At 71.3% G+C, this 57483-nt stretch carries 45 protein-coding genes (2 of these 45 running past the window's edge); 25 read left to right on the top strand and 20 right to left on the bottom strand.

Going from position 1 to position 57483, the window contains the following annotated elements; all coding sequences use genetic code 11:
- Together WMF46_RS45830 and ggt are read right to left on the bottom strand one after the other, a co-directional pair.
- Window positions 1-2186, bottom strand: partial view of an AAA family ATPase gene (locus WMF46_RS45830; protein WP_437983010.1) — the 5' end (the start) only. The gene continues 2779 nt to the left of window position 1, outside the view; 2186 of the gene's 4965 nt are visible here — the first part of the coding sequence; its start codon is at window positions 2184-2186; its stop codon lies off the left edge, out of view.
- An 850-nt stretch (window positions 2187-3036) separates the two neighbouring features.
- The gene (ggt, locus tag WMF46_RS45835) at window positions 3037-4866 is read right to left on the bottom strand and encodes a gamma-glutamyltransferase (RefSeq protein ID WP_437983011.1); all 1830 of its coding nucleotides are present in this window, start codon (window positions 4864-4866) and stop codon (window positions 3037-3039) included.
- A 280-nt stretch (window positions 4867-5146) separates the two neighbouring features.
- Between ggt and WMF46_RS45840 the strand changes: the two genes are divergently transcribed.
- On the top strand, window positions 5147-7600 hold the full coding sequence (locus WMF46_RS45840; protein ID WP_437983012.1) for a protein kinase domain-containing protein: 2454 nt from the start codon (window positions 5147-5149) through the stop codon (window positions 7598-7600).
- Between the two features lie 5 nt (window positions 7601-7605).
- On the opposite strand, the gene WMF46_RS45845 is transcribed toward WMF46_RS45840, so the two are convergent.
- The gene (locus tag WMF46_RS45845; protein WP_437983013.1) at window positions 7606-7959 is read right to left on the bottom strand and encodes a response regulator; all 354 of its coding nucleotides are present in this window, start codon (window positions 7957-7959) and stop codon (window positions 7606-7608) included.
- Between the two features lie 242 nt (window positions 7960-8201).
- Here WMF46_RS45845 and WMF46_RS45850 point away from each other — a divergent pair, with 242 nt between their 5' ends.
- Window positions 8202-10127 (top strand): fructose-bisphosphatase class III, encoded by a 1926-nt coding sequence (locus WMF46_RS45850; RefSeq protein WP_437983014.1) that lies wholly within the window; start codon window positions 8202-8204, stop codon window positions 10125-10127.
- 33 nt (window positions 10128-10160) lie between these two features.
- On the opposite strand, the gene WMF46_RS45855 is transcribed toward WMF46_RS45850, so the two are convergent.
- Window positions 10161-10943: a hypothetical protein gene (locus tag WMF46_RS45855; RefSeq protein WP_437983015.1), complete on the bottom strand. Its 783-nt coding sequence runs from the start codon at window positions 10941-10943 to the stop codon at window positions 10161-10163.
- A gap of 960 nt (window positions 10944-11903) precedes the next feature.
- On the opposite strand from WMF46_RS45855, the gene WMF46_RS45860 reads away from it, so the two are divergent.
- Window positions 11904-14123: a glycoside hydrolase family 3 protein gene (locus WMF46_RS45860; protein WP_437983016.1), complete on the top strand. Its 2220-nt coding sequence runs from the start codon at window positions 11904-11906 to the stop codon at window positions 14121-14123.
- Between the two features lie 124 nt (window positions 14124-14247).
- On the opposite strand, the gene WMF46_RS45865 is transcribed toward WMF46_RS45860, so the two are convergent.
- The 6 genes from WMF46_RS45865 to WMF46_RS45890 form a co-directional block, all read right to left on the bottom strand.
- Window positions 14248-15237 carry an NADPH:quinone oxidoreductase family protein gene (locus WMF46_RS45865; RefSeq protein ID WP_437983017.1) on the bottom strand — a complete coding sequence of 330 codons (990 nt, stop codon included), beginning with the start codon at window positions 15235-15237 and terminating at the stop codon, window positions 14248-14250.
- Between the two features lie 90 nt (window positions 15238-15327).
- Entirely contained in the window at window positions 15328-15954 is a 627-nt protein-coding gene (locus tag WMF46_RS45870) for a hypothetical protein (protein WP_437983018.1), read from the bottom strand.
- A gap of 198 nt (window positions 15955-16152) precedes the next feature.
- Window positions 16153-16941: a hypothetical protein gene (locus WMF46_RS45875; protein ID WP_437983019.1), complete on the bottom strand. Its 789-nt coding sequence runs from the start codon at window positions 16939-16941 to the stop codon at window positions 16153-16155.
- A 284-nt stretch (window positions 16942-17225) separates the two neighbouring features.
- Window positions 17226-18314, bottom strand: a complete 1089-nt coding sequence (locus tag WMF46_RS45880) for an ABC transporter ATP-binding protein (protein WP_437983020.1) — start codon at window positions 18312-18314, stop codon at window positions 17226-17228.
- A complete protein-coding gene (locus tag WMF46_RS45885; protein ID WP_437983021.1) occupies window positions 18311-19660 on the bottom strand; it encodes an oligopeptide/dipeptide ABC transporter ATP-binding protein in 1350 nt (449 codons plus the stop codon). The genes WMF46_RS45880 and WMF46_RS45885 overlap by 4 nt, the downstream gene beginning before the upstream one ends.
- Window positions 19657-20343: a DNRLRE domain-containing protein gene (locus WMF46_RS45890; protein ID WP_437983022.1), complete on the bottom strand. Its 687-nt coding sequence runs from the start codon at window positions 20341-20343 to the stop codon at window positions 19657-19659. Before WMF46_RS45890 ends, WMF46_RS45885 begins: the two co-directional genes overlap by 4 nt.
- Window positions 20344-20495: 152 nt before the next feature.
- On the opposite strand from WMF46_RS45890, the gene WMF46_RS45895 reads away from it, so the two are divergent.
- Window positions 20496-20933: a hypothetical protein gene (locus WMF46_RS45895; protein ID WP_437975511.1), complete on the top strand. Its 438-nt coding sequence runs from the start codon at window positions 20496-20498 to the stop codon at window positions 20931-20933.
- A 130-nt stretch (window positions 20934-21063) separates the two neighbouring features.
- On the opposite strand, the gene WMF46_RS45900 is transcribed toward WMF46_RS45895, so the two are convergent.
- A complete protein-coding gene (locus tag WMF46_RS45900) occupies window positions 21064-21966 on the bottom strand; it encodes a LysR family transcriptional regulator (RefSeq protein ID WP_437983023.1) in 903 nt (300 codons plus the stop codon).
- Between the two features lie 76 nt (window positions 21967-22042).
- Here WMF46_RS45900 and WMF46_RS45905 point away from each other — a divergent pair, with 76 nt between their 5' ends.
- From WMF46_RS45905 to WMF46_RS45915, 3 genes are all read left to right on the top strand, one after another.
- Window positions 22043-22903, top strand: a complete 861-nt coding sequence (locus WMF46_RS45905) for an aldo/keto reductase family oxidoreductase (protein ID WP_437983024.1) — start codon at window positions 22043-22045, stop codon at window positions 22901-22903.
- Between the two features lie 479 nt (window positions 22904-23382).
- The gene (locus WMF46_RS45910; protein WP_437983025.1) at window positions 23383-24219 is read left to right on the top strand and encodes a hypothetical protein; all 837 of its coding nucleotides are present in this window, start codon (window positions 23383-23385) and stop codon (window positions 24217-24219) included.
- A gap of 209 nt (window positions 24220-24428) precedes the next feature.
- Complete coding sequence (locus tag WMF46_RS45915; protein WP_437983026.1) at window positions 24429-24713, top strand: hypothetical protein; 285 nt, start codon at window positions 24429-24431, stop codon at window positions 24711-24713.
- Between the two features lie 89 nt (window positions 24714-24802).
- Here the strand turns inward: WMF46_RS45915 and WMF46_RS45920 are convergent, their stop codons facing one another.
- Together WMF46_RS45920 and WMF46_RS45925 are read right to left on the bottom strand one after the other, a co-directional pair.
- Window positions 24803-25036, bottom strand: a complete 234-nt coding sequence (locus tag WMF46_RS45920; protein WP_437983027.1) for a hypothetical protein — start codon at window positions 25034-25036, stop codon at window positions 24803-24805.
- A gap of 183 nt (window positions 25037-25219) precedes the next feature.
- Complete coding sequence (locus WMF46_RS45925) at window positions 25220-26167, bottom strand: LysR family transcriptional regulator (protein ID WP_437983028.1); 948 nt, start codon at window positions 26165-26167, stop codon at window positions 25220-25222.
- Between the two features lie 269 nt (window positions 26168-26436).
- On the opposite strand from WMF46_RS45925, the gene WMF46_RS45930 reads away from it, so the two are divergent.
- Window positions 26437-27489 carry an SMP-30/gluconolactonase/LRE family protein gene (locus WMF46_RS45930; RefSeq protein ID WP_437983029.1) on the top strand — a complete coding sequence of 351 codons (1053 nt, stop codon included), beginning with the start codon at window positions 26437-26439 and terminating at the stop codon, window positions 27487-27489.
- 157 nt (window positions 27490-27646) lie between these two features.
- On the opposite strand, the gene WMF46_RS45935 is transcribed toward WMF46_RS45930, so the two are convergent.
- Window positions 27647-28546 carry a LysR family transcriptional regulator gene (locus WMF46_RS45935; RefSeq protein WP_437983030.1) on the bottom strand — a complete coding sequence of 300 codons (900 nt, stop codon included), beginning with the start codon at window positions 28544-28546 and terminating at the stop codon, window positions 27647-27649.
- 126 nt (window positions 28547-28672) lie between these two features.
- On the opposite strand from WMF46_RS45935, the gene WMF46_RS45940 reads away from it, so the two are divergent.
- From WMF46_RS45940 to WMF46_RS45970, 7 genes are all read left to right on the top strand, one after another.
- Window positions 28673-29392 carry a DUF998 domain-containing protein gene (locus WMF46_RS45940; RefSeq protein WP_437983031.1) on the top strand — a complete coding sequence of 240 codons (720 nt, stop codon included), beginning with the start codon at window positions 28673-28675 and terminating at the stop codon, window positions 29390-29392.
- 87 nt (window positions 29393-29479) lie between these two features.
- Window positions 29480-32395, top strand: a complete 2916-nt coding sequence (locus WMF46_RS45945) for a monovalent cation/H+ antiporter subunit A (protein ID WP_437983032.1) — start codon at window positions 29480-29482, stop codon at window positions 32393-32395.
- The gene (locus WMF46_RS45950) at window positions 32396-32740 is read left to right on the top strand and encodes a Na+/H+ antiporter subunit C (protein ID WP_437547455.1); all 345 of its coding nucleotides are present in this window, start codon (window positions 32396-32398) and stop codon (window positions 32738-32740) included.
- Window positions 32737-34395 carry a monovalent cation/H+ antiporter subunit D gene (locus WMF46_RS45955; protein WP_437983033.1) on the top strand — a complete coding sequence of 553 codons (1659 nt, stop codon included), beginning with the start codon at window positions 32737-32739 and terminating at the stop codon, window positions 34393-34395. Before WMF46_RS45950 ends, WMF46_RS45955 begins: the two co-directional genes overlap by 4 nt.
- The gene (locus WMF46_RS45960) at window positions 34392-34889 is read left to right on the top strand and encodes a Na+/H+ antiporter subunit E (RefSeq protein WP_437983034.1); all 498 of its coding nucleotides are present in this window, start codon (window positions 34392-34394) and stop codon (window positions 34887-34889) included. Before WMF46_RS45955 ends, WMF46_RS45960 begins: the two co-directional genes overlap by 4 nt.
- Window positions 34886-35164, top strand: coding sequence for a K+/H+ antiporter subunit F (locus tag WMF46_RS45965; RefSeq protein WP_437547458.1), 279 nt, complete (start codon window positions 34886-34888; stop codon window positions 35162-35164). Before WMF46_RS45960 ends, WMF46_RS45965 begins: the two co-directional genes overlap by 4 nt.
- Window positions 35161-35514 carry a Na+/H+ antiporter subunit G gene (locus tag WMF46_RS45970; RefSeq protein ID WP_437983035.1) on the top strand — a complete coding sequence of 118 codons (354 nt, stop codon included), beginning with the start codon at window positions 35161-35163 and terminating at the stop codon, window positions 35512-35514. Before WMF46_RS45965 ends, WMF46_RS45970 begins: the two co-directional genes overlap by 4 nt.
- A 13-nt stretch (window positions 35515-35527) precedes the next feature.
- On the opposite strand, the gene WMF46_RS45975 is transcribed toward WMF46_RS45970, so the two are convergent.
- The 4 genes from WMF46_RS45975 to WMF46_RS45990 all read right to left on the bottom strand — a co-directional run bounded on the left by WMF46_RS45975 (window position 35528) and on the right by WMF46_RS45990 (window position 40303).
- Window positions 35528-36493, bottom strand: coding sequence for a universal stress protein (locus WMF46_RS45975; protein ID WP_437983036.1), 966 nt, complete (start codon window positions 36491-36493; stop codon window positions 35528-35530).
- A gap of 71 nt (window positions 36494-36564) precedes the next feature.
- Complete coding sequence (locus tag WMF46_RS45980; protein ID WP_437983037.1) at window positions 36565-36876, bottom strand: hypothetical protein; 312 nt, start codon at window positions 36874-36876, stop codon at window positions 36565-36567.
- The gene (locus WMF46_RS45985; RefSeq protein ID WP_437983038.1) at window positions 36873-39203 is read right to left on the bottom strand and encodes a nitric-oxide reductase large subunit; all 2331 of its coding nucleotides are present in this window, start codon (window positions 39201-39203) and stop codon (window positions 36873-36875) included. Before WMF46_RS45985 ends, WMF46_RS45980 begins: the two co-directional genes overlap by 4 nt.
- A 212-nt stretch (window positions 39204-39415) precedes the next feature.
- Window positions 39416-40303 (bottom strand): SDR family oxidoreductase, encoded by an 888-nt coding sequence (locus tag WMF46_RS45990; protein ID WP_437983039.1) that lies wholly within the window; start codon window positions 40301-40303, stop codon window positions 39416-39418.
- A 111-nt stretch (window positions 40304-40414) separates the two neighbouring features.
- Between WMF46_RS45990 and WMF46_RS45995 the strand changes: the two genes are divergently transcribed.
- Both WMF46_RS45995 and WMF46_RS46000 read left to right on the top strand, forming a co-directional pair.
- Entirely contained in the window at window positions 40415-41323 is a 909-nt protein-coding gene (locus WMF46_RS45995) for an AraC family transcriptional regulator N-terminal domain-containing protein (protein WP_437983040.1), read from the top strand.
- A gap of 387 nt (window positions 41324-41710) precedes the next feature.
- Window positions 41711-42907 carry a lactonase family protein gene (locus tag WMF46_RS46000; RefSeq protein ID WP_437983041.1) on the top strand — a complete coding sequence of 399 codons (1197 nt, stop codon included), beginning with the start codon at window positions 41711-41713 and terminating at the stop codon, window positions 42905-42907.
- 46 nt (window positions 42908-42953) lie between these two features.
- Here WMF46_RS46000 and WMF46_RS46005 read toward each other — a convergent pair whose 3' ends face one another.
- Window positions 42954-43754 carry an alpha/beta fold hydrolase gene (locus WMF46_RS46005; protein WP_437983042.1) on the bottom strand — a complete coding sequence of 267 codons (801 nt, stop codon included), beginning with the start codon at window positions 43752-43754 and terminating at the stop codon, window positions 42954-42956.
- A gap of 260 nt (window positions 43755-44014) precedes the next feature.
- Complete coding sequence (locus tag WMF46_RS46010; RefSeq protein WP_437983043.1) at window positions 44015-45121, bottom strand: AraC family transcriptional regulator ligand-binding domain-containing protein; 1107 nt, start codon at window positions 45119-45121, stop codon at window positions 44015-44017.
- 374 nt (window positions 45122-45495) lie between these two features.
- Between WMF46_RS46010 and WMF46_RS46015 the strand changes: the two genes are divergently transcribed.
- From WMF46_RS46015 to uvrA, 8 genes are all read left to right on the top strand, one after another.
- Window positions 45496-47628, top strand: a complete 2133-nt coding sequence (locus tag WMF46_RS46015) for a prolyl oligopeptidase family serine peptidase (protein ID WP_437983044.1) — start codon at window positions 45496-45498, stop codon at window positions 47626-47628.
- Window positions 47629-47750: 122 nt separating this feature from the next.
- On the top strand, window positions 47751-48557 hold the full coding sequence (locus WMF46_RS46020) for a hypothetical protein (RefSeq protein WP_437983045.1): 807 nt from the start codon (window positions 47751-47753) through the stop codon (window positions 48555-48557).
- 15 nt (window positions 48558-48572) lie between these two features.
- On the top strand, window positions 48573-51932 hold the full coding sequence (locus WMF46_RS46025) for a hypothetical protein (protein ID WP_437983046.1): 3360 nt from the start codon (window positions 48573-48575) through the stop codon (window positions 51930-51932).
- Window positions 51933-52047: 115 nt separating this feature from the next.
- A complete protein-coding gene (locus tag WMF46_RS46030; RefSeq protein ID WP_012241202.1) occupies window positions 52048-52680 on the top strand; it encodes an OmpA family protein in 633 nt (210 codons plus the stop codon).
- Window positions 52681-52715: 35 nt separating this feature from the next.
- Window positions 52716-53618, top strand: a complete 903-nt coding sequence (locus WMF46_RS46035; protein WP_437983047.1) for a DUF2894 domain-containing protein — start codon at window positions 52716-52718, stop codon at window positions 53616-53618.
- Window positions 53619-53631: 13 nt separating this feature from the next.
- On the top strand, window positions 53632-54078 hold the full coding sequence (locus tag WMF46_RS46040) for a hypothetical protein (RefSeq protein WP_437983048.1): 447 nt from the start codon (window positions 53632-53634) through the stop codon (window positions 54076-54078).
- A 405-nt stretch (window positions 54079-54483) separates the two neighbouring features.
- Window positions 54484-55302 (top strand): Stp1/IreP family PP2C-type Ser/Thr phosphatase, encoded by an 819-nt coding sequence (locus tag WMF46_RS46045; RefSeq protein WP_437983049.1) that lies wholly within the window; start codon window positions 54484-54486, stop codon window positions 55300-55302.
- Between the two features lie 127 nt (window positions 55303-55429).
- Window positions 55430-57483 carry the 5' portion of an excinuclease ABC subunit UvrA gene (gene uvrA / locus WMF46_RS46050; RefSeq protein WP_437983050.1) on the top strand. 991 nt of this gene lie beyond the right edge of the window, so only the first 2054 of its 3045 coding nucleotides appear in the window; it begins with the start codon at window positions 55430-55432; the stop codon falls past the right edge of the window.

Here is a 57483-nt window from a genome sequence, read left to right on the forward strand (position 1 = left end):
GTCTCGGGCGAGGTCTCCGCGCGCAGGATGCGCCCGATCTCCAGGTGGATCCTCTGCTGCTCACCCTCCGTGAGCAGTTTGTAGGCAGCCTGCTGCACGCGGTCGTGGAGGAACTTGAACGTGACGGAGCTCTGGTCCTCGTCCTCGAGGAAACGTGCGATCTTGTAATCTCCGTCCACAGGCATGACGAGCCCCGCGTCCAGCGCGTCCCAGAGGTCCTGGTCGGTGGCGCGCAGGTCCTTCTGATGGATGAGCGAGAGGAGCCTCAGGTCGAACTCATTGCCGATGCATGCGGCGAACTTCAGGACCCGCTGTGTCGACTCGTCCAGACCCTCTATCCGACGGATCATCAGATCGACGACGTTGTCCGCGACATTCATGCTTTCGATGTCGGCGATGCTCCACTGCCAGGCGCCCGTCTCGGAGCTGAAGCGCAGGTGACCCTCGCGACAGAGGCTCTCCAGATACTGGATCGTGAAGAATGGATTTCCGTCGGTCTTGGCGAAGATGACGTCCGACAGTGGACGACATTCGTCTCGAGATAAGCCGAGCGTATCGGAGATGAGATCGTTCACGTGCTCGTGCGCCAGCGGCGTCAGCGTGATCGTGCGCACGCGGGCCTCGCCCTTCCGGAGCGCGCCCAGCATCATCGTCAGCGGGTGCGCGTCGTCGACCTCGTTGTCGCGGTACGACCCGATCAGCAAGAGATGGCGGATGTCCGGATCCTCCAGCAGCACGCTGAGGAGGTTCAGGGACCCCGTGTCGGCCCACTGGAGATCATCGAGGAACAGCACGAGCGCCCGCGTCTTCAGCGCGATCGCGCCGATGAAGTTCCGGAACGTCAGGTTGAAGCGGTTCCGCGTCTCCATCGAGCCCAGCGCCGGGACGGGCGGCTGCTCGCCGATGATGAGCTCGATCTCCGGGATCACCTCGGCGATGACCCGCCCGTTCGGAGAGACGGCCGCGAGGATCCTGGCCCTCCAGTCGGCAAGCTCATTCCTGCTCTCGGTAAGGATCTGCCGGACGATCTCCCGCAGCGCCGCGAGCACGGCCGCGTACGGGACGTTGCGCGTGAACTGGTCGAACTTGCCGGCGGCGAAGTAGCCCGCCTCCTTCGCGATCGGCTTGTGGATCTCGTTGACGACCGCCGACTTGCCCACGCCGGAGTAGCCGGCCACGAGGACGAGCTCCGAACGGCCAGCCTCCGCCGCCTCCGGACCAGACCCGCTGATGTCCCTGAAGGCCGCCATCAACGCGCCGACCTCGCCCTGCCGGCCATACAGCTTCTGCGAGATCTGGAGCCGCGTGGGCTTGTCCCGCCTCCCCGGCACGAAGTCCTCCGCCGGCGCTCCGTGCTCCAGCATGTCGAGGCAGGCCTTCAGATCGGCCTTCAGGCCGAAGGTGCTCTGATACCGCTCCTCCGCCGTCTTCGAGAGCAGCTTCATGATCACACGGGAGAGCGCCTCCGGGATCGCCGGCCGGATCAGGTGCGGCGCGACAGGCGTCTTCGCGATGTGATGGTGCACGAGCTCCAGCGGATCCGTCGTCTCGAACGGGAGGCGCCGCGTCGTGAGCTCGTAGAGCGTGACCCCGAGGGAGTAATAGTCCGAGCGGAAGTCGATCGACCGGTTCATCCGGCCCGTCTGCTCGGGCGAGATGTACTGCAGCGTGCCCTCGCCGACCGACCAGGGGTCGACCACCGCCGCGCGCTCGCCAGGCAGGAGCGAGGCGATGGAGAAGTCCGTGAGCTTCGACGTGCGCACGTCGCTGTCGACGATGATGTTGCTCGGCTTGATGTCCTTGTGGACGATGTTCCGCTCATGGATCGCCCCGAGCGTGTCCGCGAGCTGGAGCGCTATCCTCACCGCCTGCGCGAGCCCGACGCCCTGCCCGTTGCCGTCGATGATCGCCCGCAGCGAGCGACCGGCGAAGTACTCCATGACGAGCGCGGCGTAATCGAGCCGGACCTCGAGCTCGTGGACCCGCACGACCCCATCGAGGTCGAGGTGCCTCGTGATCTCGTACTGGCGCTTCAGGATCGCCACGTTGCGGGTGCCATTGACGCCCTTCCGCGCGACCTTGATGACGCACATCTTGCCCGTGCTCTTCTTCCGGCCGAGATAGACGCTGCTGCGAGCACCATCGTGCAGCGTCTCGAGCAACTCGTGATTCAACAGCTCCACCATGACGGCGACCCCCCTGGAGTGACAGGGCTATTTACCCAGCGCGGCGTTCAGTCGGTATCTCGGTCCGTGTCAAGCTGCAGTCCCCCGCTTCACGGCAGCTCCTCGGGACGCCGAGCTCAAGGACGGCGACAGGCGACCGCGCGATCCGCCGAGGTAGCGAACGTGCTCGGCGAGGCGCATCGCCCTACGCAATCGAAACGGACGGGTTGTGTCAAGGTCGAACCGCCGCGGCGCCGCGCGCGGATCGAGCGCTCCCGGCTGGCTCCGCCGCCGAGACGCCGCGCGTCAGGCGAGCGACGCGCGACTCCATCCGACGCTCGGGCCGACGCTTGGGCCGGCGCTCGGGAGCGAATGCGACAACAGTGTCGCCTCGCCGCCCGAACACACGGCGCTCCGTGGCGCAGAGGGCCGTCGGATGTGCATCACGCGATGACGCCTTCACGAGGAGAGGAGCCACGATGCATGGGGCACACGCCCGTGCCGGGAACGGCCAAGGTGCGCCAGATGGAGAGGGATCTCCTTAGGGAAGTGCCTGAGGCGCGCAACGCCTTCCCTCATCGATGAGACATCGAAATGAGCAACGATCGGCCTCTGGCAGAGAAGTAAGGAGACGCCTGACCGACTGACCATTGCCATGTCGTCCCGACAACACGCGTCGCCCGGCAGGCGACAACGTGGGTCGGGTGGGTCGGTCGACGCGGGCGGGGCTCGCTGTCGAGGCCCCACCCGGCGGCGCTCCCGAGCGCGCCGTGGCGTCGGTCTGCCGGTCGGGAGCAGGCCATGGAGCCCGCCCGTTGTGGGATAGGTGGGTGTCGCGTGGGCCGATGTGGGGAGCGCCGCCCCGCCGGCGCTACTTCCCGGCGGCCGCCTCGGAGCCGGGCCGCCGCGGCTCCCGCGCGCCGGCGAACGCGGCGCCCTCGCGGCCGATCGACGGCGCGTCGGCGATGTGCTCGCGGTCGTCGAGGGTGTGGCCCATTGCGCCGAGCGCGCTCCTCAGCTCGTCGGGGAAGCCGCCCTGCTCGACGAACAGCTTGTCGGGGTAGTCCTGGTGGTGGAAGCGCGGCGCGTTCACGCCCGTGGTCACGTCGAAGCCGAAGTCGACGACGTTCGAGAGGATCTGGAACACCGCAGTGAGGATCGTCGGGCCGCCCGCGGCGCCGAGCACGAGCTCCACGCGCCCGTCCTTCGCGGTCACGATCGTCGGCGACATCGACGAGAGCATGCGCTTGCCGGGCGCGATGGAGTTGGCCTCCCCCTGCACAAGACCGAACTGGTTCGGGGTGCCGGGCACGGCGGCGAAGTCATCCATCTCGTTGTTCAGCACGAATCCGGCGCCGGTCACCGTCACCCCCGAGCCGTACCAGCCGTTCAGCGTCGTGGTCAGCGCGACGGCGTTGCCCTGCGCGTCGACCACCGAGAAATGCGTCGTGTGCGGGCCGCGCCCGCCCGAGTCCTTGACCGCCGCGCCGCGGGCGAGCTCCTCGGTCGGCGTCGCGCGGTCCGCCGCAATCGTGGCGCGCTGCTGCTCGGCCCACGCCACCGAGAGCAGCTCCTCCACCGGGTTCTTCACGAAATCGGGATCCCCGAGGACCTCGTTGCGCGCGAGGAACACCCGCCGCATCGCCTCGGCGACCACGTGCACGTGCGACGGCGAGTGCCAGCCGAGCTTGGCGACGTCGAGCCCCTCCAGCTGGTGCGCGATCATCGCGAGGGCGAGGCCGCCCGACGACGGGAGCGGCATCGATGCGACGCGGCGCCCGCGGTACTCGAAGACGACGGGCTCGCGCCACTTCGCCTTGTAGCCCTTGAGGTCCGCGGCCGAGATGATGCCCTTGCCCCGCCGCATCTCGGCCACGAAGAGCTCGGCGGTCTTGCCCTCGTAAAAGCCCGCGGGCCCCTTCTCCGCGATGCGCTCGAGCGTCGCCGCGAGCTCGGGCGATTTCCACGTCACGCCGATCTCGATGGGCGCGCCGCCCGGCAGGAACAGCGCGACCGACGCCGGGAAGCGCTTGAGCTTGCCCGACGCGGCCTTGACCGTCGTCGCGAAGTTCTCGTCGACCGAGAAGCCCTCCTTCGCGAGCCGGATCGCGGGCGCGACGAGCTCGGCCCAGGTCTTCTTCTTGGAGCCGAGCTTGTCGTACGCTTCCCAGAGCCCCGCCACGCTGCCGGGCACGCCGACCGCGAGGTGGCCGACCCGCGAGCTCTCCGTGGCCTTGCCGTCCTTGCCCCGGTACATGTCGTGGGTCGCCTTGCCAGGCGCCGTCTCGCGGAAGTCGAGCGCGTGCTCCTTGTCGCCGACGCGCGCGACCATGAACCCGCCGCCGCCGAGGTTACCGGCCGTCGGGTGCACGACGGCCAGCGCGAACGCCGTCGCGACCGCCGCGTCGACGGCGTTGCCGCCCGAGGCGAGGACCTCCGCGCCCACCTTCGTGGCGAGGGCGGCGTCGCTCGTGACCATCGAGGGGCCCCGCACCGGCGGCGCGCCCTCGGGGTAAGGCCACCCGGCGGGGAACCGCGACGCCGGCGTGGCCGGCGCGGCCGGCGCGGGCGCAGGCGCCGAGGCGGGGGCGGCGTTCGGCGACGGGGGCGGGGGCGGCGCGGGCGGAGGGGGCGGGACGGCGGCCTCGCAGCCCGCGAGGAGGACGACGGCGAGCAATCGATGCCAGGCACGGAGCTTCATCGCGGCCGCTTATAGCCCAGGCCCCACGCCGCTCGAAGGCCAGAGGCGCGGCCGCGCGAGCGCGGCCGGAGGGTTCTCCACGGTGATCCGTCACAGCTGTTCGGGCTTCTGCTGATCAGCTGTACCGCTCTCTGGCAAACGGGAGAGCGACGCGCCGTACAGGGCGCGTGGAGCATGGGCTCGTACCGAGGCGCCCGGGGACGCCTCCCGGCGCCGCGAAGTGATCGGTCTTGGTCGTTGGCTTGGGGGCTTCGCCCCGCTTGGGTATGATCGGCCCCGGATGTTTCCGACGGAGCCCGCTCCCGAGACGATTGGGGCCTACAAGATTCTCCGGCACCTGTCCGGTTCTGGGCCTACCAGCGTCTATCTCGGGCGACTGGATGGCCCGCTCGGGTTTCGCCGCGTCTGCGTGCTGAAGCTCGTCCCGAATACCGCCGAGGGGGATCCGCGCTTCGCCGACGAGCTCGCCCGCGAGGCGTCGATCTGCGCGACGATGAACCACCCGGCGATCGTGCGGATGTTCGACTTCTTCGAGCACGCCGGCCGGCTCGTCCTGGTGCTCGAGCACGTCGAGGGCGTGAACCTCAATCGGCTGCACCAGCACCTCGCGGCGCGGCAGCAGAAGCTCGCCGACGCGGCGGTCTACTACCTGGTCCACTGCATCGCCGGGGCGCTCGCGCACGCGCACGGGTCCGTCGACGAGCACGGCAGCCCCACGCCCATCGTCCATCGCAACCTCCACCCGGAGAACATCGTGATCGGGTGGGACGGGCAGGTGCGCCTGACGGGGTTCGGCATCGGCAAGATCCTCGGGCGCACGCCGGATACGATCGCGGGCGTGGTGAAGGGCGCGCCGGGCTACATGGCGCCCGAGCAGGCGCGCGCCGAGCGCGTCACGGTGAAGGCCGATATCTACGGCGTGGGGCTCCTGCTCTGGTCGTTGCTCACGGGGCGGCGGCCGCCCGCGGACGGCACGCGACCGCAGGCGATCGCCACGATCCGGCCGGAGATCCCGCGCCCGATCGTGACGCTGCTCGACACGGCCCTCGCGCCCGCGCCGGACGATCGGAAGATCACCGTCCACGAGATCGAGCAGGCGCTCGCGAAGGTCGCTCGCCCGGAGAAGGGGAAGGCCGAGCTCGTGACGCGCGTGCAATCGGCGCACGCGACGATCGAGATCGAGGACGCGGATCGCGAGGAGGACCGGCGGCCGACGATCCCGGTCAAGGGCAAGGGAGGTCAGACCGCGAGGCCCGCGGCGGACGCGGCGAAGCGGCTCGCGAAGGATCTCTTTGCCAGGGATCAGGCGGCCAGGGACGGCGGCGCCGCGAGGCTGCGGACCCCCGGCGCGCAGGCGAAGACCGCGCCTCCCTCGGCCGGGGCGTCCGAGGCGCTGATCGGGTCGGCTCGGCAGGACGGCAAGGCGTCGATCGGCGGGCCCGAGCCGATCACGATCCCGGTGCCGGCGTCCGAGGCGAGGGGCGACGGCGCGAAGGGCGTCGAGGGACGAAGGCCCGCGCTGCCGGATCGCGAGACGTTCGGCCGCCTGTTCGAGGCGTCGAAGCGCGCGGCGGAGCGCGACGCGGCGGCGGCCGACGAGGGGCCGCCGGAGGGCGGGCCGCCGACGTTGACCGAGGTCGATCCGATATTCGAGGAGGACGGCACGACGATGCCCGGCACGGGCGCGGAGACGGCCCGCTTCGTGCCGACCCCCTCGGTGATCCCGGAGGCGATCCGCTTCGGTCCGCCGCCGGCCCTCCCGGCGGATCTCGCGCCCGCGTTCCTGGGGGCGCCGCCCAAGCCGCCTTCCGGCTCGCCGGTGACCCCCTCCGGCGTGACCGTGCCGATGGGCGCGTCGGGCCTGACGCCGCCCGGGGTGACGGTGCCGGTGGACGGCTCATCGGGCCTGACGCCGCCCGGGGGCGTGCCGTACCCGAGGCCGAGCGCGGCGGGCCGCGGCGGCTCTCCGGGGGAGTCGTCGCCCCCGGCGGGCGTGTCGTCGCGGCGCCCGCGGCTGCCATGGCAAGCGCCGCGTTCGCTGTCGCCCGTCGGGACGATCGCGGTGTCGGCGATCACGGCGACGGTGGTGGCGGGGCTCTGGATCTACGTGGCGCGGCGGGATCGGCCCGAGCCGGCCGTCGCGGTGGAGATGGCGCCCGCGATCGTCGAGCCCGTCGCCGCGGCGGCGTCCGCGGCGAGCGAGTCGCCCCCCGTGAAGAAGGCTCCGGCCGGGAAGGCGCAGGCGGCGAAGACGCTTTCAGCAAAGGAGGCCGCGGCGGCGAAGGAAGCCGCGGCGAAGGAGGCCGCGGCGGCGAAGGAAGCCGCGGCGAAGGAGGCCGCGGCGGTGAAGGAGGCCGCGGCGGCGAAGGAGGCCGCGGCGAAGGAAGCCGCGGCGGCGAAGGAGGCCGCGGCGAAGGAGGCCGCCGCGGCGAAGGAAGCCGCGAGCCAGGCGCGGCAGGGGGGCAATCCTGCGTCGCTGCCCAAGGATCAGGGCCTGCTCACGGTGGGGTTTCCGCAGCCGGGGGGCGTCTACATGACCGGCAAGTACGCGGGGGATGTGAACCAGGCGCTGGCCGTGCGCTGCGGCCGCTTCTTCGTGCGCGTCGGCCGGGCCGGGAAGACGAAGTTCCCCGAGTGGCTCAGCGCGGGTGTGACAGCGCAGGTGCCGTGCCAGGGGGCCACGAGCATCGATATCAAGCCGAGCGCGCCACCGAAGGCGAAGAAGAAGCGGTAGCCCGCTCAGGCGGCGTCGATCGTCCTGAGCAGGGCGTCGAGCTCGAACGGCTTGCTGAGCACCTCGCGCGCGTGCGCCGGCATCGGCTGCTTGATGTTCGACGCCGCGGTCATGATGACGACGGGGATCTCCTCCAGCGCGGGGACCGCGCAGAGCTCGTCGCACACCTTCCAGCCGTTCATCTTCGGCATCATCAGGTCGAGCAGGATCACTCCGGGCCGCTCGCCGTCGAGGAGCCGCTCGAGCGCCTCTCGCCCGCTGAAGAAAGGCGTCGCCTCATAACCGAGGTCGCGCAGCGTCTCGGCCAGGGTCGTCGCCAGATCCACGTCGTCATCGATGATCAGGACAGACTTGCTCATGTAGTGAAGAGGGTTCGCTGGTGAATGTTGGCCGACGTCGAGGCCGCTCGGCGCGGAGATGCTGCCTCGCTGCCACAACATTGCATGGGCTCCCATGGCATTTGCTAGTAGGACGCCGCGCGGCCGCAAGGAGAAACGCGGCAGAGCCAGGCACATGCGCTCTCCTTGCGCGCTTGTCCGGCCGCTTCAGCGTGGCGCGCGCGCGTGCGTCGACCCGCGGCCTTGCTCTATGCTGTGGCGCCATGCTTGACACGCGGGAGCTGCCGCTCCTCCGGGCCCTCGCGGGCCGGTACCCGACGACCGAGGCCGCGCTCTCGGAGATCGGCCATCTGCGGGCGATCCTGTCGCTCCCGAAGGGGACGGTGCACGTGGTCAGCGACGTCCACGGCGAGCACAGGAAGCTGAAGCACATCATCAACAACGCCTCGGGGAGCCTGCGGCCGCTTGTCGAGCGGGTCTTCGGCGACCGGCTCACGGCGGCCGAGGAGCGCGCGCTGCTCTCGGTCGTCTACTACCCTCGCGAGGGGTATGCCCGCGTCGCGTCCCGCGGCGAGGGGGAGCGGCGGGCCTTCCTGCTCTGGACGCTCGCGCGCGAGGTCGAGGTCATCCGCGCGCTGTCGCTGCGCTACACGCTCCGGCAGGTGGAGGCGGCGTTCCCGGAGGACATGCGGGGCCTGCTCCGCGAGCTCGTGTCGGCGCGCGCCACCCTCGGCGAGGGCGGCTACCTCGACGCGCTCATCGATCCGTTCGTCCAGCACGGCCGCGAGATCGAGATCTTGCGCGCCATGGCGCGCGCCATCCGGAACCTGACGGTCTTCGAGCTCGTTGTGGCCGGCGATCTCGGCGATCGCGGTCCCCGGCTCGACAAGGTGATCGAGTACCTGATGCGCCAGCCGCGCGTGCGGGTCGTGTGGGGCAACCACGACGTGAGCTGGATGGGCGCGAGCCTCGGCCAGGAGGCGCTGATCGCCACGGTCGTCCGGCTCTCGCTGCGGTACGGGCGCCTGTCGCAGCTGGAAGAGGGCTTTGGCATCTCCGTGGCGCCGCTCGATCGGCTCGCGCGCACGGCCTACGCCGACGATCCGGCGGAGCGCTTCGCGGTCCGGGGCGAGGGGCTGCGCGACGCCCTGCTGATGGCGCGGATGCAGAAGGCCGCGGCCGTCCTCCAGTTCAAGCTGGAGGGGCAGCTCTGCCGGCGCCGCCCGGAGTACGCGCTCGAGCACCGCTGCCTGCTCCATCGCATCGACCCGCGCGCGGGCACGGTCGCGATCGACGGCGAGGTGTTCCCGCTGCTCGACGCGCGCTTCCCGACGCTCGACCCCGGCGATCCGTACGCGCTGACGCCGGACGAGGCGGCGTGCGTCGCCCTTCTGAAGGAGTCTTTCCTGAGGAGCCCGGCGCTGTCCCGCCAGATGCGCTGGATGGTGCAGCAGGGGACGACGTGGCTCAGGCGCGACCGGGCGCTCATCTTCCACGGCTGTGTCCCGGTGGACGGCGAGGGCGAGCTCCTTCCTTTCGTGGTGGACGGCGAGGTTCGCCGCGGCAGGGCGCTGTTCGACGCGCTGGAGCGAACGGTGCGCCGGGCCTTCCGGGCGGGCGCGCAGGAGGACGTCGACATGCTCTGGTACCTCTGGACCGGGCCGCTCTCGCCCATGTTCGGCAAGGACCGGATGACGACGTTCGAGTCGTATTTCGTCGCCGACGAGAGGACGCACAGGGAGACGAAGAACCCTTATTTCCACCTGATCCACGACGCCGCGTTCTGCGGCCGGGTGTGCCGCGAGTTCGGTGTGGACGAGGAGCGCGGGCTCATCGTGAACGGGCACGTGCCGGTCCGGGTCGAGCGGGGGGAGTCGCCGATCAAGGCGTCGCGCCGCGCGGTGACGATCGACGGGGCGTTCTCCGAGGCGTACGGCGACAAGGGGTACACGCTCGTGCTCGAGGCGAGCGGGGCGCGGCTCGCGCAGCACCACCATTTCACGTCGGTCGAGCAGGCCGTCGAGGCGGGGGAGGACATCATCCCCGTGATCTCCGACGTGGAGGTCTACGAGGCCGAGCGCCGGGTGGGAGACACCGAGAAGGGGGAGGAGCTCGAGCGGGAGATCGAGATCCTGGAGCGGCTCATCGAGGCGTACCGGGACGGAGCGCTCCTCGAGCAGCCGAGGTGACGTGAGGCGCGGCGGTGGCCGCGCCTCCTCGGATCAGTCGAGCTGGCCGTCCGCGATCCAGTCGACGAGCGTCTGCTGCTCTGCGGCCGTCAGGCAGGCAGAATTCGCGACGTCGAGCGCCGGGTCGCCGGTGCATCCGCGGTTGCGCGGCATGCGGGTGGCGTTGTCGAGATCGTGGATGCGGATGGTGGCGCACTCCCCCTGCGTCCTCGCGGGTGCACCCGGGTCCACGGCGCACTGGGTCGAGCTCGAGGCGAGCTGCGAGGACAAGTAGGTGATGGCGAAGCCGCTGGCCGGCGCGGGATCCGTGCGGGTGTGGCAGGGCGAGCACTTCGCCAGCAGGATCGGCTCCACGTCGGCCCACCGTACGGGCTCGTCGCCTGCGCCGCCCGCGCCGCCGGTGCCGGGAGCGCCGCCTGCGCCGCCCTCGCCGCCGGTGCCGGGAGCGCCGCCTGCGCCGCCGGTGTCGGGAGTGCCGCCCTCGCCGCCGGTGCCGGGAGCGCCGCCGGTGCCGCCCTCGCCGCCGGTGCCGGGAGCGCCGCCTGCGCCGCCCTCGCCGCCGGTGCCGGGAGCGCCGCCTGCGCCGCCCTCGCCGCCGGTGCCGGGAGCGCCGCCTGCGCCGCCCTCGCCGCCGGTGCCGGGAGCGCCGCCGGTGCCGCCCTCGCCGCCGCTGCCGCTGGTGGTGCCGCCGCCAGTTCCTGCGCTGGTGCTGGTGGAGGTGCCGCCGCCGGCCTCACCGCCTGCGCCGCCTGCGCCAAAGCCGACCTCGTCGTCACCGCACGCGGCCAGCGCGAGGAGCAGCGTACCGGTGGTCATGAAGAGACGAATGGAAGTACGCGGGATAGAGACCATGCGCGGAGAATAGGCACGTGCAGTCTCGCGGGTAAATACTGCCGCACAGAAGTCACGATTCTATCATTGTTCCCTTGACGGAATATGCTTCCGCTGAATCACGACGGCAGACGCTCCGGCTCGCCCGTCGGCCCGTGCTGCGTGAGCCCATGGCTCTGTCCGGTGGCCCAGTTTGACCGCGACGATCGGGCCGCGCCCGGCTGGAATCAGCATTGCGGGGGGTCGACCGCGCGTGGGCGGCCTCGACGCGCTGGCGCTCGCGCGCGGCGTGGTGCCGCGTTTGCCTCGTATCCCCGAGGTGCCACGGCTCATGATAGCTGTTCACCGTCCTCTTCATGATGAAGCGTTGAGCGCGGAACCCCTCGACACCGACGGAACGCAGGTAATGTCAACTGCTCTGAGCGTCTCTCGTCATCGCGCGGACGCCAGCGCTCCTCCTTGTCTTCCTCGCGCGGTCTCTCGATCCTCGGATCGGAGATGACGTGCTCGACCCCGGTGAGCCCGCATCCATCGATGAGCCCGTCGCGTGCTCGCTCGTGCACGGGTTGTTGCGTTATGCCACGGGTGGATTACCGCGCCGCGCCATCGGGTTTGTATATTGCGGCCCGACTCGGACTATGGTTAACCGGTGGCGTCCCAGGACGCACCGTGTCATCCGGCGAGGCACGAGGCACGAGGGAGAACTGGCTCGGGCTCATGGCGACGGCGCGGCGGTGACGCTCACGCGCCCGCGCGCTCACGCGAACACGCGAGCGAACCCTCGTTCGCGGCGTGAGGGGGGGCTTGCGTGCGGGGGGAGTCATGGATTAGAACGTTCCCTCTCTGTCTTATATTTCTTACACGTCCCGATCGACGCTTTGCTCGACTGTCACGGTTCACCTTAAAGCCCATCCTTCATCTCATCGACAAGAGAGGGGAGCACTCATGCGCCTCACACGGTATGCAACATGGATCATGGCGGCGGCTGTCGTTCTCGCGCCGGCCGCCTGCGGTGACGACACGTCCGACAACGCGACCGGCTCCGGGGCCAGCTCCGGCGCTGGTGCCGGCTCCGGAAGCGGCTCCGGCGCCGGCGCTGGCTCCGGAAGCGGCTCCGGCGCTGGCGCTGGCTCCGGCGCCGGCGCTGGCTCCTCCGGCAGCGGCTCCGGGACCGGAGGCAGCGGCACCGGCGGCAGCGACAGCACCGGCGGCGGCGGCAGCGGCGCCGGGGACGCCGTCGGCCTCCTGCCCTGCGACAACGGCTGGCCCGAGGTGCGGAGCGCGATCGCGCAGGATCCGGCGATCGAGGCGGCCATCACCGAGCTGCTCGGCAAGATGAAGGTGGAGGAGAAGGTCGGCCAGATGGTGCAGGCCGAGATCCAGAAGATCACGCCGGCCGAGGTGAAGCAGTACAACATCGGCTCGGTGCTGAACGGCGGCGGCTCCTGGCCGGGGAAGAACAAGAACGCGACGGCGGCGGACTGGGTGAAGCTCGCCGACGACTTCTACAACGCCTCGGTGGACACCAGCGGTGGCCGCGTGGCCATCCCGATCATCTGGGGCATCGACGCGGTGCACGGGAACAACAATGTCCGCGGCGCCACGCTCTTCCCCCACAACATCGGCCTCGGCGCGGCCCACGACCCCGAGCTGCTCGAGCGCATCGGCGCCGCCACGGCCAAGGAGGTCCTCGCGACCGGGCTCGACTGGACCTTCGCGCCGACGCTCGCGACCGTGCGCGACGACCGCTGGGGCCGCACGTACGAGGGCTACTCCGAAGATCCCGAGATCGTGAACGCCTATGCGGGCCGGGTCGTGCAGGGCATCCAGGGCGCCGCGAACAGCCCTGATCTCCTCGGCGCGACGCGCGTCATCGCGACGGCCAAACACTTCATCGGTGACGGCGGCACGGACAAGGGCGATGACCAGGGGAACAACCTCGCCTCCGACACCGAGCTGTGCACGATCCACGGGCAGGGCTACCTGTCCGCCATCCCGGCGGGCGCGCAGACGGTCATGGCGTCGTACAACAGCATCCGCGGCCAGAAGATGCACGGAAAGGGCGATCTGCTCACCGGGGTGCTGAAGGACAAGCTCCACTTCGACGGCTTCGTCATCGGCGACTGGAACGGCCATGGGCAGGTGTCGGGCTGCACCAACTCCTCGTGCGCCGCCTCGATCAACGCCGGTGTGGACATGATCATGGTCCCGGACGACTGGAAGGCGTTCTACGAGAACACCCTCAGCCAGGTGAAGGGGGGCCAGATCTCGATGGCGCGGGTCGACGACGCCGTGACGAGGATCTTGCGGGTCAAGATGCGGGCGGGGCTCCTCGGCCCGAAGAAGACCAAGCAGGCGCCGTCGAAGCGGATGTTCGCGGGCGATCAGTCGGTGCTCGGGCAAGCGGCGCACCGCGCCCTCGCGCGCGAGGCGGTCCAGAAGTCGCTCGTCCTCCTCAAGAACGCCGGCGGGGTCCTGCCCCTCGCCGCCTCGGCCAAGGTGCTCGTCGCGGGCAAGTCCGCGGACAGCATCTCGAACCAGTCCGGCGGCTGGTCGCGGACGTGGCAGGGCACCGATCTGACGAACGCCGATTTCCCCGGCGCGACGTCGATCCTCAAGGGGATCCAGGACCTGGTTTCGGCCGGCGGCGGCCAGGCGACGCTGAGCGCCAACGGCTCCGCCGCCAGCTCGGGGAGCTTCGACGCGGCGATCGTGGTGATCGGCGAGACGCCTTATGCCGAGATGTACGGGGATATCCAGCTCGCGACGGACGACACCCCGCACGCGAAGACGCTGGAGCACGCGGTCTTCCACCCCGAGGATCTGCAGGTCCTCCAGGCGATCCGCACGGCCAAGCCGGATCTGCCGATCGTGACGGTCTTCCTGTCGGGCCGCCCGCTCTACGTCAACAAGGAGCTGAACCGCTCGGACGCCTTCGTGGCCGCGTGGCTCCCGGGCTCCGAGGGCGGCGGCGTGGCCGACGTGCTGTTCGGCAAGCAGCAGTTCCAGGGCAAGCTCTCGTTCTCCTGGCCTGCGACCGATTGCCAGCGGGTCAACCGCGGGGAAGACGGCGCGCTGTTCCCGTACGGCTTCGGCCTGACGACGGAGAACAAGGAGACGCCTGCGGCGCTCCCGGAGGCGTCCACCGCGAGCGGCTGCAACTGAACCCATCCTCCGCGCCGCTGCCGCTCTCCTCGCTCTCCGCAGCGGCGGCGGCATTCGTGAAATAGGCCGAGGACCCAGCCCGCCGCGCGGCGGGCCGGGTCTCCGTGATCAGCGCGTCAGCGCGTCACGCGCCGCCGCCTCGCGCGGTCGTGAGCACTACCTTGCCCGTGGTCGCGCGGGACGCGACCGCCGTCATGGCCGCCTTCGCCTCCGCCATCGGCGGCGCGGCGGAGACGAGCGGCTTGATCGCGCCCTGGCCGTAGAGCGCGTAGAGCTCGTCTTGCGCCTTCCGCGTGAGATCGGGCCGGGCGCGGCTGTAGGTGCCCCAGTAGAGGCCGAGGACCGAATAGTTCTTCACGAGCAGGTGGTTCGCGCGCGCCGCGGGGATGCGGCCGGAGGCGAAGCCGATCACCACGATGCGTCCCTCGAAGGCGACGCATTTCGTCGACTGATCGAAGACGTCGCCGCCGACGGGGTCGAAGACGATATCGGCGCCCCGGCCCGAGGTCCGCTCCTTCACGACGGCGACGAAGTCCTCGCGCCGGTAGTCGATGGCGACGTCCGCCCCGAGGGCGCGGCAGACCGCGGTCTTCTCCTCGCCGCCGGCGGTCGCGATGACGGTCGCGCCGGCCGCCTTGGCGAGCTGGATCGCCGCGCTGCCGACGCCGCCCGCGCCGGCGTGCACGAGGACCGTGTCGCCCGGCTGGACGCCGGCGCGCCGGTGGAGCGCGAAATAGCCTGTCTGGTAGGTGATGGTCATCGCCGCGGCGTCCTCGAACGGCATCGCGTCCGGGAGCGCATAGGTGGTGCGCGGCCCCGCGATCGCGCGCGTCGCGTACCCCCCGGAGCCGGGGAGCGTCGCGGCCACGCGGGCGCCCGGCGGGAGCGACGGCTCGCGGCTCTCGACGACGACGCCGGCGACCTCGAAGCCCGGGATGAACGGCGGAGTCGGCTTGACCTGGTGCGCGCCCGCCGTGAAGAGCACGTCGGGGAAGTTGATCGCGGCGGCGGCCACCTCGATCCGGACCTCCCCCTCGGCGAGCGGGGGGTCGTCCACCTCTTCCCAGACGAGGATCTCGGGGGGACCGAAGGCGTGTCCGCGCCAGGCATGCATGCGCGCGGACCTTAGCAGAAAGCCCGGGCGGCCCGGCGGCGCCGCCTCGCGCGCCGGGGATCCCCCGCGGGACCGCCGGCGCGCGCGAGATCAGCGGACGATCTCGATCGGCAGCTTCGCCGTCACGGAGCCCTGCTCCTGCCCGTCGAACGTCACCTCGACATCGTAGGTCCCCGGCGCGAAGAACTCGTCTTCCGGGTTGTCCGTGTCCGATGGCCCGCTCCACTGCCGCCCCGACCAGGAGATCGTGTGCGTCGCCGCCGTCGCGTCGACCTGCACGGTCGCCGCGTCGTCGGGAGCGCAACACCCGGTGTCACAGAGGCAGTACTGCTGTGGATCCCCCGCCGTCGACAGCCCGGTGATCTGGTACGTGACGAACGAGCGCGGATCCGCGCTCGGCACGACGCAGTGCCCGCACCCGTCCGAGGCCGCGATCTCGATCGGAGGGACGCTCGAGTCCGTCGTGACCGTGTAGACGAACTCCGCTGGCTCGCCCCTCCAGTAGACGCAGCGGCTGGACTCGATCGATATCGTCACGCCCGGGATCGTGCCCTGGACGTCGCGCACCGCGCACGGCTCGGCCCCCGGCGGCAGCCCGCGGTCGCCGCCGCTGCTGCTGCTCGTGCTGTCACCGCCGCTCCCGCCGCCCTCCTTGCCGCCGCCGCATCCGGTCGCGCACGCAGCGGACAGCAAGGCTATCGCCAGAGCTCGAAGCATGTCGTTCGCCATTCCCTCACCTCTCCCTCCTTCGCGCCACGCCGCCTGTCTGCGGCGGCGCGCGATCGGCAGCAAGGGAGATGCTCCGCGAAGCGCGCGCGGGCTCCGGAGGGACAGGCCGTGGCGCGCGCCACCCCGGGCCGTCGGCTGTGCCACCCTGGGCCGCGGCCTGCTTGCGGGCGTCGCGTCAGCCGCGCTTCAGGGGTAGATCTCGATCCCCAGCTTTGCCGTGACCACGCCCTGCTCCTTGCCATCGAACGTCACCTCGACTTCGTAGCTCCCCGGCGCGAACGGGGCGCCCTCCGGGTTGCTCGTGTCGGACGGCCCGGTCCACTGCCGCCCCGACCAGCGGATCGTCTGTGTCGCCGTTGTCGCGTCGACCTGGACGGTCACCGCCTCGTCGGGAGCGCAGCAGCCCACGTCGCACAGGCAGTAGAGCTGCGGCTGCGGATCCGCACCCCACGAGAGGCCGCTGATCTTGTAGGAGACGAGCGAGAGGGGATCGCTCGTCGGTTCGACGCAGCGCCCGCAGCCGGTGGAGGCCGCGACATCGATCGGGGGGACGCTCGAGTCGGTCGTGACCGTGTAGATGAACTCGGCCGGCTCTCCTTGGCGGTAGTTGCAGCGGCTCGACTCGATCGAGATCTTCACGCCGGGGATCGTGCCCTCGACGTCACGCACCTCGCACGGCCCGTCCGACGGGTCGATGCAGCCGCCGCCGCTGCCCTCGCCGCAGCCGCCGGTGCCGTCCTCGCCGCTGTCGTCGTTGCCGCCGCCACCGCTGTTGTGGCCGCCGCTGCCGCCGTTGTGGCCGCCGCTTCCGCCGGTGCCGTCCTCGCCGCCGCTGCTGCTGCTGGCGCCGCTGCCGCCGTTGCCGCCGTTGCCGCCGCTGGCGCCAACGCCGTCATTCACGCTGTTCTTGCATCCCATCAGGCACGCACTGGACAGCAGGGCTGCCGCCAGCACGCGAAGCACGTCGCTCGTCATCGCATCACCTCGTGGCTTCGCCACCGAACCTCGCGCGCGGCGGCACGGGGCGTGCAGCAAAAGGGATGCCTCGCGCGGCAAGCGCAGATCCCGCAGGAGCGCGTCTGGCGCGTGACACACCGGATCTTCGATTGTGCCAGTTTGAGCCGTGGTGGGCTGTGCGCTGCTGCGCTCTCAGGGCGCCATTCCCGGCGAGCCAGCTATTCCGGGGCATCCCGGCGACATCTCAATGCACGAACCAGCGGCCGGCCCGGTTCATCCCGCGACGCGCCGGCGCGCCGCCGTCACTCGATCTCGGGGTACCAGCACGCCACGCGGTGGCCGCTGCCGGGGACGAGCTCCTCGAGCGGCGGGATCTCGACGTCGCATTTGCCCTCTTCGGCCTTCCGGCAGCGAGGGTGGAACACGCAGCCGTCGGGCGGGTTGATCGCGCTCCCGGGCGCGCCCGGCAGCAGGCGGCGCGCCTTGCTCCCCCGCTCGATCGACGGCGTCGCCTCGAAGAGCGCGCGCGTGTACGGGTGGTGCCGACGCCCGGCCACGCCCTGCGTGGGGCCGATCTCCACGATGCGGCCGAGGTACATCACCGCGACGCGGTGGCTCACGTGCTCGACGACCCGGAGGTCGTGCGAGATGAACAGCAGGCCGAGCGACAGCTCGTCCTGGAGCTCCTCCAGCAGGTTGACGATCTGGGCCTGCACCGAGAGGTCGAGCGCGCTCACGGGCTCGTCGCAGACGATGAAGTCCGGGCGCACGGCGAGGGCGCGGGCGATCGCGACCCGCTGCCGCTGCCCGCCGGAGAGCTCGTGGGGGAAGCGCTCCATCATGTCCGGCCGCAGGCCGACCTTCCGGAGCGTTCCCTCGACCATCGCGGTCTCCTCGTCGCGGTTCCTCGCGAGGTGGTGGATGACGATGCCCTCGCCGACGATCTCGCGCAGCGTCATGCGCGGGTTGAGCGAGCCGTAGGGGTCCTGGAAGACGATCTGCATCCGCTGGCGCATGGCCCTCAGCGCGCGGCTCGACAGGGCGCTCAGGTCGTGGCCGTCGAAGAGGACCCGGCCGACCGTGGGCTCGATGAGCCGGAGCACGAGGCGCCCGAGGGTGCTCTTGCCGGAGCCCGACTCGCCGACAAGGCCGAGCGTCTCGCCCCGGTAAACGCGGAAGGTCGCCTCGACGACGGCCTGCACGAACGACGGCTTCGCGAAGGCGCCGCGCTGCACCGGGTAGAACTTCGAGAGCCCCTCCGCCTGGACGAGCGGCCGCTCGCCCGGCGCGCTCTCCGCGCCCTCCGGGTGCGCCGCGGCTGCAGGGTGCGGGTGCGGCGCGGCGGGCTCGTCGCGCTGCGTGGGCGGCGGGGATCCGCTGTCGCGCGTCACGGGGCGCCCTCGTTGCCCGCGCGCCCCGGGCCCGCGAGGAGGAAGCAGCGCGCCGCGTGGTGCCCCGCGCCGGGCGGGACGGCGACCAGGTCCGGCGCCTCGGCGCGGCAGCGGTCGAACACGGCGTCGCAGCGGTCCTGGAAGCGGCAGCCGCGCGGCGGATCGCGCAGATCGGGCAGCGCGCCCGGGATGGTCGGCAGGCGGAGCGAGCGCTCGCCGCGCACGCGGTGCGGGCGGATCCCGCGCGCCGGGATGCTCCTGAGGAGCGCGCGCGTGTACGGGTGCGAGGGCGCCGCGAGCACGTCGCGCGCCGGCCCTTGCTCGACGACGACGCCGGCGTAGAGGACGACGATCTCGTCCGCGAGCTCGCCGACGACGGCGAGGTCGTGCGCGATGAGCAGGAGGCTCATCGACGTCTCTGCCTTGAGCCGCTCGAGGAGGTCGAGGATCTGCGCCTGCGTCGTGGTGTCGAGCGCGGTGGTGGGCTCGTCGGCGATGAGCAGCGAGGGCTCCGGCGCGAGGGCCATGGCGATCATGACGCGCTGGCGCATCCCGCCGGACAGCTCGTGCGGGTAGCTGTTCGCGCGGACCTCGGGCTCGGGGAAGCCGACCTTGCGCAGGAGGTTCACGGCGTAGAGCCGGGCGTCGCCGCGGGACATGGGCCGGTGCAGCCGGATGGCCTCGGCGATCTGGGCGCTGACCGTGTACACGGGGTTCAGCGAGGTCATCGGCTCCTGGAAGATCATGCCGATCTTCCCGCCCCGCACGGCGCGCATCTCGCGCTCGCTCAGCGCGAGGAGGTCCTGGCCGTCGAGCTCGATCGAGCCGCCGTCGATGGACGCGTAGGGCGCGGGCAGGAGCCGCAGGATGCTCAGCGCGGTCACCGTCTTGCCGCAGCCCGACTCGCCGACGAGCGCCACGGTGCGGCCGCGCGGCACCGTGAACGAGACGCGCTCGAGGGCGCGCGTGACGCGGCCGTCGGCCGCGAACGAGACGCGGAGGTCGCTCACCCGGAGCAGCGTGGGCGGCGGGGCCTCCTCGGGCGAGAGGGGCGGCGCGGTGCGGGGCAGCGGGAGGGGGCGGCCGCTCGCCGTCGAGCGCTGGGTGACGGCGGGTTCGTCGTCGTCGAGCAGGCCGCGCGCGAGGGCGCCGTGGGGGACGGCGGAGGCGCTGGGGGCGGGGAGAGCGCCCGCGGTCGAGGTGTCGGGCGTGGCCGGGGCGCTGGGAAGGGAAGGCGCGCTGGGCACGGGCGGCCTTCTCTCGCCGAGGTCGTGGCGGATCAGGGGAAGCGGGAGCGACATCCGCGCGCCGAGGTCGTCGTCCTCGTCGTCCTGGCCGTTGCTCACCGTACGTACACCTCGAGGAGAGGGCCGACGCCCTGGGAGATGCCCATCGAGTAGGCGGCCCCGACGGCGTCGCTCCCCGGCGCGAGGATGGCGATGCCGTGGTCGTCCTTGCGCCGCCTGGCCCAGTCGCGCACGAGCGAGGTGACGTCGATCCGCAGCGGCGTCGCCGGTCGGGGCCGCGCGATGGCGGCGGCCTCCGGGATCGACAGGCGCGGCTGCCGGCCCCACGTCGCCGTCTCGGAGCGCCACGGCTCGAGGATGCGGGCGACCTCCAGCGTGAGCGCGCGCTCGGCGGGGGGCGCCATCGGGGCCGGCTCCAGCACGACGAAGGCGCTCGTGATGTCGGCGCCGGCGCCGAAGGTCGGCGAGAACCGGAGCAGCAGGACGACCTCACCGCCCCCGGCGCGCCCGAGCGCGACGGCGTCGGGGACGCCCGGCGTGGCCGCGGCGTCGTCCTCGACGAGGACGGCGAGGTCCTCGGGCGGGAGCAGCACGCGGCGCGCGTCGAGGGGCGCGGGGAGGGCGCTCGCCGGCCGGCAGCGCCCGGCGACGCAGTACCCGGCGCCGCAGACGCCCGCGCTTGCGCACACGCCCGCGTTCTTCGCGGGGCCGCCGCCGCAGCCCAGGAGCGGCGGCGCCGCGACGAGCAGGGCCACGGGCGCGAGGGCGGCGAGCAGACGCACAGCGGGGGCGACCATAGCAGAGGGCGGCCCGGGTAGGGCGGCCCCGGTGGCAGGGGCGGGGGCGCGGCGTGCCGGGGGGCGGTGGGGGCGCCGAGCGCCGGCGTTGTGATCCCTGTTGTCGGGCCGCGGCCGCTCTGCTGGGATCCCGTGCCGTGCGCGTTCGAGCCGTTACCTTCCTGAGAGCGCTGTTGATCGTGGCCGCCGTGCCCGGGGCGCTCGCCGCCTGCGGAAAGAAGGCGCCGCTCGGGTCTCCGTGCCGCGCCGACGACGACTGCGCCTCAGGCCTCGCCTGCCACCGCGAGCAATGCCTGCACGAGGGGAGCGCCCGGCGCCTGCGCGACGAGGAGCAGCGCGCCTCGGGCGAGGGCGGCGCGCGGAAGGTCGGCGACCGCATCGAGGTCGAGTGGAAGGGGTCGTACAAGCCCGCGAGCATCACCGGCGTCGTCGCCCCCGGCTCCTACCGGGTCCACTTCGATGGGTACGACGCGCAGTGGGACGAGGTCGTGACCGAGGCGCGCATCAAGGGCGGTGCGCGCTCGGGCTCAGGGCAGCGGACGGCGGTGCCGGCGGCGAGCGGCACGCCGCGCTGAGCGGCGGACGGCGGCGCTCGGAGCACGTGGAGCTCGTGCCGCGAGGCTCGGGAGCGGTGCCGCGAGGCAGCGCCGCGACGCATCGCTTGCCCGATAGCCGGTGAATCGATCTCCCATGCTCCCACCATGGCTATTTGCTGTCCGCGCGGAGGAAGTCCACGAACGCGCGAAGCGCCGCGGGCATGTGGCGGCGGCTCGGATAATAAAGAAAGGGGCCCGAGAAACGCGACCACCAGCGCTCCAGGACCGGCTTCAGGGCGCCGCTCTCGAGGTGCGGGTGCAGCCAGTCCTCGAACCAGTAGAGGAGACCGGTGCCCGCGATCGCTGCGTCCACGAGGAGGTCCGTCGCGCTCCCGAGGCTGCCGACGAGCGGGCCGGTCGGGTCGACCTTCACGACCTCGCCGTCGCGCTCGAATTCCCACGGACACAGCGCGCCGTTCGGGAAGCGGCCGCGCAGGCATGCGTGATCGAGGAGCTTGCGCGGGTGGGTCGGGCGCCCGTGCCGCTCGAGGTAGGCGCCCGACGCCGCGAGCGCCAGGCGCTGCTCGCGCTGGCCGATCGGGACCGCGATCATGTCTTTCTCGAGCGTCTCTTCGTAACGAATGCCTGCGTCGCAGCCCGCGGCGAGGATGTCGACGAGCGTGTCGTCCGCCGTCACCTCGACGCGGATATCGGGATATGCGGCGAGGAACGGCGGCAAGATCCGCGAGAGCACGAGCCGCGCGGCGACGACGGGGACGTTCAACCGGAGCGTGCCGGCTGGCTTTTCGCTCGAGCTCTTCACGACGTCGAGCGCCGCTGCGATCTCGGCGAGCGCAGGACCGAGCCGCTCGAGGAGACGCGCGCCGGCCTCGGTCGGCGCGACGCTGCGGGTCGTCCGATGAAGGAGCCGAACGCCGAGCTCGCCCTCCAGCCGGCGCACCGCCTCGCTCGCGCTCGACGCGCTCGTGCCGCTCGTGCGGCTCGCCTCGCGGAAGCCGCCGGCGCGCGCCACCGCGGCGAAGACCCGGACGTCGTCGAGATCCACTGCCATTGTTCGCCCTTCCGTACAGGCCGTGCTGATTCGGGGCCCTTATCATACACCCCGTCGTGGCCTACCGTCGACCGTCATGACGAATCTAGCCAGGGTCGGGACGTTCAAGATGGGCAGTCGCACGGTGAAGCGCTTCGGGTACGGAGCCATGCAGCTCGCCGGGCCGGGCGTGTTCGGACCGCCGAGAGACCGCGATGCGGCGCTCGCCGTGCTGCGCGAGGCGGTGAAGAGCGGCGTCGATCACATCGACACGAGCGACGTGTACGGGCCGCACGTCACGAATCAGATCATCCGCGAGGCGCTGCACCCGTATCCGAGCGATCTGGTGATCGCCACGAAGGTCGGCGCAAAGCGCGGCCCACAGGGATCCTGGGAGCCGGCGTTCGCCGCCGAGGACATCACGAGCGCGGTCCACGACAACCTCCGGAACCTCGGCGTCGACGCGCTCGACGTGGTGAACCTGCGCATCCTGTTCGACGCGCAGGGACCCGCGGAAGGCTCGATCGAGGCGCCGCTCTCCGCGCTCATGAAGCTGCAGCGCGAGGGCAAGGTCCGCCACATCGGCCTCAGCAACGTGACAGCGAAGCAGGTGGAAGAGGGGCGCGCGATGACCGAGATCGTGTGCGTGCAGAACCTGTACAACCTCGCGCACCGGCAGGACGACGCGCTGATCGACAGCCTCGCCGCGGCGGGCATCGCGTACGTGCCGTTCTTCCCGCTCGGCGGCTTCTCGCCGCTCCAGTCCTCGACGCTGTCCGACGTCGCGCGCCAGCTCGGCGCGACGCCGATGCAGGTCGCGCTCGCGTGGCTGCTGCGGCGCTCGCCGAATATCCTCCTCATTCCCGGGACGTCGAGCGTCGAGCACCTGCGCGAGAACCTCGCGGCGGCAGATCTCGAGCTGTCCGATGACGCGATGAGGGCGCTCGACCGTATCTAGATCACCCTCAAGGTCGCATTGTCCCGCTCACCTCGGGTGGTAGAAGGGGAGGGGACGCACAACAACTTCGACTGTGCAAACTCGAGCCCTGCGACGCCCCCTGGAGCCGCCTTGGCGATGAATGGCCAGGGGATCGGCGGCATCGAAGGCGCCATGCACACGAGAACCACCCAGATTGTCGCGGTGTCGTTCGTCGCTCTCCTCGGCTGCTCCGACGCAGGGGGCGGAAACCTCGGCGGAGGCGGAGCTGCTCCTGGAACGACGACCGGCGCGGAAGGCGGCTCCGGGGGTGGAGGCGGAGGAGACAGAGGCTCCGGCGGCGAGAATCCCGCCCCCGGCTCCGGAGGCCACGGCGGGGCCTGGCGGTCTCGAACGCGTACGGCGCGATCTCGTACAAGGGCACCCTCACCGATCCGGAGGGCTCGGGGCTGCTCGGCTGCGGCGCGCTCCACTCCGTTGCAGGCGCTCCCTCGGGGCACGTGGCCCTCGCGACGGGTTCGGGCAAGACGCTCGTCTATGATACGGCGGCGCTCGACGCCGGGCCCTCGGCGGTCGTTCCGTTCCACAGCAACAAGGTGCTGCTCTCGGCGGACGGCGGCCTGCTCGGGGCGCGCGCCGCCCTCGATTCGATGGTCACCGACAAATCACTCCGTCTCTTCTCGCTGCCGGACGGCGCGCAGCTCGCCTCGCTCTCGCGCGAGGAGGTGATTCAAGACTTCTCGATGTCCTTCGACGGCAGCACGGTCGGCCGCACCTACCGCGTCGACTCCTACAGGACGGAGCGCGTCGTGAGCGACTGGTCGGGCAGCGCGCCGCTCTTCCAGGACACCGGGCACCGGCCGGCGCCGCTCGTCTCCCCCGACGGTCACCACTTCGTCGTCACGGACTCCGCCCCCTCGGAAGGCTGCGGGTTCACGCAGCTCTACGAGGACGGCGCGCTCGTCAACGTGGTGCCCGGCTGCGCGATCGGCTGGCTCGACGACACCCACGTTCTCGTCCAGTCATACACCCGCTTCCCCCAAAGCAGCCCCTGGACGTACCAGGCCTCGACGATCTACGACGAGCTCGGCAACCCGGTCGACGCGCCGCCGCTGCCGAGGATCCCTATCCGCACCGACTCCGGGGATGTGCGCGACAACTACGGGATCCAGCGGGTCTCGGCGACGGCGCTCTACTCGCGCTACGACGGCGTCGTCTATGACATCGAGACGGGGGCGGCGCTCGCGATCGCGACCTTCCCGGGCTTGCGAAGCGCCGTCGCCGGCGCCTTCATGGTCCATCCGTGCGGCCACGGCGTGTGCGCAGAGAGCTACTGAGCCGGCGTGCGGCGCCCGGTTCAACCTCCGCCGGATTCCAGCAAGACGCGAACTCGAAAATCGACATCGGCCCGTGCCCAGACTGGCTCCGTCACGTTCTTCCTAGGGCGAAGGGGCCGGCGACAACGGCGGGCCGCTTCCGGGGCGCCGCGCTGCATGGGCCGGCCGGCTCCCCTCCATCCACACGTTGCGAGCTGCAGGGCTGGACCATGCGCACTACTTATCTCATCGCGTCAATTTTCCTTGCGACCGCGCTCCTCGCGGCCGGCTGCAAGACGGGGACATGCGCGGATGCCGTCGAGCACGCCGAGGCCTGCGGGGTCGACGGCCTCGAGCTCGACGACGACTTCGCCGGCTGCTCCGATCACGAGGCGTGTCGCGCGTCGTGCGTGCTCGACGCGCCCTGCGACGAGATCAAGGCGTCTTTCGCCGGCGGCACGGACCGGAGCACGGAGGCCTGGCGCTGCTACGAGCAGTGCCCCATCTCCGATTGACGGTCATTCCATCGATCGATGACGACCCGGGGTGGGGCGAAAAGGCGGGTGCGTCGCCGCCGGCGACCGACCCGGGCGGCTGACGCCGGTCACCAGCCGGATTTCTCGTCCTCGCCCAGCACGCCGCCGATCAGGCCGGCCGCGCCGCCCACGGCCGCGCCGCCGGCGCCTCCGAGGAGGCCTCCGACGAGCGCCCCCTTGGCAGCGCCTCCGGCGAGCTCGTCCTCCGGCGAGGACTTCTTCGCTGCTCCCTCCGCCGTCGGGTCCGCCTGCTCCTGCTGGCTCGTCGCCGGCGTCGGCTGATTCTTCTGCTTCTTTTTCATGTTGATGTTCGAAGCAAGCCTCGTGCCAGCGGCGACGGCTGGCCGCCGGAGCGGGGCGCTCTCCGTTCGGCCTGGTGGATCGCGCCTGAGGTCGCCTCCTCAACGGGCAGGCGCGCTTCAGCACATGATCATGTTGCCGCGGTCACTCCACAGCCTGCGGGCCGATCGCGCAATCGGGGCGTGTCATGTCCGAGCTGCTTTGGATTTCCTTCTCCCCGGCGCGGCGCTTGCTCCTGCCTCGTTCCCCAGGCGCTCGACGAGGAGCTCCACGAACGCCCGGACCTTGGCGGGCTGGTGGAGGTGGTGAGGGAAGACGACGAAGATCGATATCTCTTGCCCCTCATGGCTCAAGAGCACAGGCTGGAGCCGACCGGCTGCCAGATCCGCTGCTACGGCGAAGTACGGCAGCATCGCGAGGCCGAGACCGTCGACGAGCGCTTGCCTGAGCACGACGACATTGTCCACGACCAGATTGCCCCTGACCGGCACGGCGAGCGTCTCCGCGCCGGACTCGAAGACCCACTCGCTCGACTGCCCCGAGAGACGGATGCAGTTGTGCCGGACGAGATCGCCGGGCACCTGCGGCGCGCCGTGGCGCGCGAGGTAGCCGGGCGAGGCATAGACCCTACGACGGTAAGACCCGATCTTGCGCGCGACACGCGCCTCATCGAGCTGCCGCGCAAAACGCACCACGACGTCGAAGCCCCCGCCGACGACATCCACGAGGCTGTCGGAGAGGGAGAGCTCGAGGCGGACCTGCGGGAAGCGCGCTGCGAAGTCGCCTAGCAAGGGAGCGATCTTCAGTATGCCGAACGAGATGGGCGCCGACACGCGCAAGAGCCCCTCGGGGACCCGGCTCACGCCATGCATCGCGGACGCGGCCTCGTCGGCGGCTGTGAGGATACGCTCGCAGCTCTCGTAGAGCCGCAGGCCCTCCTCGGTGAGCGCGAGGTGCCGCGTCGAGCGGTGGAGCAGCCGTACGCCGAGCCGCTCCTCGAGCGCCGCGAGCCGCGCGCTGACGACCGACTTCGAGAGCCCGAGCGCGCTCGCCGCGCCCGTGAAGGACTTGCGCTCCACCACGCGCGCGAAGATCGCCATCGAGAGGAGATCGTCCAGGGAGGTGGTCAGCATTGTCCTCTGAGCAGAACAGTTTAACCGGCGGAGGACTCTACCGCAACGACGAAAGGCGCTTCATCTTCAGGCCGTCCGCGCAACGCCGCGCGGCGCTGCCGCCTGTCGCGGGCACTGGCGAGACCTCGCGGCGCGAGGGCGGACGCTCGTTCGCTCATTCGCTCGTTCGCGTGGGCACGACCTTTCACGGTCCTTCACGTCTCACCGAGGGGCGGCAGCCGCCCTGATAGTCAATACATCTTACCGAAGGAGCTCTCATGAAATCGGCCATGGCACTCTCCCGCTCGATCCTCCTGACGGCGCTGGGGCTCAGCGCATCTCTCGTCGCGTGCGGCGGAGACAACACCACGATCAGCGGCAGCGGCGGCGACGGTGGCAACAGCGTCTCGACGCCGGAGCTCAATGTCCACGCCGAGCTCGATGCAGCGAAGTTTCAGCTCCCCGAGGGGCTCTGGGTCACCGCCGACAGCAAGACGGCGTATATGGGCTATGCCCTGACCGGCGAGATCGTCGCCGTCTCGCTCGCTGACAACAAGGTGTCTGCCTTCGCCACCGTGCCGGCGCCGCCCGCGAACACGGGCTTCGTCACCGGCATCACCCAGTCTGCTGCCGGCGATCTCTACGTGGCCGCCGCGTCGCTCGACCCGGCGTCGTACGCGCCCGGCATCTACAAGATCCCGGCGGCGGGCGGTCCAGTGACCACGGCCTTCGCCACCGACGCGGCCATGAACCTGCCCAATGGGCTCGTCTTCGACGAGGATGGCAACCTCTTCGTAACGGACTCGGCCCTGGGCGCGATCTTCAAGATAAGCCCCGATGGCAAGACGGTGACCAACTGGCTCACCGATCCTTTGCTCAAGGGGGACATCGCTGCGACGAACCCCTGCAAGACGGTCCTCGGCATCCCGTTCGGCGCCAACGGCCTCGCGCTCTCGCGCAGCGCCTTCTACGTGGCCAATACGGACAAGGCGGCGCTCATCAAGATCCCGATCAAGGCCGACGGGACACCGGACGTCGCGGTCGAGTTCTCCACCTCGGATCCGGCGACATGCCTGCCGCTCCAGGGCGCCGACGGCATCACCGTGGACGCCGACGGGAGCATCCTTGTCGCCGGCAACGGGGGCAACGCGCTCGTCCGGGTCGGGACAGACGGCAAAGCGGCCGTGCTCGCCAGGGGCGGCTTGCTCGATGGGCCCGCGAGCGTCGCGCTCGCGACGTTGGGCTCGGAAAAGCACGCCCTCCTCACCAACTTCGGGCTGATCACGCTGCTGTCGATGAAGACCCCGAAGGTGGGCCTGCTCTCCTACGGCCCGCTCCCGTGATCGTCGCGAGCCTCCGCGTGGGCCCGATCGAGCCAGGGGGTGAGCGCTTCGAGGTCGCTCGCCCTGCGACCGAGCAAGCGGAGGTCGGATGGGCCGGAAACGGCTCGCCAGGCGCCGTCCCCGCGGAGCTTGACCCGGGCGAACGTTCCACGGCTTCCTATCCGCAGGATCCATGCACCGAATTCGTGATCTCGAGGAGCGACCGCACGAGCGGGTCCTTGTCGTCCATGGCGCGCCACACCGAGCGGCCAAGGATGACAACGTCGAGGTCCCGAACCCGCTTGAACACCACCCCGGCAAGGAGCGTCGCCGCGGCGCTCTCGGGAAACAAGCTGAGACCTTCGCCGCTTGCCACCAGCATGAGGATCACATCGCTGCTGGCCTCCTCGTGGGCGAGATCGAGCGGTTGACCGTGCGCTCGGAAGGCCGCGATGATGTCGTCGTGGAGGCGCGGGCCCTCCTTGCGCGGAGGCCAGAGGAAGCGCTCCTGCTTCAGGTCCGCGACCCTCAGCGTGCGCCGTGCAGCGAGGCGATGGCTCTTCGACATCACGACGCCGACGCGCTCGCGATACAGCACGCGGAAGCGGAAGAGCGGGTCGTCTTCCGGTGAATGATAGCCGTACCCGACCGAGATCTTGCCATCGCGCAGCGCGGCGACCTGCTCCTCGCTCGGCAGCGGCCGAAGGCGTACCTCGACGCGCGGATGACGCGCGCGGAACGCCTGCACGATCCGCGGCAGCAGGAGGGGGTCCGCCAGGGCGCCGTCGAATCCGACCACGACCGTCCCGATACGGCCTTGCGCCGTCGCGCGGGCGTCCTCGACCGCGAGCGCGGCGCGAGCCAGGGTCGCGCGCGCACCTTCGAGGAAACTCCGGCCGGCGGCGGACAGCTTCACCCCGCGTCCCGAGGGCACGAAGAGCTCGACGCCGATCTCCGCTTCGAGCTGAGCGATTTGCCGGCTCAAGGGCGACTGCGAGACGTGAAGCTGCTCGGCCGCCCTCCCGAAGTGCTCCGCTTCCGCGACGGCGATGAAGTACCGCAGGTGACGCAGCTCCATGTTTCAGATCCATAAGGTCTGAAACCGTTGCGATCAATGTCTTGGTGGTCTCGAACGCGGCGGTGCAGGCTGTTCAACATGCTGCGACACGAGAGAGGCCCGGCGGCTCACCCCGAGGCGAACCCGATGATGCAACGTCGCCCCGCCGGCGCGGCGCTCGTCGCCGGGGCGGTGATCTTCTTCCTCGCCGAGCTCATCGCCGCCGCGGCATGGACGGACCCTCCCTACAGCTACACGCATCACTACATCAGCAACCTGGGAGTCCGTGGCCCCCTCGAGGCTCTTGGCCAGTTCATGAACTCGCCGCTCGCGTGGGTCATGAACACCGGGTTCTTCCTCTTCGGGATCATGTTCTTCCTTGGTGTCGCCGCGCTCGAGGGCCTGCGAGGCTGGCGCCGCTGGGCAGCGCTCCTCCTGGGAGCTCTCGTGGCGCTTGGCGGCGTCTTGCTGGCGCTCAACCCCGGCTCCGGCGAGCCGCCCGACGGCGCGGTCGACTATCATGGCTTGGGCGCGTTCGCGTCCATCGTCGGAGGCAACGTGCTCGCGATCTTTCTTGGACGCCAGCGCCAGCAGATCGGAGTCACTCCGAAGGCCGGGAGGGCCATGGTCGTCCTCGGTGTGTTCGGGCTCGCCTCGATGGTGGCGTTTCTCGCGGTCGCCAGCTCGGGGGCCAACGTCCTCATCGGCCTCGTCGAGCGCTGCGCCGTCTATCCCATCCTGGTCGGCTTCATCTGCGCGGGGACGTCGATCTGGAATCGCAGGGCCGCTCATGCAGCTTCGCGGCCTCTGCCTTCGAGCGCGGCGAACGCGCGGGCAGCGGCGTCGTCCAGGGCGAGCTCTACCTGACCGACATCGCCGCGCAGGCCGCGAACGCCGCGACCCCTCTCACCTTTTGGCTGAAACCGGCGCGGTCGGCAAGTACACTCGCGCGCCATGCCTGTGGTCGCCCTGCTCCTCTTGCCATTTCTCGGGAGCGTGCTCACCGCGCTCCTGCCGACGCGGGCACGGTCCGAGCTTGCGGCTTGCGCAGGGCTCGTGTCGGCCGGCGCGGCGGCCTGGGTGATCAGCCTGTTCCCGCGGGTGCGTGACGGGGGCGTGATCCGCGAGACGATCTCGTGGGTGCCTTCGCTCGGTCTCGATCTGGTCCTTCGGATCGACGGGTTCGCGTGGATGTTCGCCGTGCTCATCACCGTCATCGGCGCCCTCGTCTGTCTGTACGCGCGCTACTACATGTCCCCCGAGGATCCGGTGGCGCGCCTGTACGCGCTCTTCCTCGCGTTCATGGGCGCGATGCTGGGCGTCGTGGTCTCGGGCAACCTCGTTCAGCTCGTCCTCTTCTGGGAGCTCACGAGCCTCGTTTCGTTCCTGCTCATCGGCTACTGGCATCACCGGGTGGACGCGCAGCGGGGCGCGCGCATGGCGCTCACCGTGACCGGCGCGGGCGGGCTCGCGCTCCTCGGAGGCGTGATCCTCCTCGGCCACATCGTCGGCAGCTACGATCTCGATGTGGTCCTCGCCTCGGGCGACCGCGTACGGGCACACCCGCTTTACCCGGTCGCGCTCGTCCTCGTCTTGCTTGGTGCGCTCACCAAGAGCGCTCAATTCCCGTTTCACTTCTGGCTGCCGCGGGCGATGGCCGCGCCGACGCCGGTGTCCGCCTACCTGCACTCGGCGACCATGGTGAAGGCGGGCGTGTTCCTGCTCGCGCGGCTCTGGCCGGCGCTCTCGGGGACCGAGCTGTGGTTCTGGATCGTCAGCGGCGCGGGCATGACGACGCTCCTGCTCGGCGCGTACATCGCGATGTTCCAGAACGATCTGAAGCGCGTGCTCGCCTACTCGACCGTCAGCCACCTCGGCCTCATCACGCTCCTCTTCGGGCTCAACAGCTCGCTCGCCGCCGTCGCCGGCGTGTTCCACATCATGAACCACGCGACGTTCAAGGCCTCGCTGTTCATGGCCGCGGGCGTCGTCGACCACGAGACCGGGACGCGCGACATCCGTCGCTTGAATGGCCTGATTCGCGCCATGCCCCGCACCGGCACGCTGGCGCTCGTGGCGAGCGGCGCGATGGCCGGCGTGCCGCTGCTCAACGGCTTTCTGTCGAAGGAGATGTTCTTCGCCGAGACGATGTTCCTGTCCGCGCACCCCTCGGTCGAAGTGGGGCTCCCGGTGCTGGCGACGCTCGCGGCGATCTTCGCTGTCGTGTACTCGCTGCGCTTTGGCTACGACATCTTCTTCGGCCCGCCGTCGACCGATCTCCCTCGCCAGCCGGAGGAAGCCCCGAGGTGGATGCGGACACCGATCGAGCTCCTGGTGCTCAGCTGCCTCATCGTCGGCGTCGCGCCGACGATCTCCATCGGGCCATCGCTCGCAGCGGCCGCCCGCCCCGTGGTCGGCGGGACGCTCCCGGACTACAGCCTCGCCATCTGGCACGGCTTCAACCCGCCTTTCGTCATGAGCCTCGTCGCCATCTCAGGCGGCGTCGTCGGGTACCTCTGGCTGCGCAGGCATCAGGAGCAGGGGCGGCTCCAGGATACGCCCTTCGTCGGACGGCTCAACGGAAGGCGGCTGTTCGAGGGCGCGCTGCTCGGGCTCACGCGCCTCTCGCGGAGGGCGCTCCGGCTCGTCGGGACTCGACGACTTCAGACGCAGATGTTCGCGATCATCGCGGTCGCGCTCCTCCTCGCGCTCCTCGCGGCGCAGGGCGTCCCGCTGGAGTGGGGCGACCGGGACAGGCTCCCCGCGTCGCCTGCGTTCGTGATCTTGTGGGGCATCGGCGCGGTCTGCGCGGTCGGCGCTGCCGTGATGGCGAAGTTCCACAGGTTGATCGCGATCACCTTGATGGGCGGCGCAGGCCTCGTCACCTGCCTGACGTTCATGTGGTTCTCGGCGCCCGACCTCGCCCTCACACAGGTCGTCGTGGAGGTCGTCACAACCATCCTGTTCCTGCTCGGGCTGCGCTGGTTGCCGATGCGCATCGAAGGAATTTCGAGGCCAGTCACGGCCCGCGACAGGGTGCGGCGCGCGCGCGATCTGCTGCTCGCGATCAGCGCCGGCGGCGGTCTCGCCGCGCTCTCCTATGCCATGCTGACCCGGCCGGCGCCGCACAGCATCTCACCGTTCTTCCTCAGCCGCGCGCTGCCGGAGGGAGGAGGCGCCAACGTCGTCAACGTCATGCTCGTCGACTTTCGTGCCTTCGACACCCTCGGCGAGATCACGGTCCTCGGCGCGGTCGCGCTCACGGTCTACGCCCTCCTGCGCCGCTTTCGACCCCCGCCGGAGAGCATCGAGCAGCCCCAGCAACAGAGAGCTTTGCCGGCCGATATCGTCACCGACCTCATGAAGCCGCGCACGGCCGAGGACGCAGAGCGCGGATACATGATGGTGCCGGCGGTCATCGCGCGCGTGCTCCTGCCGGTCTCCGTCCTCGTCGCGGCGCACTTCCTTCTCCGGGGGCACAACGAGCCAGGCGGCGGCTTCGTGGCCGGCCTCGTCGTCGCGATCGCGATGCTCATGCAGTACATGGTCTCGGGGGCGCTCTGGCTGGAGGCGCGCGCGCGCCTCCGTCCGGCGCGCTGGATCGCCGCTGGGCTGCTGCTCGGGGCGACAACGGGCCTCGGCGCGCTCGCCGTCGGCTATCCCTTCCTCACGACGCACACGGCGCATGTCAGGCTGCCGCTGGTCGGCGAAGTCCACCTGCCGAGCGCCACCTTCTTCGACCTCGGCGTGTTTGCGGCCGTCGTGGGAGCGACGCTCCTCACCCTCACCGCGCTCGCCCACCAGTCGCTGCGCGCGCACAGGCGATCGACGCAGGGTCCAGCGTCGTCGACGAGCAGGGGCACGAGCTAGATGGAAGCCCTGCTCGCGCTCGTCATCGGCGTGCTCGGCGGAGCCGGGGTGTGGCTCGTGCTGCGCCCACGAACCTTCCAGGTGATCATGGGGCTCACGTTGCTCTCGTACGCGGTGAACCTCTTCATCTTCAGCATGGGGAGCATCTTCATCGACAAGCCGCCGATCGTGCGACCTGGAGTGCCTGCCGATCTCCAGCACTACACGGATCCGATGCCGCAGTCCCTCGTGCTCACGGCCATCGTGATCGGCTTCGCGACGACGGCGCTCTTCCTCGTCGTGCTCCTCGCCTCCCGCGGCCTCAGCGGCACCGACCACGTGGATGGAACGAGGGAGGAGCCATGACCGAGCGCTTCCCGCACCTCATCGTCGCGCCCGTGGTGCTGCCGCTGATGACGGCGGCCCTGTTGCTTCTGCTCGGTGAGAAGCGCAAGCGCGCCAAGTCGATCGTCAACGTCGGCGCGGCCCTGGCGGGCCTCCTCGTGGCGCTGGAGATCCTGCGCGGCGCCGACGCCGGCGGTTCGTCCGGCGCCGCTCTCGTGTATCTCATGTCGAACTGGGAGGCGCCTTTCGGGATCGTGCTCGTCGCGGACCGGCTCTCGGCGCTCATGCTGGTGCTGGTCGGCGTGGTGAGCCTCTGCGCTGCCCTGTACGCCGAGGCCGCGTGGGGTCGCGCGGGCGCGTACTTCCATGCGCTCTTCCAGGTTCAATTGATGGGGCTCAACGGCGCCTTCCTCACGGGAGACCTCTTCAACCTCTTCGTGTTCTTCGAGGTGATGCTCGCGGCGTCGTATGGCCTGCATCTTCATGGGTCGGGGTGGCCGCGGGTGCGCTCGGGGCTCCACTACATCGCGGTGAACCTGCTCGCGTCGTCGCTCTTCCTCGTCGGCCTCGCGGTGCTCTACGGCGTCGTGGGCACGCTCTCCATGGCCGACATCGCCGAGAAGCTCGCGCTCGTCCCGGCGCGCGATCGCGGGCTCCTGCATGCAGGCGCGGCCGTCCTCGCCGTGGCGTTCCTCATCAAGGCGGCGATCTGGCCCCTCAACGCCTGGCTGGTGCCGGCCTACACGGCCACGAGCGCGCCTGTCGCGGCGCTCTTCGCGCTGATGACCAAGGTGGGCATCTACGCGCTCGTGCGCTCGTGGACGCTGTTCTTCTCCGCGGGCGCTTCAGCGCAGTTCGGGGGGACAGCCCTGCTCTACGCAGGGCTCGCGACCATCGCCTTCGGCGCGATCGGCCTCATGGCGTCCATGTCCCTCGGGCGCATCGCGGGCTTCTCGGTGATCGTGTCGTCGGGGACGCTCCTCGCGGCGCTCGGGATGGGGACCGCCGCGGTGACGTCGGCGGCGCTGTTCTACATGCTGAGCGCCACGCTGGCGGTGAGCGCTCTCTTTCTCCTCGTCGAGCTGGTGGAGCGCGTCGGCTCCGATGGACAGCGGCGGGCGCCGGACCTCGACGTGGAGCCGGGCGAGGACACCAACCTCGATGAAGAGGAGGCGCCGCTCGTCGGCCAGGCGTTTCCGGTGTCCATCGCGTTGCTCGGCCTGGCGTTCATGGTCTGCGCGCTGCTCGTCGCGGGGCTGCCGCCGCTCTCGGGCTTCGTCGCGAAGACCTCGTTGCTGACCGCCCTCCTGTCGCCCCGAGGGGACGGCCACGCGAGCGCCAGCGCCCCCGTCTCGCCCGCCGCGTGGATCCTCTTTGGGCTGCTGCTCCTCTCGGGGCTCGCGGCCACCATCTCCCTCGCGAGGGCGGGCATTCGACACTTCTGGTCGACGGCTGGACGGCTCCCGCCCCGCTTGAAGGGCGTCGAGGCCGCCTCCGTCCTCGGCCTCCTCCTCTGCTGCATCTTGCTCACGCTGTACGCTGAGCCGGTCATGCGCACCACGCGCGCCACAGCCGCGGGACTGCACGCGCCGAAGGCGTACATCGAGGCCGTCTTGTCGATGAGGCCTCGTCCGGGACCGACGCGTCCGGTGATCGAAGCGGAGGGGGCACCGTGACCTTCCTCAAGAACATCGTGCCTGCGCCGCTGTTGTCCGCCGCTCTGTTCGCGCTGTGGCTGGTGCTCGCGCGCTCCACGAGCGCGGGCCAGATCGTCCTGGGACTGGGGCTCGCGCTGGCGGTGCCGCTCCTTACATCGGCCCTGCGACTGACGAATGTCCGGGCGCGGCGACCGCTGGTCGTCGTGCGCTTCATCCTGAGGGTCGGCTACGACGTTCTGCTCTCGAATTTCGAGGTCGCCTGGGGCGTTGTCACATGGCAATGGCGGCGACCGCGGTCGAGGTTCGTGATCGTGCCCCTCGAGCTGCGTGACCCCGTCGGGCTGGCCGCGTTATCCATGGTGACGACCGTGGTTCCGGGCACCGTGTGGTCGGAGCTCGCGCTCGATCGCCGCGCGCTCTTGCTGCACGTGTGGAATGTCGGTGATGAAGGCGCCTTCGTCGCCCGCTTCAAGGCTCGCTACGAGGAGCCTCTCAGGGAGATCTTCGAATGAGCGCACTCCTGTCTGGCGCGATTGCCTTCGCGCTCGGCTGCTACGCCGTCGCGTCGGTCCTGGTGGTCATCAGGTTGATCCGGGGGCCGCGGGCGCAGGATCGCGTGTTCGCGCTCGACCTGCTCTACTTCCACGCGATGCTGGTCATGCTGGTGCTTGGTATTCGTCACCGGAGCGACACGTACTTCGAGGTCGCGTTGCTGATCGCGCTCTTCAGCTTCGTGAGCTCATCCGCGATGACGAAGTTCATCCTGCGCGGGGAGGTGATTGAATGAACCAGCTCCCCCTCTGGGTCGAGGCGGCGGTCGCTGCGTTGCTCGTGCTGAGCGGCCTGTTCGTGGTCATCTCCGCGTTCGGGTTCCTGCGCCTGCCAGACTTCTTCCTGCGCATGCATCCCCCTGCGCTGGCGTACACCTTCGGCAGCTGGTGCGTGGCGCTGGCGGGCGTCCTCTACTTCTCGATGATCGAGTCCCGGCCCGTGCTGCACCCGTGGCTCATCATCATCATGCTCTCCATCACCATCCCTGTGACCACGGTGCTCTTGGCGCGTGTGGCGCTGTTCCGCCGCCGCGCTGCGGGAGCCGCCGACACTCCGTCTCCGCTCACTCCACACCGCGACTCCTGAGGACGGTTCAGCCTCATTCGGGCTCCTCGGCGCGTGGCCGAGCAGGCACGATCAGCACGTCGCTGGCGACCTCACGCAGCACGTCTCCAGCGACCGTTCCGAGGAACGCGTGAGCGACCCCGGAGTAGCCGTGGGTGCCGAGCACCAGGAGGTCGCTGTCTGCCTTCTTGACCGCCTTCTCGATCACGCGCCGCGCGGAGCCGCATCGAACATGCATCTTCCAGCGCGGCGCCTCTGCTGGCTGCACCTTCGCCTGCGCGAGCGAGGCAGCGAGCAGCTTCACGAGCTGCTGTGTAGCTGCTCGCTCGAGCTCGCTGCTCCATGCCTCTGCGTCCTCCTCCGAGAGGCTGCGATAGATGGCTCCACGATAGGGAGTGTCGAACGCATGGATCACCGTGACACGCGGCCGCGGGGTCGGAATCAGCCGGAGCATCAGCGCGAGCACCTCCGTGGATCCTTGCTCGAGATCGAGGGCGACCGCGGGCAGGCTGTACGCCGCGCGAGGAGCCAGCCGGACCGCCAGGACCGGGAGCTGCCCGCGGCGGATGACGCGCTCCGCGGTCGAGCCGAGAAAGGTGTCCCGGAGCGCGCGGCTGCCGCCGCGACCCATGACGATGAGCTCGGCCCTCGTCGAGGTCGCGCAGCCTGCGATCTCCGCGGCCGCGCTGCCGACCTTCACCACCGGTTCGACGTCGACGCCCTCGGGCAGGGTCTTCGCGAGATGCCGCGCCTCGTTCACGAGTGATTTTCTGGCATCCTGCTCGGCGCGGTCCTGGGCCCTGGCGGGGAGGTTGCCGGGAACGACGTGGAGCAGCGTGACGCGAGCTCCATCGGCCAGAGGCAGAAGCGCAACTCGGCCGAGGACGCGGTCCGAAATGGCCGTCAGATCGACGGGGACGAGCAGCGAATGGAAGCGCTCGGCCTCGTCCCTCTCGGGCTGCCCTTTGCCTGACCCTGGCTTCTTCAGACTCTCGGTCATCGTGTGGCCTCCTCTCGATGAAGCAGGGCCCTCCTCGGACAACCTCCTCCACCGCGCCTGGAACAGCCGATCTAGGCGCGGCGGCCGCCCCGGGAGAACGCGGCAAGGCCCCTGGCGAGGGCCCCCGTCACGAGCGCCGCGGCGCAGCCAAGGATCCCGAGATCAGCGAGGCTGTGATTCCGTAGCGCGACCGCCCCGACGATGCAATCGCCCACGAGCAGGACCACGAGCGAAAGGCCGAGGTGAAAGCGGCGCGCGTCGTCGTGTGGCCACCCTGGCGCGGGCTCGGCCCTGGCTCCTCCGCACGCCCGGATCCCGGCGGCGATCCCCAGGAGAAGCACCGCATATCCGGCGCCGAGCAGCGCCTCCGGCGCGACGCTCACGACAGGTCGCCCTGCCCCGCGCCCGAGGGCGCTGCCCTCCCGGCGCTGTCCGGGGGCGCCTCGATCTCGGTGAAGAGGTTGTCCTGGGCTTCCGGTCCCGCGAGCTGCGGAACGCGATGGCGGACGCCGCGGTAGGCGAGGAGGAGGAGCGGCAGGGTGCCGCCGACGATGAAGAGCACGTCGCCCGGCAGGCGCATCCACTCCATGAGGCGGTTCGTGGGGTTCGTCAGGTACTGGAGCTCTCGAGCCTCGAAATACCCGTAGCTCACCGCGTGGTGGAGCTGCATGAGCCCGAGCGGGAACAGCGTGGCAAAGACCATCCACGCGAGCCCGACGTTCAGCGACCAGAAGCTGATCTTGGCCGCCCTGTCGGACCACCGCGCGGCGGGCATCAGGTAGCGCAGCGCGAAGAGCGCGAGCCCGGCGGCCAGCATGCCATAGACGCCCATCATCGAGGCGTGCCCGTGGTTGGCGGTCAGCGCGGTGCCGATCTCGTAATAGGACACGATCGGCAAGTTGATCAGGAACCCGAAGATCCCGGCCCCGAGGAAGTTCCAGAACCCCACGGCCACCAGGAACATGATCGCCCAGCGATGCGGGAAGGGCTTCGTCGACTGTCCTCCTTGCACGATGCCCAGGCGGAGGAAGGTCCACGCCTCGACCGTGAGGAAGGTCAACGGGATCACCTCCGCGGCCGAGAAGAAGGCGCCGAGCGCCATGTGCTCCACGGGCGTGCCGGAGAAGTACAGGTGGTGCATGGTGCCGATCACCCCGCCCGCCGAATAGAGGATGACCTCCAGGTAGATGAGCCGCAGCGCGATCGCCTCGGCCACCACCCCGAGCAGGACGAAGAGATAGGCCACCATGAGCGTGGTGAACAGCTCGAGGAAGTCCTCCACCCAGAGGTGCACAACCCAGAAGCGCCAGAAGTCGGTGCTCGTGAAGTTCGCGCGCGGGTGCGCGAGGAGGCCTACGGCGTAGAAGGCCGGGATGGCCAGCGCGGCGAAGAAGAAGAGCCAGGGCATGTTGCCCCGGTGCTCGACGGCGAGCCGACCCCGGAGCCCGCGCAAGAGCAGCGCCACCCAGGCGAACAGGCCGAGCGTCAGGAGCACCTGCCAGAAGCGGCCCAGATCGAGGTACTCGAACCCTTGGAGCGCGAACCAGATGCTGTCCGACGCGCCGTGGATGCCGAGGAGCTCGCCGAGGAGGCTGCCCACGACGACGATGACGAGCGCCCCGAGCAGGCCATAGGCGAGCCAGCTCTGGCCTCTCGGCTCGCGCCCGCTGATCATGGGCGCGATGAAGATGCCCGCGCCGAGATAGGAGACCGCGACCCAGAAGATGGCGAGCTGCAGGTGCCACGTGCGCACCAGGTTGAAGGGGAAGGCCCCGGCCAGGTTGAACCCGAAGAAGCTGGACAGCTCGGCGCGATAATGCTGCGTGGCGCCTCCGAGGACGGACTGGAGGGTGAACAGCAACGCCATGACCAGGAAGAACCACGCCGTCGCGCGCTGGGCTGGGGTCAGGGCGACCTCGCCCGGCTGGCGGAAGCTGAGCCGGTGCCCTTCCCGCCCGTGCCAGCCGAGGAAGCGCCATCGCCCGAAGGCCGCGAAGAGCAGGCCTGTCCCGCCGAGGAGCGCGATGAGCGAGAGCACGCTCCATACCACCAGCTCGCCCGTGGGCTGGTTCCGGACGAGCGGCTCTGGAGGCCAGTTGTTTGTGTACGAGTAGGCCTCTCCGGGGCGCTCCGCCGCGGCGGTCCAGGCCGTCCAGGCGAAGAACGAGGTGAGCTGCGAGAGCTCGCGCGCGTCCGAGAAGAGGCCGGTGCGCAGGCCGTGCTTGGCGCTGGGCTGGGCGAAGAAGCGGCGATAGTGATCCTTCAGCAGCTCGAAGGCCTCTGCCTGGGCATCGGTGAAGACCAGCGTCTTTGTCGCGGGATCATAGCGGTTTTGACGAAAATCGCTGACGGTGCGCGCGAGCGCCTCCGCCGAGCCCACGCCGCCGTGGCGAGAGGCGGCGTGGGAGGCGGCCCGGCGGAGGTAATCGGCGGTGAAATCCGGGCCGAGGTAGGCGCCGTGGCCGAAGACGGATCCGTATTCCATGAGCCCGTTCCGCAGGAACAGCTCCTGACCCGTGAGCACGTCGTCGCCCGTGAACAGAACGCGCCCCGCAGGGTCGACCACCCGGGCGGGGATGGGTGGCTGTGCCGCGTAGGTGCGGTAGGCGAGCAGGCCGAGCACGAAGAACCCGAGCAGGAAAACGAGGGCCGTCGCCTGGACCCAGCCGCGCGAGATGAGGAGGTTTCGCCGTCCGGAGGAGCGCGCCATGGAAATGCCGGGAGCAAGCCGAGGAGGGCCCACCCGTTCTCCGAGATGACGACCGAGGAGGCTGCGTTGCGCGGCGTTCGTGCGCCTGGACGAGGAAATGGGGGTCTTTCCGCGGATTCCTCCTGGCCGCTGCCGGCGAGCTCGTCCTGGAGGTCGGGCGGCGTTCGGCGCGCCTGGAGCTCGGCCGCGCGGGCCGGGATCGCGTACGCGCGCTATGCGCGCGCGAAGTACGTGCCGTGCTCGAGGTCGGCGAGCAGCCCCGCCTTCTCGGGCTTCCAGCCGAACCGCGCCTGCGTGAGCGCGCTCGACGCGGGGGTGTCGAGCGCGAAGAACCCGCCGAGCCAGCCGAAGTGCTCCTTGGGGACCGACTCGACCGGCAAACCGAGCTTGCGGCCGATCACACCGGCGATGTCGCGGGTCGGGATCCCCTCGTCGCCGATCGCGTGGAGTCGCGCGCCGGCCGGCGCCTTCTCGAGCGCGAGGACGAACAGCCGCGCGGCGTCGCGCCGATGCACAGCGGGCCACCGGTTCTCGCCGCCACCGACGTACCCGGAGCGCCCGGTCTTGCGCGCGAGCTCGATCAGCATCGGGACGAACCCGTGGTCGCCGTCATCGTGGACCGATGGCGGCAGTCGCAGCGAGGACACGCGCACGCCGCGGCTCGCGAACGAGAGGGCGAGCTGCTCGGAGGCGGCCCGCAGGCCGCCGGCCGACGCGTCGGGCGCCTCGTCCTCGGTGGCGACCCGCCCCGGCGCGAAGCGCGCGATGCCGGAGGCGATGACGAGCGGGCGCCCGGAGCCGGCCAGCGCGCCGCCGAGCGCCTCGATCGCGCCGCGGTCCTTCTCGCAGTTACCGGCGTAGTCGGCGAAGTCGTCGTGGGAGAACGCGCAATGGATCACCCCGTCGCAGGCGGCGGCGCCGCGGCGCAGGCCATCGAGATCGGTGAGCGAGCCGCGGTGCACGTCGACGCCGGCGGCGGCGAGCCGTTCGGCGGACGCGTCCGAGCGCGCGAGGCCGAGCACGCGATGGCCGGCGCGCGCGAGCTCGGGGACGATGGCAGATCCGATGAAGCCGCTGGCTCCCGTCAGGAAGATACGCATGGGACACCTCTCCTTGGTTCGCGATCCACCATGGCACCGCCGCGGAGCACGCGAAATACACGGCCGTCTCCAGTTCTTGCCCGATCGTCCACGCGCGGCTAGGCTGCCACCGTGAGCTTCGGGCGCGACGAATTGAAGACCCTCATCGCGCGCTGGTGCCCCAGCGACGGCGTGCACGCCTCGCCGGTGCCCGGAGTTTCTTGCATCAAAGTCTCGCGCCCGCACCAGCGCGCGAAGCGGCACTGGCGCGCGTCGTTCTGCGTCGTCGTCCAGGGCACGAAGGAGATCCTGCTCGAGCGGCAGGTCTTTCGCGAGCGCGAGCCGCACTACATCGTCAGCCCCATCGACCTGCCGGTGACGAGCCGGGTGACGGGCGTATCGCCGGCGCAGCCGCTCCTCGGCCTGAAGATGGACTTCGATGCGGCCCTGCTGCGCGAGGTCGCGGCGCAGCTCGACCGCGCGCGGCCGGATGGCCTCGAGAAGCCGGGGCGCGCGATCTTCATCGGCAAGGCGAGCGACCGCATGCTCGACGCCGCGGTCCGGCTGGGCGCGCTGATCGAGACGCCCGAAGACGCGACCGTGCTCGCGCCGCTCGTAAGGAAGGAGCTGACCTTTCACCTGCTGAAAGGCCCCGACGGCCCGGCGATCCGCCAGCTCGTGCGCGCGGGCAGCCAGGCGCACCGCATCGCCGAGGCGGTCTATCACCTGCAGGCGTCGCTCGACGAGGACGTCGACATCGCCGCGCTCGCGCGCGCCGCAGGGATGAGCCGGGCGGCGTTCTTCAAGCGGTTCAAGGAGGCCACCGCGATGAGCCCGCTCCAGTACCAGAAGCGCCTGCGCCTGCTGGAGGCGCGCCGCTTGATGGTCGAAGAGGGCGTGGGCGCCGAGGTCTCGGCGTTCCAGGTCGGCTACACGAGCGCCTCGCAGTTCAGCCGCGAGTATTCGCGCATGTTCGGCGACTCGCCGCTGCGCGATGCCCGCGCGCTGCAGCAGAAGGCCGCGGTCGTCCAGGACATGTAGTCCGGCCGCTTCCAGCGACGTCCTTCGTTTCCTTTCTCACGTTCCGCCCCCGTGGCCGCCTCGATCTGAAAGATCGAGCTCACCCAGAAACCGCTCGGCGCCTTCGCCGTAGGACTGGGCACCGCTCGACACGAGCGGGGCGGTCCGCCGATCGCCGAAGCATGCAGCCGTATCCGGACACGGGCTCGCCCGTGGACGCCGCACGACGGCCGCAATGCTCGCATGGCGCGCTGCGGTCAGCGCAAACCATCTGAGAATGGAGAGGCAGCTATGAGAAGATCAATTGGCGCCCTGTTGCTCATATCCCTCGCGTCGGCCTGTCTGAGCGCCTGCGGGGGTGAACCCGAGAATCCCGCGGACGGCCAGAGCGCCGTCGGATTCGTGTTCGTGGGGACGAACCATAACAACACGCACGACGCCGGCGAACCTGCCAACCAGGTCACCGTGTACCGCAGGTTCGCCGATGGATCGCTCGAGCTCGCAGATCACGTCGACACCGGCGGCCAGGGGTCCGGGCCCTCGGCGCGCTTCGCCGGCGACGGCCTCGGCTCGTCCCATTCGATGGTGCTCAGCCGGGACCGGGCATTCCTCCTCGTCACGAACGCCGGCAGCGACACGCTCTCCGTGCTCCGCGTCGGAAAGGACACCCTCGAGGTCACCGACGTCCAGCCCACGAGCGATGGCGCCGGGCCGGGCTTCCCGAACAGCGTGACCCAGCACGGCGATCTCGTCTATGCGCTGAACGGCGCCGGCGAGGGGAGCGTCACCGGCTTCCGCCTGAGCGACCAGGGGAAGCTCACGCCGATCCCCGGCTCGACCCGGCCGCTCTCCGCGAACCAGGCCAGCCCGCCGGACACGCTGTTCAACCCGGCGCAGGCGTCCTTCACGCCGAACGGGAGGCAGCTCGTCGTCACGATCAAGGACGGGCCCGCCGCGGGCCTGATCGACGGCGTGACCCCGACCGGCCCGAGCCGGGTGCTCGTGTTCGACGTGCTCGATGACGGCCAGCTCGCGCAGACGTTCACGCGGACCGACCTCGACAACGACGGCCCGTTCGGGTTCTCGTTCGACGCGGCCGGGCACCTGCTCACGGCCATGTTCGTTGGCGGCGATGATCTCGCCGGCGCGGCCGGATCGTTCCAGATCAACGCGGACGGGACGCTCACGCCGATCACGCGGACCGCGAAGGTGAGCCAGCTCGATCCGTGCTGGCTCGAGAACAACGGGGAGTTCGCGTTCACCGCGAATTACACCTCGGGCACGATCTCGAGCTTCCGTATCGGCGACGACGGCAGCCTGACGGTGCTCGACGAGCAGGCCGGCCTCACCGACGAGCGCGCGGGCACCCCCGGCGCGAGCCAGCAGGGCTCGACGCCGCTCGATCTCGGCATCAGCCCCGATGGCCGGTTCCTCTATGACGTCCTGCCGGGCTCCGGGAGCGTGGGCGCCTGGCGGATCGAGGGCGACGGCAGGCTCACCAAGATCGGCGAATACGGCGGGCTCCCGAGGACCGTCGACGGCGACAGGGCGCCGGAGGAGCGCTTCGGCCCCGGCGGGAGCCCGGCCGGCATCGGTGTCCTCTGAGCCTCACGGGCCTATTTTCGTCGAGGAGCGCGGGCATGAGCTTGGGTCAGCGAGCGGCGGGTCGGTGGGTGGCGTGGGGTTCGGCGAAGTCCCAGACGAGCTTGAGGAGGGGCTCGGGGGTTTCGATCTGGGGGAGATGACCGGCGTTGGGGAGCAGCGCGAAGCGGGCGCCGGGGATGGCGGCGGCGTAGGCGCGGCCGTAGTCTGGGGTGCAGATCCCGTCGCTGTCGCCCCAGAGGACGAGGGTGGGCTGGGAGATGGCGGCCAGCCGTGGGCGTAAGGTCGGATCGGTCATCGTGCCACCGTAGGTGCGCAGGGTGGCCCGATTGGCGGCCATGGCGGCGCGCTGGCTGTCGCTGAGGCTGGCCGGGTCGATGCGGAACCGTTCGGGGTTGTGGTAGCTGCGCTCCGCCAGCTGGGCGAGGGTGAGAGAGAAGATGTCGGCGACGGGCTGGCCGGCGACGTCGATGCCGACCGCGTCGACGAGGATCGTGCTGCGGATGCGCTGGCTCTGCAGGAGGGCGAGCTCGGCGGCGATCCAGCCGCCAATGGAGCTGCCGACGACGGTGACGTCGACGAGCTCGAGCTGATCGAGCAGGGTTCTGTAGAGCTCGGCGAGGCCAGCGATGGTGGTCAGCCATTGCGGGCGGTGGGTCCCGTCGAAGCCGGGGTGGGTGGGAACAATCACCCGGGCGTGGTTGCGTTCGGCAAGTGTCTTGGCGAAGCCGGCCACGGACTGGGGACCGGCGCCGCCGTGCAGGAGCAGGAACGGGTGTCCGGCGCCGTACGCGTCGACGATGACATCGACGTGGCCTTGGCCGGGAAGGGTGAGGCTGTGCGTTGCCATGGGGGCTCCGTGTGGGGTTGCGGCGAGCGCGCTCGCCGAACCGCTGGTGGTAAAGCTCTTGTCGAAGCGGCGTGCGCGCGGATCGTCCCGCTGGGCGCAGCGTGGCGGCTTCGATGACTCGACCCTAGCGCCTTGCTCGACGGCGTACATTGTCCGGACGCGCCAGAAAGGTGGCGCGCGACGCCAAGCGCACGGTGTTCTGCGAGCTCGCCAGAGGCCGCGCGCTGCCAGGGATGGGGCCTGCGCGCGGGCCCGGCGCGCTAGGGGACCCGGCGCGCCGGGGCCCTGTCCGGACGCGGCTGTGTCCTGGCGCCTGACGCCAGTGAAGCGCGGTACTCGGCCGGCGTGCGCCCGCTCCACCGCCGGAATGCCCGATAGAAGGCGCTGAGCTCGCGGAACCCGACGAGCCACGCGACGTCGGCGATCGATCGCTGCTCGTCGGCGAGGAAGCCCGCCGCCATCTCGTATCGGACCTGATCGAGCACCGACTCGAAGGTCTGGCCCTCGCTCGTGAGCCTGCGCTGGAGCGTGCGCCGGCTCGTCCCCAGCGCCTTCGCGACACCGGCGATGTCGGGCGAGCCGTCCCGCAGGAGGGCGGCGACCGCCTCCCGCGTCCTCGCGCACCAGGTCTCCCGGGTCGCCAGGGCGGCGAGGAGCGCCTCTGCAGAGCGGGAGACGAGCTCCTGGAGCACGGCGTCGTGCTGCGGCAGCGGCTGGTCGAGCACGGCGTCATCGAAGATCAGCCGCGGCACCGGCGCGTTCCAGGCGATCGGCGCGGCGAACAGGCGCTCGTGAGGCCGCACGTCGGCCGGGGCCGAGGACGCGAGCTCGACGCGCACCGGGGAGATCGGCGCGCCGGTGAAGGAGCGGCCGAGCATCAGCATGGCGGCGCTGCCGAGCTCCGCGAGCTGGCGAAGGCCATCCGGAGCGGCCATGGCCGTTTTCCCCTGAAACCGGAGCACGATCGACGTGAGGCACGCCGCGCGATCGCGATCGAGCTCGAGGCGGACTCCTTCGTTCCAGAGCCCCATGTAGCGAGCGGTCCGCTCGTAGGCGGCGCGAAGCGTGGGGCTCGTGGAGGCAGCATAGGTGACGACCCCGAAGCGGCGCGGGTCTGCCGCCTTCGCAAGGCGAAGCCCGAGATCGCCGGCGCGGGTCAGCTCGACGGCCGCCCTCAGGAGCTCGGGGAGCTTCTCGGCCGGGCCTCGGGCGTCGACGCCGTCCAGCGGGATGCCGGCGAGCACCTCGGCGCGGAGGCGGCTCGCTGCGCCGGGCGCGAGCTCGTCGGAAAAGACGAGAATCGACAGGAAGGAGCCGGCAGCAGCGCTGTGGCTCGGCGCCGAGAGTTGTGTGCCGCGCGGAGGCATCGTTCGAGGTGAGGGGGTAAGAGGAGCAAACGCCTTCTCGAGAATCAAGAGATGTCATGCCGCAGCCGGCCCTCCAGCTCCGCCACGAACACCAGGCCAGGACACGACGAGAAGCGCGCTCGAAGTGTATCTACCGGATATTCCAGCCCATCATGTGACCTCCCGCCCTCTGGCCGGCGCGGGAACACGGCCCTCCCCGGCGACCTGCCTCGCACGGCGCTCGCGCCCCGGCGCGAGCCCCGCGAACCCGCGTGCCCCTGTCGGCTGGGGCACGGTATGCTTGTCGCACCATGAAGTACTCTCCCTGCCTGCTCCTCTCGGCGTTTCTCGCTGGCGCCTGCGGAGGTGGCGAGGCACACCCATCGGGGCCGACCATGACCGCAAGCTCCTCTCTGCTCCCCACCGCGGCCAGCGCCGCGCCCGCCCCTGAAAACCCGAGCCGCCCCGCGTACCCGCCCACCCGCGTCGCCCCGGTGACGAACGCCGTGCATGGGATCGAGATCACCGACCCGTACCGCTGGCTCGAGGACGGCAGCGCGCCCGAGGTGAAGGAGTGGATGAAGGCTCAGGACGCGTTCACGCGCGCCGAGCTCGCCCGGCTCCCCGAGCGGGACGCGATCGCGTCAAGGCTGAAGCAGCTCTTCTACATCGATGCGGTCTCCGCCCCGCGCCACCGCCGGGGCCGGTACTTCCTGAGCCGGCGGCACGCGACGAAGGAGAAGTCGGTCGTCTACTGGAAGGAGGGAAAGAGCGGCGAGGAGCGCGTGCTGTTCGACCCGAATACCTGGTCCGAGGACGGCAGCGTCTCGCTGGGCGGATGGGAGGTGTCGTGGGATGGCAAGAACGTCGCCTACAAGATCCAGCAGAACAACTCGGATGAAGCGACCCTCTATGTGATGGATGTCGCGTCCGGCAAGCGCTCCGAGGTGGACGTCATCGAAGGGGCCAAGTACGCGGTTGCGTCGTGGACGCCCTCCGGCGACGGCTTCTACTACGTCTGGCTCCCCACGGACCCGTCCATCCCGGTCGCCGAGCGGCCGGGTTACGCCGAGGTGCGCTTCCACCGGCTCGGCCAGGATCCGAAGCAGGATCGCGTGGTGCGCGGCAGGACGGGCGATCCAAGGACGTTCCTTAACGCGTCCCTCTCCAAGGATGGCCGCTTCCTGGTGCTCACCGTCTCTCACGGGTGGACCTCGGCTGACGTCTACTTTCGCGATCTCCGCAGGCCGGGCGGCCCCGCCGCGGACAAGCCGCTCGCGGTCGGGCGCGACGCCCACTACACCGTCGAGGTCTACAAGGACCGGTTCTACGTCCACACCGACGAGGGCGCGCCGCATTACCGCGTCTTCGAGGTCGATCCGGACAGGCCGGATCGCGCCGCATGGAAGGAGATCGTCCCGGAGCGCCCGGACGCCACGCTGGACAGCGTCTCCATCGTGGGTGGGCACCTCGCGCTGAGCTATCTCAAGGACGCTTCGAGCCGGGTCGAGGTGCGCGCGCTCGACGGCAAGCTGGTCCGCGAGGTCCCGCTGCCGGGCATCGGCACCGTCGGCGGCCCTTCCGGGCTGCCCGACGAGGACGAGGCGTATTTCTCGTTCGAGTCCTACACCTCGCCTCACGAGATCCACGCGACCTCGATCAAGACGGGTCGGACCGAGCTCTACGCGCGCATCGAGGTGCCCATCGATCCGTCGCCCTTCAGCGTCGAGCAGGCCTTCTTCCCCTCCAAGGACGGCACGAAGATCTCGATGTTCATCGTCCGCCGCAAGGACATGAAGAAGGACGGGAGCTCCCGCGCGCTGCTCTACGGCTACGGCGGGTTCCAGATGTCGCAGACCCCCGCGTTCACCTCCTCGATGTACCCCTGGCTCGAGCGGGGCGGCGTGTACGCGGTGGCGAACCTGCGCGGCGGCGGCGAGTACGGAGAGGCGTGGCACCGGGACGGGATGCTGCTCAAGAAGCAGAACGTCTTCGACGACTTCATCGCCGCCGCGGAGCACCTGGTCGGCGAGGGCTACACGCGGCCCGAGCGGCTCGCCATCCTGGGCGGCTCGAACGGCGGCCTGCTCGTCGGCGCCGCGCTCACGCAGCGGCCCGATCTGTTCGGGGCCGTCCTCTGCGGCGTCCCCCTGCTCGACATGGTGCGATACCACCTGTTCGGCTCCGGCAAGACGTGGATCAGCGAGTATGGCTCCGCCGACGATCCGGAGCAGTTCAAGGCGCTCTACGCCTACTCCCCCTATCACCACGTCCAGGCGGGGAAGCGGTATCCGCCGGTCCTCGTGCTGTCGGCCGACAGCGACGATCGGGTCGACCCCATGCACGCGCGCAAGTTCGCCGCCGCGCTGCAATCTGCGAGCGCGGGCGGTCCCGTCCTGCTCCGCATCGAGCGGAACGCCGGGCACGGCGGCGCGGATCTCATCAAGTCGGCGGTCGCGAAGGGCGCCGACCAGATCTCGTTCGCGCTGTGGGCCACGAGCGCGCAGGCGCCGTCCATCAAGCAGTGAGGCGCGGGACGCGCGCCGCGGGCGGGGCGACGGACAGGCTTGCGGCTCCGCGCCGCGACGGCTAACAACGCGCCGCTGTGCGAACGCTTCACCCCGTAGCCGGGGCTCCCCGCCGCGGGCCTTTGATCTCGCGCCCCCTCGCGGCCGCCGTCTCGGCGCTCGCGGAGGGCCCGCGCGCGCCGCTCGCGGATCTCGCCGATCCTGCGGCGGTCCTGGCCGGGCTCATGGACCTGCACGGGAGCGTCTCGCTCGCGCGCGAGCTCTCGCTCCTCGACCGCCACGCCGCGCCGCCGCCGGCGTCCGAGGGCGCTCGCGCCGAGGTCCGGGCGCTCGCCGCCGATCACCTCGGCGAGCTCGCGGAGGCGCTCGACCAGGTGTTCGCCGCCCCGTTCCACCGGCGGAACAAGCTCCCCGACGCGGCGGCGGTGCACGCGGCGCTGGAGCAGACCGGGCTGCTGCCCGCGCGCGCCGCCCGCGACCGCGGGGGGCGCCCGCTCGCGTCCGCGGTGGGGCAGATCTGGGAGCCGTTCGGAGAGCTCATGGGCCGCCTCCTCGGCCGCATTCGCCTCGATACGCGCGCGCTGCGCGAGGAGCTCGCGCCTTCGCTGCGGGCGCTCGGCCCGGAGGCGGCGCGGCTCGAGCGGCTCGACGCCGCGATCTCCGCCGCGACCCAGAAGCGGCGCGAGCGCGCGCTCGCCGAGCTCGTCCCCGGGCTCTCGCGCGCCTTCGCGCGGGCCTTCCGCGGGGCCGTGGGCGCGCTGCCGGAGGGGGCCGGGGTCGAGGACGTCGCGGGCTGGTTCGGGCAGGAGCAGTGGCTCCTGCGGGAGCTCCAGCGCATGGAGCTCGTGGTCCAGGCGGTGCTCGCGCACGAGGCGGGCCGGCTTCTCTCGCTGGTGGACGGGGCGGCGGCGGCGGGCGCGCCCGCGTAGCTCGCGGGGGGCTTCATGATGCGGCTCGCGATGGCGCGGCAGTGGACGACGCGGATCCTGGTGCTCCTCACCGGCGGGGTCGGCCTCGCCCTGGTGGGGCGGGCGGCGCTCGTCTACCGCGGGGCGGATCCGCTCGCGTACCGCCTCGTGCAGCTCATCGCGCTGGGGCTCGCGCTCGGCACGCTCGAGCTGTTCGCGCGCGCGGGGCGGGCTGCCCGGATCGAGCGCGAGCTCGGCGCGCTGCCGCGGCCGGCGACGCGGGCGGCGATCGAGCAGAGCGGCGCGCCGCTCCGATCGATGCTCGAGGCGCGGATCGCCGGCGCGGCGCTGCCCCCGGCGGGCACGACGTTCGCGTCGTACCTCGTCGGCCTGCTCGTGATGATCGGGCTGCTCGGCACGTTCCTCGGCCTGTTCGAGACGCTGCGGGGGGCCCGCGAGGCGCTGACGCTGAGCGCCGACGTCGACGCGCTGCGGGAGAGCCTGGCCGCGCCCATGCAGGGCCTCTCGCGCGCGTTCGGCACGTCGGCGGCGGGCGTCGCGGCGTCGGGGATGCTCGGGCTCGCCGGCGTGCTCCTGCGCCGGGCCGAGGCGCGGGCCGCGGCGGCGCTCCAGGTCTACGCGTCGGGCCCGCTCGCGGCGCTCACGGTGGCGGGGCGGCAGCTCGCGGCGCTGGAGGCGCTCGCGCGACAGGGCGAGGCGCTCCCCGCCGCGGCGGCGTCGCTCCGCGAGGCCACGGGCCGCCTCGAGCGCCTCGAGGAGCGGCTGCTCGCTGTCCAGGTGGAGGGCGCGCGCCAGGCCGCCGCCTCGTTCGCGGCCGCCGCGGCCGAGGTCCGCGGGGACATTGCCGCGGGCCTCCGGCAGACCGCCGACGTCGCGGCGAGCGTGGTCAGGCCGATCCTGGCGGAGGCGGTGGAGCGCGCTGGCGCGGTCGCGGGCGGCGCGCTGCAGGCGGTCGAGCGGCGCCTCGACGAGGAGGCGCGCGCGCGGCGCGAGGCGGACGTCGCGTCGGCGTCGAGGCTGGAGGGCCAGGCGGAGCGGCTGTCGTCGGTGGTGGGGGAGGCGATCGAGCGGCTGGAGCGAGCGCACGCGGCGCGCGCAGCGGAAGCGGCGAAGCGGCAGGCGGAGCTGGACGCGGAGCGTGCGGCGCACCTGACGGCGCTGGGCGAGGCGCTGTCGGGCGCGCTGTCGGAGGCGGCGCGGTCGGCGCAGGCGGCGCCCGAGGCGGCGTCGCGGCTGATCGGGGAGGCGTCGGAGCGGCTGTCGGTGCGTGCGGAGGCGGACGCAGCGCGGGACGCGCGGCTGGATGCGCTGCTGGAGAAGCTGTCGGAGGCGACGGCGGGGATGGCCGGGAGCGCGCGGGAGCAGGCGGAGCGCGTGGCCGTGCTGGCGGAGGCGGCGGAGCGCAGCGGCGCGGAGCGCGAGGCGCGGGCGGAGGCGCGCGTGGCGGCGCTGGGCGAGGCGGCGCGGGCGCAGCTGGCGGAGCAGGCGGCGCGGCTGCTGGCGTTCGAGGCGCGGCTCGACGGAGCGCGACGGGAGGCGGCCGACGGGCTCGCCGAGCGGCTCAGCGCTCACGCGCGCGGCCTCGGCGAGAGCCTGGCGCAGCTGGAAGGGGGCGTGGCGTCGCGGCTGGAGCAGATGGAAGGGGGCGTGGCGTCGCGGCTGGAGCGGATGGAAGAGGGCGCTGCGAAGCGTCTCGAGCGGCTCGACCAGGAGGCCGCCGCGCGCCGGCACGAGTTGGAGACGGCATCGGCGTCGCGGCTGGAGGATCAGGCGGAGCGGCTGTCGTCGGTGGTGGGGGAGGCGATCGAGCGGCTGGAGCGAGCGCACGCGGCGCGCGCAGCGGAAGCGGCGAAGCGGCAGGCGGAGCTGGACGCGGAGCGTGCGGCGCACCTGACGGCGCTGGGCGAGGCGCTGTCGGGCGCGCTGTCGGAGGCGGCGCGAGCGGCGCAGGCGGCGCCGGAGGCGGCGTCGCGGCTGATCGGGGAGGCGTCGGAGCGGCTGTCGGCGCGTGCGGAGGCGGACGCAGCGCGGGATGTGAGGCTGGACGCGCTGCTGAAGAAGCTGTCGGAAGCGACGGCGGGGATGGCCGGGAGCGCGCGGGAGCAGGCGGAGCGCGTGGCCGCGCTGGCGGAGGCGGCGGAGCGCAGCGGTGTGGAGCGCGAGGCGCGGGCGGAGGCGCGCGTGGCGGCGCTGGGCGAGGCGGCGCGGGCGCAGCTGGCGGAGCAGGCGGCGCGGCTGCTGGCGTTCGAGGAGCGGCTCGACGGAGCGCGGCGGGAGGCGGCCGACGGGCTCGCCGAGCGGCTCAGCGCCCACGCGCGCGGCCTCGGCGAGAGCCTGGCGCAGCTGGAAGGGGGCGTGGCGTCGCGGCTGGAGCAGCTTGAAGGGGGCGTGGCGTCGCGGCTGGAGCGGATGGAAGAGGGCGCTGCGAAGCGGCTCGCGCGGCTCGACCAGGAGGCTACCGCGCGCCGGCGCGAGCTCGAGACGGCGTCGGCGTCGAGGCTGGAGGGCCAGGCGGAGCGGCTCTCGTCGGTGGTGGGGGAGGCGATCGAGCGGCTGGAGCGAGCGCACGCGGCGCGCGCAGCGGAAGCGGCGAAGCGGCAGGCGGAGCTGGACGCGGAGCGTGCGGCGCACCTGACGGCGCTGGGCGAGGCGCTGTCGGGCGCGCTGTCGGAGGCGGCGCGGTCGGCGCAGGCGGCGCCCGAGGCGGCGTCGCGGCTGATCGGGGAGGCGTCGGAGCGGCTGTCGGCGCGTGCGGAGGCGGACGCAGCGCGGGACGCGCGGCTGGATGCGCTGCTGGAGAAGCTGTCGGAGGCGACGGCGGGGATGGCCGGGAGCGCGCGGGAGCAGGCGGAGCGCGTGGCCGCGCTTGCGGAAGCGGCGGAGCGCAGCGGGGCGGAGCGCGAGGCACGCGCCGAGGCGCGCGTGGCGGCGCTGGGCGAGGCGGCGCGGGCGCAGCTGGCGGAGCAGGCGGCGCGGCTGCTGGCGTTCGAGGAGCGGCTCGACGGAGCGCGGCGGGAGGCGGCCGACGGGCTCGCCGAGCGGCTCAGCGCTCACGCGCGCGGCCTCGGCGAGAGCCTCGAGGCAACCGCAGCGGTGGTGCGGGAGGCCTCGGAGCTCGTGCGGGCCGGCGGTGCCGAGATGACGTCTGTGGCGGAAATGTTTACCGTTGCGGTTGACCGTTACCGCGACGCGAGCGATCGCTGGCTGAACAGCCTGGGGGCGATCGAGGACGCGATCGAGCGCCGGGAGCACGGCGAGGCGACGGATCTCCTCGGCGCTTACCTCGACCAGACCCGTGAGGTCTTCGATCACTCGCTGCAGTTCCAGCGCGAGCTCTTCTCCGAGCTGCGGGCGCTGAGGAGCAAGACGAGCTGATGCGCCGCGCCTCGCGTGCGTCTGGCCCTGGTCTCTCGCGCCTCGAGATCGTGGGCTCCGCGGATCGTGGCGAGAGCTCACCGCGTTTGCTGACGTCAGCCGCGAGAGCGAGGCGATGTCCCTGACGCCGGCCGAAGACGATGTCCCCGAGCAGGCGGCGGTCTGGCCGGTCTTCGGCGACCTCATGGCCTGTCTCTTCGGCCTCTTCGTGCTCTTTTTCGTCTGGGCGATCTCGTTTCAGGTCGATCTGGCCCGCGATCTCGCCGCCGAGCGCGCGACCCGCGCGACGGAGCGCGCGCGTCTGGAGGCTCTCGAGAGCGCCCTGGCCGGGCCGCTGGCCGAGGGAAGGATCACCCTGACGGAGGGGCGCATCGGGATCCGCGGCAGCATCCTGTTCGAGCTCAACTCGGCCGAGCTTCAGCCTGCGGGCATCGCGCTGCTCCGCGCGCTGGCCGACCCGCTCAAGGCGTACCTCGAGCATCATGACGAGCTCATCATGGTGAGCGGCTTCACGGACGACCGCCCGCTCACGAGCTCGTCCCGCGGTTATGCCGACAACTGGGAGCTCTCGGCGCAGCGAGCGCTCACGGTGACGCGGGCGCTCGCCGCGGCGGGGGTCCCCGACACGTCGCTGTTCGCGGCCGGCTTCGGAGAGCGGCACCCGGTGGCGCCCAACGACACGAGCGAGAACCGGGCGAAGAACCGCCGGGTGGAGATCTCGCCGATCCCGCGTCGAGGCGCGCCCTGATGACATCCACGTCGGATTTTTCTCCGACAATGCCAATGCCTCCCCAACCCGGGTTGGCCGCGCCCCCCCAACCCGGGTTGGCCGCGCCCCCCCAACCTGGGTCGTCCCCGGCCGACGCGCGCCTCGCTGCCCTGCGGGCGGCCGGCGCCCACCGCTTCGACCCCGCGGGCTACCGCCTCGTCGAGGCGCTCCTCGAGCGCGCTCGCGCCCTCGACGGCGGCGCCCGCGCGCGCCTCGCTGCCCGCGCCTCCGCGCGGCTCGCGGCGCTCGACGCCGCCTTCCACCGCGCCCGCGTCGACGCCGAGGCCCACCTCCGCGCCCTCGCCGACGCCGGCCTCCCTCACGACGGCGCCCTGGCCGCGGCGCTCGCGCTCGGCGATTTCCCCGCCGTCGTGAGGACAGCGCGCCGCCGCCTGCGCGCGCTCGCCGCCGAGCGGAAGACGACCGCCGTCCCCTCGCTCGCGCGCCTTCGCGGCGAGGTGGCCGCGCGCGACGTGCGCCTCCCCGGGCCGCTCGCGCGCGATCTCGCCGAGCTCCCGTGCGACGGCGACGTCGTCGAGCGCCGGGTGAAGCGGCAGGCCCAGGCCCTCAGCAGCGCGCTGTCCACCGCGCTGTTCCACGAGTCGCTGGTGAGCGCGCGCGCCACGCTCGCCGTCGCGCGCGCGGCCGACAACGTGCCGGAGGACGCCGGCCCCTACAACGCCCAGGTGCTCGCCTCCCGGGCGCTCTGCGCCGCCGAGCGGCTCTCGGAGCACTACCTGCGCGCGCTCGTGGCCGGCCTCCAGGACCTCGGCGCCCTGGCCGCCGCGCTCGAGCCGCAGCCCGAGAAGCCAGCGCGGAAAAAAGCCGCCCCTCGGAACACGAGCGACGCCGCCCCTCGCCGACGGCCGGCTCGGTCCGTCCGAAAAAAAGAATCCCTTTTTCGCGGATCGCGTTAGGTAAGTAGTCCCCATGCTTTGCTCGCCAGGCCGATCGCTCGCTTCCCTCGCGCTCTTCCTGCTCGCCAGCTCCTGCTCGTCCTCGCCCGACAAGGTGCAGAGCGGGCCGCTCACGCCGCCGCTCAAGCAGTGCGGCACCGAGGTGGTCAAGCGCGGCGACGGCTACAACGGCGCGGCGCGCGAGTGCATCTGGCAGGCGTACAGGAACCACGACCCGTCGGAGTTCACGACCACGCGGTACACCATCGAAGGCGATCCCGTCACCTACCGCCTCGAGGTCACGCTCACGGGCGTCGTGGTCGTCGTGGACAGCAAGGATCGCTACGCGCTCCGGGGCGTCTTCCGCCACGCGTGCCGCAACCTCGAGCGCATCATGCAGGAGGGCACCGACGACGGGCGGTTCGGCTTCGCGCTGAGCGCGTGCTCCGGCGGCGGCGCCGACCGGTTCGCGGTCCCGTGACGAGGCCGCCGCGCGCCGGCGTCCCCGCTCGGCCCGGCGGCCCGGTCGGCTCGCTGGCCCGACGGGAGGCCGCCCCGAAGCCGCGGCAAATCGAGACGTTGGAAACGGAACGGCGACGGGCGCGCAACGTGAGGCGCAATCGCGCACCGTGCCGAGCTCTGCGCGGACGGCCGCGGCCGGGCGCGCCCCGAGGCCTGATCTGGTGGACGTGACCGATCCTTGGCGCGTAGGCTCGCTGGGAGCAGTCGGAGCGGGCGGCAAGATGAGCAGACGAAGCACCCCGTGTCGCGCGATCGGTCCGAGGAAGGCGCCGGAAGGGTGTGGATGACGCGATGACGGAAGACGCGCGCCCGTCGTCCGGCAGTCCGGCAGAGCGTGCCTGCGAGCACGCTGGAGGGCAGCGCCGTGCAGCGTCACCTCGTTTTTGAAGCCGCCGGGATCAGCCATCCTGGCATGGTCCGAGACACGAACGAGGACAGCTTCGCGATCCTCGAGCCCCGGGGGCTGTTCCTCCTGGCCGACGGCATGGGAGGGCGCGCCGCCGGGGAGGTCGCCTCGCGCATGGCGATCGATACGGTGCGTGATTTCTTCGACGACCCGGACTCCACCTGGCCTGTCGCCGTCGGCGTGGGGCCGCCCACGACGCGGGGCTCGGAGGCGCGCTACGTCGATCAGGGGCTCCCCCTGCTCGTCGCGGGCATCCAGCTCGCGAACGGCCGCATCTTCTCCGCCGCGCGGCGCGACCGGGAGAAGCGCGGCATGGGCACCACGATCGCGGCCGTGCTGGCGCGCGACGGCTTCATCGCCGTCGCGCACGTGGGCGATAGCCGCGTATACCGCCTCCGCGATCATCGCCTCGAGCAGCTCACGCGCGATCACTCGCTGGTCAACGAGTGCATCCGGCTCGGCCACCTCCTCCCCGAGCAGGCCAGCTCGTTCCCGCTCCAGCACGTGATCACCCGCGCCCTCGGCACCGACGAGGCGGTCGACGTCGAGACGCGGATCGACGCCATCGAGGGAGGGGATGTCCTCCTGCTCTGCTCAGACGGCCTGTCCGGCGTGGTGTCGGCGCAAGATATCGCAAGTATCCTGGCGACCCAGGCCGATCTGGCCGAGATCGCGTCCCGGCTCGTCAAGCGTGCCAACGAGAACGGTGGCCCCGATAACGTCACCTGCGTTGTCGTGCGCTGGCGCGCTTCAGCCGGCGGCTCGACCAGGCGCTGATCCGCGCGCCCGCGCTGCCGCTCCGGCGGTGTGCGGGCGAGAGCATTGCGCTCAGCCCGCCAGTTTTTCCATGGAACACCGCGTGCCGGAGAGCACGCCACCGTGTTAATGGCGGTGGGGAATCCCAATGGGCGCGCGAACGAACGGATCCACACACCCGCAATCCATCGAATCCCCGTCCCGGAGCGCGGCGCTGAGCAAGCCGGGGAAGGGCGGCTCCTCGGGCGCGCGGCGCGCCGGCCCGGCGGCGGCGGAGCTCGAGCCTGCGGAGCACCACCGGCCGGCGCTCAAGCTCCTCGACGCGGCGCGCGAGCCGGATTTCATCGAGGTGCTCGGATCGCGGGAGCACAACCTCCGCATCGATCGGCTGGAGGTGCCGAAGCGGAAGCTCGTGGTGTTCACGGGGGTGAGCGGCTCGGGCAAGTCGAGCCTGGCGTTCGACACCCTCTACGCCGAGGGGCAGCGGCGTTACGTCGAGACGCTGAGCTCTTACGCGCGTCAGTTCCTGGGTCAGCTCGAGCGCCCGCAGGTCGAGCACCTGCGCGGCCTGTCGCCGACCATTGCCATCGAGCAGAAGAGCGCGTCGAGCAACCCGCGCTCCACGGTCGGCACGATCACGGAGGTCTACGATTACCTGCGCGTGCTCTATGCGCGCGCCGGCGAGCAGCATTGCCACCTCTGCGGCAAGCCGGTGAAGGCGCAGAGCTCGGAGCAGATCGTCGACGAGCTCCTCGGGATGCCGGAGGGGACGAAGTTCGTGCTGTTCGCGCCGCTCGTGACGCACCGGAAGGGGGAGTTCAAGGACCTGTTCGAGGAGCTCCGGGGCCGCGGCTTCGTTCGGGTCGAGATCGACGGGGCGCAGCACCGGCTCGACGAGCTGCCGAAGCTCGACAAGAAGCTCAAGCACACCATCGCGCTCGTGGTGGACCGGCTGGTCGTGCGGGCGGACGAGCGCCAGCGCATCACGGAGGGGGTCGAGCTCGCGCTCCAGGAGGGGCGCGGCGAGCTCCGGGTCGAGCTCCAGGCCGACGAGGGGGCGTCCGGGCGGCGGCGTCGCCCCGAAGCCCCGCTGCTGTTCAGCGCCGCGCGCTCCTGCTGCGGCCAGAGCTTCCCCGAGCTCTCGCCGCAGAGCTTCTCCTTCAACAGCCCGCTCGGCATGTGCGGCGCCTGCAACGGCCTCGGCACCCGCCTCGAGATCGATCCGGCCCTCGTGATCCCGGATCCTGCGCTGTCGATCCGGGAGGGCGCCATCGCCCCGTGGGCGACGGCCATGGCGCGCGGGGAGGGCTGGACGTTCCGCATCATCGACGCCGTGGCCAAGGCGTGCTCCGTCGACCTCGACGTGCCCTGGCGCAAGCTCGGGGCGAAGAAGCAGGAGATGGTGCTCCATGGCCTCTCCGGCAAGCGCATCGCGGTGACGTGGGGGAAGGAGGGGACCGAGACGCACGGCACCTGGGGCATGAAGTTCGAGGGCGTGATCCCGAGCCTGATGCGCCGGTTCCAGCAGTCGTCGTCCGAGTCGGCGCGGGACGCTTACCGCAAGTTCATGAGCGAGCGCCCGTGCGACGCCTGCGCGGCCCGGCGGATGCGCCCCGAGTCGCTCGCCGTGCGCGTCGCGGCCAAGGGGATCGCCGACGTCACCGCGATGACGGTGAGGGACGCCTACGAGCATTTCGCCCGGCTCGAGCTGCCGGGCAACCGGCAGAAGATCACGGAGGGGGTGCGGCGCGAGATCACGAGCCGGCTCAGCTTTCTCCTGAACGTGGGGCTCGACTACCTGACGCTCGACCGCGCGGGGCCGACGCTGAGCGGCGGCGAGGCGCAGCGCATCCGGCTGGCGAGCCAGCTCGGCAGCGAGCTCTCCGGGGTGATGTACGTGCTCGACGAGCCGAGCATCGGCCTGCACCAGCGGGACAACCAGCGCCTCATCGAGACGCTGCGGCGCCTCAGGGATCTGGGCAACACGGTGCTCGTGGTGGAGCACGACGAGGAGACGATCCGGGCCGCCGACTACGTCGTGGATTTCGGCCCCGGGGCCGGGCACCTCGGCGGCCGGGTGATGGCCGCGGGGACGCCCGAGGAGATCGCGCGTGACCCCGAGAGCGTGACCGGCGCGTACCTGGCGGGGCGCGCGCGCATCGAGGTGCCCGAGGCGCGGCGCGCGCCGCGCGGGTGGCTGGA

This window comes from Sorangium sp. So ce117 (assembly GCF_051524395.1).
Classification (GTDB): Bacteria; Myxococcota_A; Polyangia; order Polyangiales; family Polyangiaceae; genus Sorangium; species Sorangium cellulosum_B.

What these genes read in the sequence shown, in the direction of transcription:
- WMF46_RS45930 (WP_437983029.1), top strand. Translation starts at nt 26,437, where the DNA reads ATGGCACTCTCCCGCTCGATCCTCCTGACGGCGCTGGGGCTCAGCGCA.
- WMF46_RS45935 (WP_437983030.1), bottom strand. Translation starts at nt 28,546, where the DNA reads ATGGAGCTGCGTCACCTGCGGTACTTCATCGCCGTCGCGGAAGCGGAG.
- ggt (WP_437983011.1), bottom strand. Translation starts at nt 4,866, where the DNA reads ATGAAGCTCCGTGCCTGGCATCGATTGCTCGCCGTCGTCCTCCTCGCG.
- WMF46_RS45905 (WP_437983024.1), top strand. Translation starts at nt 22,043, where the DNA reads ATGACGAATCTAGCCAGGGTCGGGACGTTCAAGATGGGCAGTCGCACG.
- WMF46_RS46035 (WP_437983047.1), top strand. Translation starts at nt 52,716, where the DNA reads ATGCCTCCCCAACCCGGGTTGGCCGCGCCCCCCCAACCCGGGTTGGCC.
- WMF46_RS45950 (WP_437547455.1), top strand. Translation starts at nt 32,396, where the DNA reads ATGGAAGCCCTGCTCGCGCTCGTCATCGGCGTGCTCGGCGGAGCCGGG.
- WMF46_RS45925 (WP_437983028.1), bottom strand. Translation starts at nt 26,167, where the DNA reads ATGCTGACCACCTCCCTGGACGATCTCCTCTCGATGGCGATCTTCGCG.
- WMF46_RS46030 (WP_012241202.1), top strand. Translation starts at nt 52,048, where the DNA reads ATGTCCCTGACGCCGGCCGAAGACGATGTCCCCGAGCAGGCGGCGGTC.
- WMF46_RS45940 (WP_437983031.1), top strand. Translation starts at nt 28,673, where the DNA reads ATGATGCAACGTCGCCCCGCCGGCGCGGCGCTCGTCGCCGGGGCGGTG.
- WMF46_RS45985 (WP_437983038.1), bottom strand. Translation starts at nt 39,203, where the DNA reads ATGGCGCGCTCCTCCGGACGGCGAAACCTCCTCATCTCGCGCGGCTGG.
- WMF46_RS46025 (WP_437983046.1), top strand. Translation starts at nt 48,573, where the DNA reads ATGATGCGGCTCGCGATGGCGCGGCAGTGGACGACGCGGATCCTGGTG.
- WMF46_RS46010 (WP_437983043.1), bottom strand. Translation starts at nt 45,121, where the DNA reads ATGCCTCCGCGCGGCACACAACTCTCGGCGCCGAGCCACAGCGCTGCT.
- WMF46_RS45955 (WP_437983033.1), top strand. Translation starts at nt 32,737, where the DNA reads ATGACCGAGCGCTTCCCGCACCTCATCGTCGCGCCCGTGGTGCTGCCG.
- WMF46_RS45860 (WP_437983016.1), top strand. Translation starts at nt 11,904, where the DNA reads ATGCGCCTCACACGGTATGCAACATGGATCATGGCGGCGGCTGTCGTT.
- WMF46_RS46040 (WP_437983048.1), top strand. Translation starts at nt 53,632, where the DNA reads ATGCTTTGCTCGCCAGGCCGATCGCTCGCTTCCCTCGCGCTCTTCCTG.
- WMF46_RS45850 (WP_437983014.1), top strand. Translation starts at nt 8,202, where the DNA reads ATGCTTGACACGCGGGAGCTGCCGCTCCTCCGGGCCCTCGCGGGCCGG.
- WMF46_RS45970 (WP_437983035.1), top strand. Translation starts at nt 35,161, where the DNA reads ATGAACCAGCTCCCCCTCTGGGTCGAGGCGGCGGTCGCTGCGTTGCTC.
- WMF46_RS45965 (WP_437547458.1), top strand. Translation starts at nt 34,886, where the DNA reads ATGAGCGCACTCCTGTCTGGCGCGATTGCCTTCGCGCTCGGCTGCTAC.
- WMF46_RS45975 (WP_437983036.1), bottom strand. Translation starts at nt 36,493, where the DNA reads ATGACCGAGAGTCTGAAGAAGCCAGGGTCAGGCAAAGGGCAGCCCGAG.
- WMF46_RS45915 (WP_437983026.1), top strand. Translation starts at nt 24,429, where the DNA reads ATGCGCACTACTTATCTCATCGCGTCAATTTTCCTTGCGACCGCGCTC.
- WMF46_RS45945 (WP_437983032.1), top strand. Translation starts at nt 29,480, where the DNA reads ATGCCTGTGGTCGCCCTGCTCCTCTTGCCATTTCTCGGGAGCGTGCTC.
- WMF46_RS45875 (WP_437983019.1), bottom strand. Translation starts at nt 16,941, where the DNA reads ATGACGAGCGACGTGCTTCGCGTGCTGGCGGCAGCCCTGCTGTCCAGT.
- WMF46_RS46005 (WP_437983042.1), bottom strand. Translation starts at nt 43,754, where the DNA reads ATGGCAACGCACAGCCTCACCCTTCCCGGCCAAGGCCACGTCGATGTC.
- WMF46_RS45900 (WP_437983023.1), bottom strand. Translation starts at nt 21,966, where the DNA reads ATGGCAGTGGATCTCGACGACGTCCGGGTCTTCGCCGCGGTGGCGCGC.
- WMF46_RS45920 (WP_437983027.1), bottom strand. Translation starts at nt 25,036, where the DNA reads ATGAAAAAGAAGCAGAAGAATCAGCCGACGCCGGCGACGAGCCAGCAG.
- WMF46_RS45870 (WP_437983018.1), bottom strand. Translation starts at nt 15,954, where the DNA reads ATGCTTCGAGCTCTGGCGATAGCCTTGCTGTCCGCTGCGTGCGCGACC.
- WMF46_RS45865 (WP_437983017.1), bottom strand. Translation starts at nt 15,237, where the DNA reads ATGCATGCCTGGCGCGGACACGCCTTCGGTCCCCCCGAGATCCTCGTC.
- WMF46_RS45855 (WP_437983015.1), bottom strand. Translation starts at nt 10,943, where the DNA reads ATGACCACCGGTACGCTGCTCCTCGCGCTGGCCGCGTGCGGTGACGAC.
- WMF46_RS45990 (WP_437983039.1), bottom strand. Translation starts at nt 40,303, where the DNA reads ATGCGTATCTTCCTGACGGGAGCCAGCGGCTTCATCGGATCTGCCATC.
- WMF46_RS45845 (WP_437983013.1), bottom strand. Translation starts at nt 7,959, where the DNA reads ATGAGCAAGTCTGTCCTGATCATCGATGACGACGTGGATCTGGCGACG.
- WMF46_RS45840 (WP_437983012.1), top strand. Translation starts at nt 5,147, where the DNA reads ATGTTTCCGACGGAGCCCGCTCCCGAGACGATTGGGGCCTACAAGATT.
- WMF46_RS46015 (WP_437983044.1), top strand. Translation starts at nt 45,496, where the DNA reads ATGACCGCAAGCTCCTCTCTGCTCCCCACCGCGGCCAGCGCCGCGCCC.